The 57,671-nt window shown below is 41.7% G+C and carries 37 protein-coding genes and 1 pseudogene (1 of these 38 running past the window's edge); 11 read left to right on the forward strand and 27 right to left on the reverse strand.

Annotation, left to right across the window (positions count from 1 at the left end):
• A pseudogene (locus IR083_RS21335) lies at positions 1 to 224 on the forward strand (hypothetical protein); the annotation flags it as partial.
• Positions 225 to 489: 265 nt separating this feature from the next.
• Here IR083_RS21335 and IR083_RS21340 read toward each other — a convergent pair.
• The 9 genes from IR083_RS21340 to IR083_RS21380 all read right to left on the reverse strand — a co-directional run bounded on the left by IR083_RS21340 (position 490) and on the right by IR083_RS21380 (position 17,581).
• Entirely contained in the window at positions 490 to 2,925 is a 2,436-nt protein-coding gene (locus tag IR083_RS21340) for a glycoside hydrolase family 127 protein (RefSeq protein ID WP_194225842.1), read from the reverse strand.
• Between the two features lie 21 nt (positions 2,926 to 2,946).
• Positions 2,947 to 5,031 carry a family 43 glycosylhydrolase gene (locus IR083_RS21345; RefSeq protein WP_194225843.1) on the reverse strand — a complete coding sequence of 695 codons (2,085 nt, stop codon included), beginning with the start codon at positions 5,029 to 5,031 and terminating at the stop codon, positions 2,947 to 2,949.
• Positions 5,032 to 5,035: 4 nt separating this feature from the next.
• Complete coding sequence (locus IR083_RS21350) at positions 5,036 to 5,863, reverse strand: hypothetical protein (protein WP_194225844.1); 828 nt, start codon at positions 5,861 to 5,863, stop codon at positions 5,036 to 5,038.
• Between the two features lie 11 nt (positions 5,864 to 5,874).
• Entirely contained in the window at positions 5,875 to 8,340 is a 2,466-nt protein-coding gene (locus tag IR083_RS21355; protein ID WP_194225845.1) for a glycoside hydrolase family 127 protein, read from the reverse strand.
• A 13-nt stretch (positions 8,341 to 8,353) separates the two neighbouring features.
• Positions 8,354 to 10,333, reverse strand: a complete 1,980-nt coding sequence (locus IR083_RS21360) for a DUF4859 domain-containing protein (RefSeq protein WP_242052506.1) — start codon at positions 10,331 to 10,333, stop codon at positions 8,354 to 8,356.
• A 43-nt stretch (positions 10,334 to 10,376) separates the two neighbouring features.
• The gene (locus IR083_RS21365) at positions 10,377 to 11,447 is read right to left on the reverse strand and encodes a DUF4859 domain-containing protein (protein ID WP_242052507.1); all 1,071 of its coding nucleotides are present in this window, start codon (positions 11,445 to 11,447) and stop codon (positions 10,377 to 10,379) included.
• A gap of 42 nt (positions 11,448 to 11,489) precedes the next feature.
• Positions 11,490 to 13,184 carry a RagB/SusD family nutrient uptake outer membrane protein gene (locus IR083_RS21370; protein ID WP_194225847.1) on the reverse strand — a complete coding sequence of 565 codons (1,695 nt, stop codon included), beginning with the start codon at positions 13,182 to 13,184 and terminating at the stop codon, positions 11,490 to 11,492.
• 13 nt (positions 13,185 to 13,197) lie between these two features.
• On the reverse strand, positions 13,198 to 16,275 hold the full coding sequence (locus tag IR083_RS21375; RefSeq protein ID WP_194225848.1) for a SusC/RagA family TonB-linked outer membrane protein: 3,078 nt from the start codon (positions 16,273 to 16,275) through the stop codon (positions 13,198 to 13,200).
• A 67-nt stretch (positions 16,276 to 16,342) separates the two neighbouring features.
• Positions 16,343 to 17,581: a glycoside hydrolase family 27 protein gene (locus tag IR083_RS21380; RefSeq protein WP_006798999.1), complete on the reverse strand. Its 1,239-nt coding sequence runs from the start codon at positions 17,579 to 17,581 to the stop codon at positions 16,343 to 16,345.
• Positions 17,582 to 17,857: 276 nt separating this feature from the next.
• On the opposite strand from IR083_RS21380, the gene IR083_RS21385 reads away from it, so the two are divergent.
• Positions 17,858 to 21,901 carry a two-component regulator propeller domain-containing protein gene (locus IR083_RS21385; RefSeq protein ID WP_194225849.1) on the forward strand — a complete coding sequence of 1,348 codons (4,044 nt, stop codon included), beginning with the start codon at positions 17,858 to 17,860 and terminating at the stop codon, positions 21,899 to 21,901.
• 2 nt (positions 21,902 to 21,903) lie between these two features.
• On the opposite strand, the gene IR083_RS21390 is transcribed toward IR083_RS21385, so the two are convergent.
• On the reverse strand, positions 21,904 to 25,872 hold the full coding sequence (locus IR083_RS21390) for a response regulator (protein ID WP_199343260.1): 3,969 nt from the start codon (positions 25,870 to 25,872) through the stop codon (positions 21,904 to 21,906).
• 163 nt (positions 25,873 to 26,035) lie between these two features.
• Between IR083_RS21390 and IR083_RS21395 the strand changes: the two genes are divergently transcribed.
• Genes IR083_RS21395 through IR083_RS21420 form a run of 6 tightly spaced genes read left to right on the forward strand, consistent with a single transcriptional unit; the run spans position 26,036 to position 35,682 of the window.
• The gene (locus tag IR083_RS21395; RefSeq protein WP_194225850.1) at positions 26,036 to 27,079 is read left to right on the forward strand and encodes a glycoside hydrolase family 130 protein; all 1,044 of its coding nucleotides are present in this window, start codon (positions 26,036 to 26,038) and stop codon (positions 27,077 to 27,079) included.
• 17 nt (positions 27,080 to 27,096) lie between these two features.
• Positions 27,097 to 28,359: an MFS transporter gene (locus IR083_RS21400; protein ID WP_194225851.1), complete on the forward strand. Its 1,263-nt coding sequence runs from the start codon at positions 27,097 to 27,099 to the stop codon at positions 28,357 to 28,359.
• A 34-nt stretch (positions 28,360 to 28,393) separates the two neighbouring features.
• Positions 28,394 to 30,076 carry a hypothetical protein gene (locus IR083_RS21405; RefSeq protein ID WP_242052511.1) on the forward strand — a complete coding sequence of 561 codons (1,683 nt, stop codon included), beginning with the start codon at positions 28,394 to 28,396 and terminating at the stop codon, positions 30,074 to 30,076.
• A 31-nt stretch (positions 30,077 to 30,107) separates the two neighbouring features.
• Positions 30,108 to 33,119, forward strand: a complete 3,012-nt coding sequence (locus IR083_RS21410) for a SusC/RagA family TonB-linked outer membrane protein (RefSeq protein ID WP_194225853.1) — start codon at positions 30,108 to 30,110, stop codon at positions 33,117 to 33,119.
• A gap of 12 nt (positions 33,120 to 33,131) precedes the next feature.
• Positions 33,132 to 34,568: a RagB/SusD family nutrient uptake outer membrane protein gene (locus IR083_RS21415; protein WP_194225854.1), complete on the forward strand. Its 1,437-nt coding sequence runs from the start codon at positions 33,132 to 33,134 to the stop codon at positions 34,566 to 34,568.
• Between the two features lie 19 nt (positions 34,569 to 34,587).
• The gene (locus IR083_RS21420; protein ID WP_006799007.1) at positions 34,588 to 35,682 is read left to right on the forward strand and encodes a LamG domain-containing protein; all 1,095 of its coding nucleotides are present in this window, start codon (positions 34,588 to 34,590) and stop codon (positions 35,680 to 35,682) included.
• An 86-nt stretch (positions 35,683 to 35,768) separates the two neighbouring features.
• On the opposite strand, the gene IR083_RS21425 is transcribed toward IR083_RS21420, so the two are convergent.
• From IR083_RS21425 to IR083_RS21505, 17 genes are all read right to left on the reverse strand, one after another.
• Positions 35,769 to 36,602, reverse strand: coding sequence for a hypothetical protein (locus tag IR083_RS21425; protein WP_194225855.1), 834 nt, complete (start codon positions 36,600 to 36,602; stop codon positions 35,769 to 35,771).
• Between the two features lie 11 nt (positions 36,603 to 36,613).
• The gene (locus tag IR083_RS21430; protein WP_194225856.1) at positions 36,614 to 36,979 is read right to left on the reverse strand and encodes a GntR family transcriptional regulator; all 366 of its coding nucleotides are present in this window, start codon (positions 36,977 to 36,979) and stop codon (positions 36,614 to 36,616) included.
• Positions 36,980 to 36,982: 3 nt separating this feature from the next.
• Entirely contained in the window at positions 36,983 to 37,825 is an 843-nt protein-coding gene (locus IR083_RS21435) for a hypothetical protein (RefSeq protein WP_194225857.1), read from the reverse strand.
• A gap of 13 nt (positions 37,826 to 37,838) precedes the next feature.
• A complete protein-coding gene (locus IR083_RS21440) occupies positions 37,839 to 38,669 on the reverse strand; it encodes an ATP-binding cassette domain-containing protein (protein WP_194225858.1) in 831 nt (276 codons plus the stop codon).
• Between the two features lie 264 nt (positions 38,670 to 38,933).
• Positions 38,934 to 39,614 carry a helix-turn-helix domain-containing protein gene (locus IR083_RS21445; RefSeq protein ID WP_194225859.1) on the reverse strand — a complete coding sequence of 227 codons (681 nt, stop codon included), beginning with the start codon at positions 39,612 to 39,614 and terminating at the stop codon, positions 38,934 to 38,936.
• Between the two features lie 774 nt (positions 39,615 to 40,388).
• Positions 40,389 to 40,766: a DUF4377 domain-containing protein gene (locus IR083_RS21450; protein ID WP_194225860.1), complete on the reverse strand. Its 378-nt coding sequence runs from the start codon at positions 40,764 to 40,766 to the stop codon at positions 40,389 to 40,391.
• A gap of 64 nt (positions 40,767 to 40,830) precedes the next feature.
• Positions 40,831 to 41,940, reverse strand: a complete 1,110-nt coding sequence (locus IR083_RS21455) for an AAA family ATPase (RefSeq protein WP_194225861.1) — start codon at positions 41,938 to 41,940, stop codon at positions 40,831 to 40,833.
• Positions 41,941 to 41,951: 11 nt separating this feature from the next.
• Positions 41,952 to 42,656, reverse strand: a complete 705-nt coding sequence (locus IR083_RS21460; protein ID WP_006799015.1) for an RNA ligase family protein — start codon at positions 42,654 to 42,656, stop codon at positions 41,952 to 41,954.
• A 278-nt stretch (positions 42,657 to 42,934) separates the two neighbouring features.
• Complete coding sequence (gene tatC / locus IR083_RS21465; protein ID WP_006799016.1) at positions 42,935 to 43,792, reverse strand: twin-arginine translocase subunit TatC; 858 nt, start codon at positions 43,790 to 43,792, stop codon at positions 42,935 to 42,937.
• 14 nt (positions 43,793 to 43,806) lie between these two features.
• On the reverse strand, positions 43,807 to 44,004 hold the full coding sequence (tatA, locus tag IR083_RS21470) for a twin-arginine translocase TatA/TatE family subunit (RefSeq protein WP_006799017.1): 198 nt from the start codon (positions 44,002 to 44,004) through the stop codon (positions 43,807 to 43,809).
• A 140-nt stretch (positions 44,005 to 44,144) separates the two neighbouring features.
• The gene (locus tag IR083_RS21475; protein ID WP_194225862.1) at positions 44,145 to 45,107 is read right to left on the reverse strand and encodes an FAD:protein FMN transferase; all 963 of its coding nucleotides are present in this window, start codon (positions 45,105 to 45,107) and stop codon (positions 44,145 to 44,147) included.
• 53 nt (positions 45,108 to 45,160) lie between these two features.
• Entirely contained in the window at positions 45,161 to 46,048 is an 888-nt protein-coding gene (locus IR083_RS21480) for a sugar phosphate isomerase/epimerase family protein (RefSeq protein WP_194225863.1), read from the reverse strand.
• Positions 46,049 to 46,150: 102 nt separating this feature from the next.
• Positions 46,151 to 47,035, reverse strand: coding sequence for a DUF1080 domain-containing protein (locus tag IR083_RS21485; protein ID WP_006799020.1), 885 nt, complete (start codon positions 47,033 to 47,035; stop codon positions 46,151 to 46,153).
• 32 nt (positions 47,036 to 47,067) lie between these two features.
• Positions 47,068 to 48,540: a Gfo/Idh/MocA family protein gene (locus IR083_RS21490; RefSeq protein ID WP_006799021.1), complete on the reverse strand. Its 1,473-nt coding sequence runs from the start codon at positions 48,538 to 48,540 to the stop codon at positions 47,068 to 47,070.
• Between the two features lie 69 nt (positions 48,541 to 48,609).
• Positions 48,610 to 50,307 carry a Gfo/Idh/MocA family protein gene (locus IR083_RS21495; RefSeq protein WP_006799022.1) on the reverse strand — a complete coding sequence of 566 codons (1,698 nt, stop codon included), beginning with the start codon at positions 50,305 to 50,307 and terminating at the stop codon, positions 48,610 to 48,612.
• Positions 50,308 to 50,327: 20 nt separating this feature from the next.
• Positions 50,328 to 50,816: a DoxX family membrane protein gene (locus IR083_RS21500; RefSeq protein ID WP_194225864.1), complete on the reverse strand. Its 489-nt coding sequence runs from the start codon at positions 50,814 to 50,816 to the stop codon at positions 50,328 to 50,330.
• 338 nt (positions 50,817 to 51,154) lie between these two features.
• Positions 51,155 to 52,165 carry a Gfo/Idh/MocA family protein gene (locus IR083_RS21505; protein WP_194225865.1) on the reverse strand — a complete coding sequence of 337 codons (1,011 nt, stop codon included), beginning with the start codon at positions 52,163 to 52,165 and terminating at the stop codon, positions 51,155 to 51,157.
• A 448-nt stretch (positions 52,166 to 52,613) separates the two neighbouring features.
• On the opposite strand from IR083_RS21505, the gene IR083_RS21510 reads away from it, so the two are divergent.
• The 3 genes from IR083_RS21510 to IR083_RS21520 form a co-directional block, all read left to right on the forward strand.
• Complete coding sequence (locus IR083_RS21510; protein ID WP_194225866.1) at positions 52,614 to 55,811, forward strand: SusC/RagA family TonB-linked outer membrane protein; 3,198 nt, start codon at positions 52,614 to 52,616, stop codon at positions 55,809 to 55,811.
• A 107-nt stretch (positions 55,812 to 55,918) separates the two neighbouring features.
• Positions 55,919 to 57,460, forward strand: coding sequence for a SusD/RagB family nutrient-binding outer membrane lipoprotein (locus tag IR083_RS21515; protein WP_006799026.1), 1,542 nt, complete (start codon positions 55,919 to 55,921; stop codon positions 57,458 to 57,460).
• Between the two features lie 122 nt (positions 57,461 to 57,582).
• On the forward strand, positions 57,583 to 57,671 hold the 5' end (the start) of the coding sequence (locus IR083_RS21520) for a peroxiredoxin family protein (RefSeq protein WP_194225867.1). Its footprint extends 1,144 nt past the window's final position; only the first 89 of its 1,233 coding nucleotides appear in the window; it begins with the start codon at positions 57,583 to 57,585; its stop codon lies off the right edge, out of view.

The following is a 57,671-nucleotide window of genomic DNA, read 5'->3' on the forward strand; positions in this document are numbered from 1 at the left end:
TTTACAGGCGCATCAAGGCCAAAAGCGGTGCACCAACAGCCATAAAAGCGACTGCTCGCAAGCTGGCAATTATTTTTTACCGGATGCTCAGGGATAAAAAAGAGTTTTCGCCTTTACCTCTTGACGAGTATAATCACTATTTCAAGGAACGAAGAATTAAATACGTTGATAAACAGGCCGCTAAGTATGGTTTTAGATTAGTGCCTATCGATAGCGTTTCTTAAGAGTTAGCAGTCATCAGTTAACAACTCGTATCTCGTCTACTCGTAACTGCCCGCAGGGCGAAGTAACTCGTAACTCTTAAAAGGTAACAAAGGTTACACTTTAATCTGTTAATTTACTAATTATTTTTTCAAAGAGCTATAAGCTAACAGCTAAAGACTATCGGCTTTCAACTGTATAGATAAACTTTTATCAAAAAACAAAAGGATATGCATACTAAAACTTTACAAATTGTTTCTGCATATCCTCTGTCATAATTTACATGTGCTATTTCACTTCGAATTCATAAACGCCTACCGATTCTTGTACAGGCAACTGGAATAGCAGGCGTACACTCTGGCTTGTTACAGGTTCGAATTCTATTTTGTTCAGCGCATTCTTTTCCGATTTAGCCGGCGTTTTGGCGTTCACATTTACCCATTCTCCCTTATCGTCCTTGTATTGTACACCCCACGACAGAGGAATGCGGCAGCCGCCCCAAGGCCCGTCGTCATACCAAAATACCGATGCAGTTGAGAATGTTTCAGGCTTGTCAAAATCGTAGACAATCCATTCCTGTGAATTATTCTTTGGCCACAAGGTAAAGAACGGCACATGCCTGTCATTTGAGTCCTTCGGCCAATAACCGTCGTTTACACTGCTCATCGATTTGTTAGGAGACGAGGATGATACTTTCGCATTCGTACAGAAAGTCGGAGGTGGCAATGGGCGTGTCGATTCCACTGTGCGCGGTATCCATACAGCCATTTCACCCGAGCCACGGTTCGACCATGCATAATACGGGATAGCGGTCAGGTGCTTGTCTTCTACAATTACATTATTGTCTTTATCCCGCGATGCGCTTTTGGCATTTGCTTCCAGTTGCATGATTCCGCTCAGCTTATCGGATAGGAAAGTTTCTGTAAATACGATATTATCGTCTAGTACGGCATTCAGTACACGGTCTTTATTATCTACCCATTCCAGGCAATATACGATAGGGCCGCGCTCAATAGCTACTTTTCCCCTGTCGTCTTCTACTTTCTCGTTTGCCACGTCTTTGTGGACATCCATCGGGAATGATACATCTATCTTATCTCCCTTTTTCCATTTCTGTGAAAGAGTTACATAACCGTTACTTCCTATTGTGTAATCTACATCTTTTCCGTTCACTTTTATCTTTACAGTTTCCTTTTTCGGATTCAGGTAAGTGTAAAGGTCGCTTGGTACAGGTTTATTCAATGCCCATCCCGGTATTCTCACCAGCACATCGAATTTCTCTGATTTCGCAGGGTCTACATTGATGGTTACATTGCCATCCCACGGATAACCGGTCTTCTGTGACAGATTGATTTTGTTTTTACCCAATTCTATTTCACCTTCGCTTTCTACAAAAAGGCTCACATATATCTTATCATCTTTCTTAGCATATACATATCCCGGTATCGAAGGCATAAAGCGGCATACATTGCTCGGGCAACATGCACAGCCGAACCATTCGCTGCGTCCGTGCTGTCCCACCGATTCCAGCGGGTTCGGATAGAAGAAGCGATTGCCGTCGAGGTTGATACCCGAAATTAATCCGTTGTATAAAGTACGTTCCAGCACATCATAATATTTCGAATCACCGTGAAGCAGGAACAATCTGTGATTCCAGTACACATTGGCGATAGCGGCGCAGGTTTCGCAGTAGGCCGACATATTCGGCAGTTCGTAATTCTTGCCGAAAGCTTCGCCGTGGCCTGTTGCTCCGATGCCCCCTGTGATATATAATTTCTTGGTAACTACATTGTCCCAAATCTTGTCTATGGCGTGAAGGTAAGCCTCATTCCCGGTCAAAGCAGCCACATCGGCCATCCCTGAGTACATATAGGCAGCACGCACGGCATGTCCTACAGCTTCGTCCTGTTCGATGACAGGCTTGTGTGTCTGGCTATATTCGCCGCTGTGTCCGTGGCCTTTCAGGTCGAGGAAATATTTGGCGAGGTCGAGATATTCTTTTTTACCCGTCACACGGTACATCTTTGCCAGTCCCATTTCTACGATCTGATGTCCGGGTTCGTAAGCGAGTTTACCCGGCCCGAAGTCTTTTACCAGCAGGTCGGCATTTTTGATAGCCACATCGAGCAGGGAGCGTTTTCCTGTCGCCTGGTAATGAGCGACTGCCGCTTCGTACAAGTGACCGCAATTGTATAGTTCGTGGCTGAGGTCGGGGTCTTTCTCCCAACGCTTTTCACCTACCCATTCGTGCAGTTTACCCGGTTCTCCTGCAGTACGTGCTGTATATAGATATCCGTCAGGTTCCTGAGCCTTTTGTATGTAATAGATCAGAGTATCCATACGGGCTTCCAGTTCCTTATTAGGGAACATCTGAATAGAATAGGCCGCGCCTTCGATGATCTTATAAATATCGGTATCGTCGAAAGTCAGTTGAGTAGCAAAATAACCCGGCATCAGTTTACCCGCTTTCTTGAAGTTATCTACCCGCCCCGTATTGTAACAATGGCCGAGAGCAATCGGTATTGTCACATCCTGATTGATACGGATACGCGGTGCCCAGAACTTATCCGAGAATTTAACTGAAGTAAAGGCTATCGGCTGGATAGGGTAGTCCTTATTGTCTCCTTTCTGCTCATGTACATGGTTGTGTCCGGGATGGTTGCATCCCCAGCCTGTTAGCCAGTAGCAGGTGAGTAAAAGAACGACTAAACTTAATTTTTTCATAGCTATATCTGTTTTGTTATATTATTTTCCTTGATTATAAAGTTCCGATATTTCATTCTGTGTCAATGGTGTATCATAGAACCTGAGAGAGTTGAGGTATCCGGTGAAACGATGTTCTCCATCAAGTTTAGTACCTAAAGTAATTTTTTCGCTTTTTCCTACACGCAGAAAAATATCCTTTTCTTTTACAAATATACCGTTAATATATATTTTTTCCTTATATCCATCGAAGGTAACAACTATATGTTTCCAGTCCCCGTCGGTTCTAATATCTTTGATTCCCATATCTTCGTACCAGCCGTGATGCATGGTGATTCCGCTGCGGGGACTGCTTCCATACCCGAAGATTATTTTCTCCAGTTCGCCATACGATTCGTTGATATCGAGTATACATTCGTTTTCTTTCGGATTTTCGGATGCTATCCATGCTGAAATGCTGTAAGGTGCATTGCCTGTCATAGTTTCGGGCAATCCGAAATCAGACCTGAACTGCTGATATCCATTAAATGCGAAAGCCGTTTTGCTCTTATAGTTTTTGATAGGAACAGCCATAGAGAAAGCGTCGAATCCTTCTTTTTTGTTCTTTTCGTTAAATATCCTTGCCACCAGAGAGCCTGCAGGATAACTGTTTGCATTGATTTCGAACAGTAATCCTTGTCTTTTCGGCGTGGCTACCTTTGCCTGCTTGTCGAATGGCTGGCTGTTATTCGGGAATGGGTCTTCTCCTTCTGAGAATACTTTTATATTCCATACGGCAGGGAATAAACCATTTTTCTCGTTTCCTGTAACTGTCAGTCGGATATACCTTGCTTTTACATCGCCATGGTCTGTCATCGGGCTTCCGGCAAGTATATTATTGCGTTTGTCAGAAAAAACCGTCCATATTTTACCATCGGCAGATGTTTCATAGAAATATTGATAAAATGATGTGGCATGTTCGAATTGTGTCCATATACGTTTAATATTCTGTTCTTTACCTAAATCCAGTTCTATCCATTCATCTTTGTAGCAGCTTTCGGCACGCCAAAGTGTAGCATTATTATCATCTACGGCATATTCGGGTTTAAAATTCTCATCGTAATACGATGAGGCTTTTACCCTTGCCCCGAAAGCGATATTCTTATATGGATTAGAATCTTTCTGTAAGAACCCGATTCCTTTATGTCCTGCATCTACTTTTTGTATGCGTCCGTCCTTATCGAATTCGAGTTTGTCGGCTGCTATCTGTCTGAAAAAGCCACGTGTCGATTGCGGAATGTTATGCCTGTGGTAAACGATATAATAGTCGTCACCCTCTTGCAGTATACTGTGATGCCCCGGCCCATGAATGGTGCTGTCGGCACTTGTAGACAGTATCGGATTATTGTCTGCAAATTCGAAAGGTCCCATTGGCCCTACCTTGCTGGTCGCATATTGCACGCGGTAAGTATGGTCGTGGCACGAACCCGAAGAATAAGTCAGGTAATAAATATCATTGCGTTTGAATACATACGGCGCTTCAAAAAAATCGGTAGCCTGTGTATTCGGTATCAGCGTAGTATCTACAAGGTTTTTCATATCGGCGCTCAGTTTGCCTACACCGCAGCCGTGATCTTTGTATATTCCCCATGTACCCCAATAGAGGTAGGTAGAGCCATCGTCATCGATGAAACTTTGTGCATCGAGGGTAATGGACATTTTCACATAACGGTCGGGAATAAGTACTGCCTCATCCGGGCCGAGTATATTTGTCCACGGGCCTGTGGGATTATCCGATACCCCGCAGAATATTTTACATGCCTGACTATAATAATTATAATATCGTCCGTCGGTACCCTGCATCACGTCCGGCGCCCATATCTGGTTGGCTGTTGGCCAGTTCATCGGTTCGATAGTCCAGTTTACAAAATCTTTTGATTTCCAAACCTGTGCAGGGCCTACACCCAGCCCTGTGCCGTCGGTAGTGGCATAGATATAATATGTATCTCCGAACTTACGGACTGTGGGGTCGGCAAAGTAACCCGGAATAATAGGGTTTCCTGCTCCCGGAGTATTATATTTTACTTCCTGCCCATACAATGTATGGAAAGAAAGAATAAACAATAGGATATATAAGGCCTTTTTCATATTGTTACAGATTAGTCTTGTTATCACTGCATAAATCCAATTCTATTTTGGGAAAATATTGCAATAAAAGGTTATACATGTCGGGGTCATATTCTTTCAGTTTCTCCCGTGTGTTAATAGAATTATGTACTCCATTTGGTTCGGCCGAATATTTATTGCAGTCGAAAAATGATTGCACTGTTTCTGCAAAATACTCTTCTTTGTTGCTGATAGCATACGTATTTTCCCACAAACCTTTTTCTATCGCTTTCAGCCGCAATGCTTCCAGTTCGTTGTCGAAATTTGGATTTATACCCAGAATACCCACCATATGAATGATATGTGCAAATTCGTGCACAAGAATGCTTTCCCCCTTATACCTGTCACCCGGCAGGCAAATCACATTCTCCTCGCCGCAACTGGCACTGAAATCGTGTTCGGGTGCTCCGCCGAATCCTCGGGCGCGTTTATTCCAATAGTCAATATTTTCCGGAGTATCGCATATTCTCTTGTATTCGGGAATGTCGCATACTTCTTCCTTTTCTCCTATAATCATTACTTTGCAGCCTTTGGCTATCATTGCTTTCTTTACATCCTCCCGTTTGGATAATACCTGTGAAATCACTTTGCCAGCCCTGATTAGTGCACTGTCGTTGACCTTGGCTGATGATACGATGGGGATTCCGTCAGCATTCGCATATTTTTTGTAGAATGGGTCTATATTTAACGTATCGGGTATAGCAGTTACTTTTACCTCACCGGAAGAAAGCTGCCCCTTTTTGTCGGAGCAGCTATAAATTGAGATTGTAAATAGTATAGAAAAGAGTGAATATAATAATCTTATTTTCATCATTGCTTATTTTTCTATGGGTTAACTTTCCATTCTATTACACCGCCCGAATACCCCTTGCGGCCTACATCTACTACCTGCGGCCCGTTTTCATCCGAAGCGCCTTCGGCCTTCGGTCTTTGCAACTGGGCTACCAGCTTCAATTCTGTAGTGGTTATTGGCTCAAAGGTCACCTTATTGTATTTGTCGATTTCCGTGCCGTAAGGCGAAGTGTTTTTAACTTCTTTCCATGCGTTTCCGTCTTTATACAGCAACTTCCATGATTCGGGAGCTTTGTAAATAACATCGTAATGCTCGAATGCGAGCCAATATACTTCCACGCTCGATACTTTCTGCGGTTTCTGAAACTTATATCCGATAGATTCTTCCGTTCCTGCCTTGAGCCACCAATAGTGGTATGGGGTATTAATATCGTCAGAAGACTTCGGTTCGAACTGGTCGTTGAATCCCCATCCGTCTATCTGCCAGGCCTGAGATGCGATAGTAGGTTCGGGTTTTGGAATAGCGTATTGAGATGTTTCGGGCGTCCATACTACAAGTTGACCTTGTCCGCGATTGTTCCATGTGCTGTAAGGGATAGCCTTGAACGTAAATGGTTTTTCTATTGTGTTGCCATTTACCGAATCTTTCTCTACCGAATAAGCGTTTCCTTCGAGTACCATAACGCCGTTCAGCAGATTCTTTTCGAAATGAGACTCGATTTTCGAATCACGCGGAATCACTACATCAAATAGATAATCTTTCTTCTGGTCTATACTTTCCAGTCCATAAACAATGGGGCCACGCTCCATAGATAAAAGGCCTTCATCGTATTTCACTTCTTTATGTGCCTGTACTCTTCTTACCGGCATATCCATATGTATGGAGATTTTATCTCCGGCCTTCCATTCACGTTCGATAACCGCGTATCCGCCCCGGATTTTTTTCTTTGCATCTTGTCCGTTTACCGAAATCTTGACTTCCGGTTTTGCTCCGTCAACATATTGATACAGGTCGGAAGGAACAGGCTGTCCTTTTGCCCATCCCGGAATACGAACCAGCATGGTAAACTTCTCTTTCGCCGCAGGATTTACTTCTATTTCTACTTCTCCCTGCCATGGATATTTGGTCTTTTGTACCAATTCCACCTCATTGTTATCCACTTTGATTTTGGAATTCCCTTCCACAAATAGGTTTACATAAATATCTTTTTTATTTACAGCATATGCATATCCCGGAACAGAAGCCATAAAGCGGGTAACATTTCCCGGACAGCATGCACAACCGAACCAAGGTGCACGTTCGAATCCTCCGTCCGATGCCAGCGGATTTCCATAGAAGAATTTATCTCCGCTCAGGGAAACTCCCGCTATCAGTCCGTTGTAAAGAGCTCTCTCCAGTATATCTACATATTTGGATTCACCTGTGGCAAGGAACATGCGCTGATTCCAGTATACATTGGCTATCGATGCACATGTCTCGCAATAGTTATTGAAGTTATTCAGTTCGTAATCAGGGCCGAATCCTTCGCCCTGTGCCCGCGAACCAATGCCCCCTATGATATATAGCTTCTTGCTCGCCATATTATCCCATACACGGTTTACGGCATCGAACAGTTTATGGTCGTGCTGCATAGAAGCTACATCCGTTACTCCCGAATAGAGGTATCCGGCTCGTACGGCGTGCCCTACGATTTCCTCCTGTTCGAGTATCGGCATATGGTCCTGGCTATATGGACTGAGCCTGTGCCCATCAGTACCACGTCCTGTTTCGTCGACAAAGTAACGCGCCATATCCAGATACTTCTTATCATCGGTTACACTGTATAGTTTTACCAAAGCCATTTCTACGATCGGATGTCCCGACGGAACATGCTTTTGTCCTTCGTTAGGGCCGAATACCTGACAAACGAGGTCGGCATTCTTGATGGCCACATCTAATAATGTCCTCTTCTGAGTTGCCTGATAATGGGCAACGGCTGCTTCGTAAAGGTGACCGCTGTTATATAATTCGTGGCTGTTGATTTTCTCCCAGCGGGAACTTCCCCACCAGCCCGACAGGCGTGTACATTTGTTGGTGACGCAGGTGGTAAGATAGCCATCCGGCTCTTGAGCTGCTGCAATAAGAGTGATTACACTATCGAGGTATGCGTCTAATTTCGGATCGTATTTTACGGCGAGGGAATAAGATGCTCCCTCTATAATTTTGTAAGGGTCGGTATCGTCGAAGGAGAAATCCCCTTTGTGTTCACCCTTTATAAGTCCTCCTGCCAATGCAAAGTTGTCGAACCGTCCATTGATTTCACACTGATGAAATGCCGACGGGATAGAAACCGTCCGGTTGATTTCCATACGCGGCAGCCAGAATTCGTCAGTAAAATGAACATCTGTAAACGGAACTTCCTTGATTTCGCCGAGCTTTACAGCTGATGGCTCCTCCATAGTTTCACACGAGAACATTAGCCCTGCAGTAACAAGAATTAATGCTAGTTTTTCTTTCATGTATCTTTAGTTTTTATTGAATAGTAACATTGAATGTAAATGTTGCCTGTACCGTTTTTCCGGCCTCATATTCGTATACTAATGCCTGCCGGATGGTATACTTATCTCCTGATGAAGAATGCCCCGGATATTGCCCTATTGTAAATGTGAAACCGGACTCGGAATATTCCGAGAATACTTTGCTGACATCTCCCCAGTTGCATACATTTCCTGCGGCATCGAACCAGTGTCCGTAGCCATTCGCCGTAGTTGTGGCATTCAGGCTCCCGCTACTCTCCACGGCATAGAATTTGATGCTTTTACCTAAGGCAGATGTTATTTCGCCCGGTTGAAGCACGAATGCCCTTGCCAGTTTTACCAATTCGGTATAATCCAGGCTGACGGTTCCTCCGGTATATTCCGTTGCACTTGCAGGGAAGCGTACATCGAATGTAAACTCAGTGTTTTCATGCTTTTCATCTCCTGTAAAATTGATATTTCCCAGAACGTCCGTATTGGCAAAACTTATTTTATATGGCCACTGTTCATCATTGCTTTCGTCTTCATCCCAGGGATGCGATTTGTATGAACCCGGTGCACCTAATACGACGAACCATAGTTTTTCGCAGTTTGCAGGGATTGTGAATTCCACATCGGCTTTCGCTTTCCGGTTCATTTCGCCATATACACGCTGTCCGTTGCTCAGCAGTGCTACATATCCGTAACGCCATCCTGCTCTCGTTAGACTACCGTTATTGTATTTGGTCACAGTGCTGGTTTTCTCACCGATGGTACATATCCCCGGATCGCCGGAAGCCAGTGAAGAACCCGGTTGCAGGCCTTCGAAGGAAGTAGTGACAACTGTTCCCTCTGCCGGTACATTCAATGGAATAACGTTGTATCCTGTTGTACCCGGGCAATGGCTATATGCTACCTGATAACTTTTATCAGGGAGGGTATAGAGTTTATAGCTGTGCTTGCCTATATAGTTGCTCCCATTGGTGCGGATGGCATCTATATCCCACGTTACAAAGCGGGTGGCAGCATCATACATTTCGGCATTGAAGTTATCCATACTCAGGTTGCTGAGACGGATATGTGCTTCCATCGGGTCTTCCGGGCTAACGGCTTCGCGCCATAGTTTACCTATGTAGTCTATCCCGTGCTTATCCGTCCAGTAATAGTGGATGAAATAGCTGGCATAGCGTTGCCACTCGTGTCCGGTATGACGGAAATAGTTATCCATGTATACGTTGAAGTTATAAGACTCGAAAGCTTCCGTCGGATATGATTGGAAAGATTGCCATTGTGCGGTCTGTTCCCAAAATCCATTACCTCCGTTGCCTCCGTATCCATATCGGAATCCACGGGTGAAGTCGTTGGAACTTCCGTTCGCAATCAGGTCGGCGTAGACCTGATACTGGAAACTGTGCCCGATTTCGTGGGCAATCGTCGAGCCTACGGGTTTGCAGGTGCTTGGATTCACCCACAGCCCGCCGATGATGTCGTCGTATCCTCCGCCTGTCGCCAGCCATTCGGTCTGGTAAAGCATATAAATCTGCATCTTGTATTTGTCGAGATTGGACTTACCTTTGCCTGTTTCTGCAAATTTCAGCGTGTTGATATTTGTCTCATAATAAGTTTCTGCCTTCTTTAGCAGATCGTCTATATCTACGCGCAATGCTTCGGAAACCGTCGATGCATTGGGATTGTCCCCGAATCCTTTTTCCCAGAAGACTATAAAGTGGTCTGACTGCTTGCTGCGTACGAATGACCATTTGCTGTCTGCCCGGAGCATATCCATACTGCTGAATTCCTTCGGTTTATAAATTTTTTCATAGTCTTGTATATCTTCAGGTTTCAGAACAGTGACTGTATCTATTTTTGTTGTGTCTTCAGGTTCGGGTTCAGGTATTACTATATCTTCCTTACTATCGCTGCAACCGGATAAAGCAGTACTTGTAATTCCGGCGATAAGAAAGAAAAAAAGTGCGTAGAAGCATAAGCCTGCCATGGCAGGCTTATGTAATTTTATATTGAATCTGAACAACATGATATTATTTATTCTTTTCTATTGCAGTCGGTGTACCTGCCGGAGGCGTTTCCGGGTCTTCGTAGGCAATAACATTCACTGTGATTCTGAACATCTCTATTTTGTTATTGGCAAGGAAAGCATAGCGGATAGTAAAGGATTGTCCTTCTTCCAGATTGTCAGGCATCTGCCCTATTCCTATTTCATCATCCTCAAAGTCTCCGTAGGTAGTGTATACACTAGCATTGTCACCATACTCGCCGACAAATCCGTTCATGTCATACCAGAATCCTGTGCCTGTAACAGCTTCCTGAGCATAACTGCCATCTTCTTTCACGCCGAGGAATTTTATATCATCCATCGAAGATATACCCAGATCGGTCATTGTCTGCGTCAGGTTGAACTTAAGCGGATCCTGATCGTAGCTGCTTCTTGGGGTTACATTGATGCTGAGTTCCTGAGTATTAATTACCGGAGCAGTTATTGCACCTGCTGTTTTGGCTTTTACAGTTATAACTACAGCTGCACGTTTTTCATTATATTTCAGGCATTCGATGAACTTAACGGTTTGCCCTTCTACCAGATGTCCCGGATATTGTCCTATCGCGAATTGTTTATCTTCCGTATTATATTCGGCAAATACCATGGCATCTGTACCCCATGTGGTAATATCGCCGTTCTTATCCCACCAGTGCCCCCAGGGAGCATTTGTATTTGTCATGGAACCGGCATCTGCATGCGTGGTACCTAGTATACCGAAACCCTTGATTTCGGGAGCTCCGCTTTCTCCTGCAATGCCCAGTATCAATTGCTCTTCGGTGATTCCGAACAGCTCAGCTATTTTATTCATTTCTACTACCAATGTGGCGCCATTATAAAGGGTTTGGTTTATAACCACATCCACTGAATATTCTAATATCAGGTCTGCATTGATTTTGTTTTTCTGCGCCTCTTTTTCAGCTTCCTGACGGGCAATTTCATCAATCTCCTCCTGAGTTAATGTATGCAGTCCCCAAAAATCCGAGTTATCGCTGCAACTGCTCAAACCTACGGCAAAGAGAGCGATAAATATTATATATAGATATATGCTTTTCATTTTGAATTTCTCTTTTTATTTAACAATTGTTTTCTGAACGGATTAATTACTATATCCCTTATTCTGAACGAGAGATATATTTCCATCCATCGCAGATTTAGGTATCGGGAAATAGTCCCAATGTGTTTCGGTAGTCGCATCTTTACAGAACCATGATTTTCCGTTAAAGACATTGCGGCCGTCGGTCATTTTAAACCTTATCAGATCCTGACGGCGATGATGTTCACCTACAAATTCCCAGGCCAGATCGTCGAGTAAGCCTCCTAATACAATGTCATTCCCTTTTTCCGAAGTATTCTTGTAAGATGCAGGATCCCAGTTTGCATAGCCTTCGCTGGTATACTCGCGGTGACCGTAATCATATACACTTCCGCCTTTCAGATCGGCAATTGTGCGTGTTGCTTTTGCCGCAGAATCGAATGAACGCTTGCGGACATCTGTAATCAGACTGGCAGCAGTCTGTTCGTCCCTGCCTAATCGTAGCAAGCATTCCGCTTTGATGAACATGGCATCTGCCAGACGGAAAAATGCAACATCGTTACCATATGTGCCTGCATCACCTCCTACGATTTCACTTTTTACAAAACGGTAGCCCTCTTGCTGATATGCTCCGGGATTATCTATAGAGTGTACATTCTTTGAATAATTGAGTACTCCTTGTCCCGACCAGTCATCGGATGTGAAAGGTATCGGCTCTCCGGACTGAGGGATATAGTTGCCATCCGTATCTTTAGTTGCACTTTTCTGTATACCGCCTGTCCATGTATATTTACTACGGTTGTCGGCTGCGTCGTAGCTGTCGATAAACTGAGGTACTGCACAACTGCCGTTCCAAGGTGCTCCTGAATATCCGTAGGCAGCTGCTCCTGCACCTACCAGGCATTTGTTAACCAGATAATTGTGGGCTGCCCTTTTCTTATCCAAAGGAATTGCGAATATAACTTCGGGTGATCCTGAAATATCAGCTTTGAAATTGTCAAGATAATTTGGAGCCAGAGAGAATCCGCCGTCGGTAATCACTTCGTTTACTTCAGTCAGCGCTTTTTCATAATAATCAGTGCCTGTGGTCCCGAAGTATGCATTGTAATTCAGATATAACTTGGCCAATACCATACAGGCAGCATAGCGGTTAGGATAGCCGTGTATTTTTTCTTTGCTGAGATCGTCTTTGATGGCATTAAGTTCACTTACACAAAATTCGAAAATCTGTTCGGCATTCTGTTGCTGAGGAAGATGGCCTTCGGGTATATTCTGTGTTGTTTCCAAGGGTACATTGCGGAATGCATCAAGCAGGATATAGTAGTTCAGTGCCCGGATAAAGCGCATTTCGGCCTGTTCTACTCCCGTATCCGATAATATATCCAGACATTTGTTGGTGTAGCCGATACCCACGTAGGCATAATTCCACAAACCTTCGGTATGGCCTAATGAAGAGTTCCAGCTGTGTTTGTGCATGGATACATATAAGTCGCCCCAACCCACACCGATGCGTTTTGGTGTCATATACGTATCGCTGCATTCTTCCATCAGGTCGAAATAACCGTTCCATCCCCAATAGAGATAACGCAGCTGTGCATATGCTTCTCCCATCATTTCGCCTACAGCCTGTTCGTCTGTTATATCTATTGTTTCATCTGTCAGTTGGTCGTATACATTTTCAGATAGATCTGTACAAGCTGCGAAAGTTAACAATGAACTTACTGCCAGCCCTATTATAGTATTTTTAATTAATTTCATGATTTTACTGGTATTAGAAATTTAGATTTACACCTATTGTGAATGAACGGGTGGTAGGATATTTGTCGCGGCCGTCTATACCCGGTGTCCTGAAATAGTTAGATACTTCCGGGTCCAGGCCTGAATAGCCTGTGATACAAAACAGGTTCTGACCAGATACGTATACTCTGGCTTTTTTGATGTATTCTTTGACGGCTCCTGATAATGGCAGATTATATCCTAATGTCAGATTAGCTAATTTCACAAAGTCTCCGTTCTCGATATGGTCACTCCATACGCCTTGCGACATCGAGCCTGATAATTGTACCTGCAATTGCTGTCCTGTAGCCGGATCTATTATCGGCGCACCGCTTGTATCCACTGCCCCATACCATTTGGCTGCCGATTTCAGGCGGTTATAAGCTATCGAATTGTTCTCGTAGAAAGCCCGCTGAAGATTTAAAATCTTAAATCCGAACTGACCTGTGAATTGCATGCTAAGGTCTAAATCCTTGTAGCGGAATGTATGTCCCCAACCGGCATATACCTGAGGCAGGCCATTGCCTAGTCGTTGACGGTTGACTTCTTCGTTGTATTTTGAGTCGAATTCTTTTACGACCCAGCCTCCGTTACCATCCGATACTTCCACCAGCACAAAGCCGTCTTTGCTGACGCCTACAGATTTTAGTCCCCAGAAATCTCCCATGCGGTGACCTACTTCCAGGCAGTGTGTAGGCACAGTTATAGGGTCTCCGGCATTTCCTTCCTGTGCGAAGTTGCGTGTTTCATACAGGTCGTTGGACAGGCTCAGGAGTTTGTTGCTGTTGTGGGATAATGTCAAAGTGGTATTGTATTCAAAATCCTTATTTTTTACAGGTACGGCTTTGATCAGTATCTCTATCCCTTTATTACTCATCTTTCCGGCATTAGCCAGAGTGGAATTATACATGTTGGGAGGTACAGGTACTGTGTAGCTGTATAGTAAGTCTTTTGTCCTTTTGTTGTATACATCTATAGATCCGCTCAAACGTCCTCCGAAAATACCCCAGTCGAGCCCGACATTGAATTCCTGAGTTGTTTCCCATTTCAATTTCGGATTTGGATTCTGAGTTACCTGCAACGATGGGCTCCATTGTCCGTCTTTGTTCAGATGGTCGCCATAAGGGTCGTAACCGAACAAGGTCAGCGAAGTATAAGACGACAGGGCGTTTACCCCCGTTTTTCCATAGCCTGCACGCAGTTTCAGGTTGTCGATCCAGGTCAATGGTTTCATAAAGCTTTCGTTGCTGACAGTCCAACCCAGCGACAGGGAAGGGAAGGTTCCCCATTTATTATCTTTACCGAATACGGAAGACCCTTCACGGCGTACAGATGCTAAAATATTGTAGCGGTCATCGTAGGCATAGCTCACACGACCGAAGAACCCAATCAGGTGATTGTCATTTTTGTATGACCCCATACTTGCTGTTTTGTCTTCGTCTTTCAGGTAAGTACCCTGGCCTAAGTTGTTGTATAAGAAAGATTCCGATGAGAAGTTACCATTTCCTGCACTGAAACCGTCATTGACATTGTACAGGTAGCTATATCCTATCAGAGCGTTAGCTCTGTGTTTTCCTATAGAGAAGTCATATCTGGATGTCAGGTCTAAGTTATCGCTGCGGCCGTTGCTCGATGATTTGGATGCCCAACCTTTACATGCTGCTATTACCTGACTATAATAATCACTTGTATAGAATGTTTGTCCGGTAGAAGAGTTTTCTTTCAGGGATACCATCAGTTCGGTTTGCCATCCTTTTATCGGCTCTAGCGTAACCCTTCCTGTGAGGCGGGAATAATGGGACCTTGTGTCGCCAATCATTTCGTTTTGTATTTCCACCGGGTTGTAATACTGAAAGCGGCTATACTCCTCGTAATATGAGCCATCCTCGTTATAAATAGGAGATGAAGGATTGTGTATCAGGGCTTGCCTGTATACATAATTATTATCATTGTTGGTATTCTTGTGATTACCATACAATAAATTAACATTGAATTTCAGGATATCTTTCATCGCATATTGTGTGAAGTCGAGTTGCATTTTCAGATCGCGGCTGTCGCTTTTGCGCATGATACCTTCTTCGTCGCTATATGTTACATTTGCAGAATAGGCCGATGTTTTGGAGCCTCCTTTCAGCTCTAAGGAATGGTTTTGCGTATATCCGGCCTTGCGGGTAACAGCTTTGAGCCAGTCGGTATCATACCCCTCATATGGGAAACTGGTACGTGCATAGATAATATCGTTTGTATCCATAAAATCGGCAGTCTTATACCAATTGGAGAAGGACAGATAGCCCGAATAGTTCACTTCCGAATGGGATTCGCGCCTGCCTGTTTTCGTAGTGATTATAATAACCCCGTTTGCACCGCGCGTACCGTATATAGCGGCAGCAGAAGCATCTTTCAGGATATCTATCGATGCGATATTCTCGGGAGCGGCGGTTGTCAGGCTACCCTCGATTCCGTCGACTAAAACCAGTGGCTGTACATTTCCGTATAAGGTAGAAATACCCCGGAGCATGATGCTGGAAGTTGCATTCGGGTCTCCTGACGAATTGGTAATACTCAATCCGGCTACCTTTCCTTTTATAAGTTCGGCTGCATCGCCTATCTTTCCTACAGAAAAGTCTTCGGATTTCACACTGGCGATAGCGCTGGTGACATCGCCTTTTCGCTGGGTGCCGTAACCGATGACGATAACTTCATCCAGCATTTTCAGGTCTTCGGAGAGTGTTACCGATATGTTCCTTTGTCCGTTCAGGTTTATTTCCTGTTTCTGGAAACCTACGTATGAAAATACGAGCGTACAATCGGTGCCGGATACCGAAAGTGTAAACTTGCCGTCTACATCGGTAGTTGTACCGTTTATCGTGCCCTTTTCTACTACCGATACTCCTATCAGTGCATCGCCTTTTTCATCTATGACTGTTCCCGAAACCGTTGTCTTTGATTGCTGTATTTCTTTGCTGTTATCGGCAACCGATACCTGAGGGTAAGCCAGCCCGCCCAGCATAACACATGACAGTAGTATACAACAGGCTGTTTTGTGTTTAATTTTTAGAAGGTTTGTTCTCATCTTTAGATTTAATTAGTTTTCGAATTCATGGTTGTTAGTAATTTATTCTAGTGTGTTTTCCTTCCGGTTATTTCCTGAGCCGGACGAATAAACTTTCATGGGGTTCCAATACTTTTTTCAGAGGGGTATCAGTAGTACCCATTTCCTGCTGTGTCCATATGTTTTTGATTTTTCTCGGTATGCGTTTCATGTATAATGAGCCGTTTTCGAGGCTTTCGTCATATACTGTATCGAAATTCCAGTTATAGTCGAGGTCGATATTGAAATTATTCCGGTTTATGAACAGGAATGCCACATCTCCATCCGATAAGGCTTTGACGAGAATGTCTATACCATTCAATGTGACAAACCGGAATGCTGTTTTGCCTAACTTATCCTGATTGATTGCGATAGCCTCTTTGTTGAGAAGTATTTCCTTTGTCAGTGCGTCCATATTGCGGATATCGTTTCCGGCCATTAATGGTGCCGACATCATGCTCCAGATAGCGAAATGTGAACGATACTCATTTTCTGTCTGTCCTCCATTGCCGATTTCGAGCATCTCCAGGTCGTTCCAATGCCCGGGGCCGGAATATTGATTAATGGTGAGTGCCTTGTCTAATATTTGTAATACGCCTACTCCTCCCCAGTTGAACTTACAATCATAACAGTCACGTATATCGGCTGTGATGCGCCATAGATGGCCTATGCCTTTACCCCATTCCCAAGGTTTGTTTTCGCCCCATTCGCATATGCTGAATACGATAGGTCTGCCACACGCCTTTAATGCGTCGCTCATCGTTTTATAGGCGGCTTTAGCATCCTGGCCTTCATTGTAGCACCAGTCGTATTTGAGGTAATCGACACCCCATCCGGCATACTGGCGTGTATCCTGAAACTGGTATCCACGGCTGCCCGGCCTTCCCTGACATGTTTTGCTCCCTGCACAGGAGTATATCCCGAATTTGAGACCTAAACTATGGACATAGTCGGCAACAGGTTTCATTCCGTTGGGAAAGTGGTCTTTATCTACTATAATATTTCCTTCCTCATCGCGTCCGGTTTGCCAGCAGTCGTCGATCACCACATATTCGTAGCCGGCATCTTTCATTCCTGATGAAACAATGGCGTCGGCCATCTCTTTAATCAGTTTTTCGCTGACGTTGCATCCGAATTTATTCCAGCTGTTCCATCCCATTGGTGGAGTTTGGGCAAGTTTGTCAAATTCAGAAATGACTGATTGGCCTTGTTTCCCAAATTCCTGTTGAGCAAGGGAGAAATTACAAATACCTATAAATAATAAAAAGAATGTGATAATGCTTTTCATACTATAATAAGTTTTAGATTCCGGTAATAATCAAAGAATCGAAGCGGGCAATTCCTCTATTGCAAAAGACGTTAAAATATGTTGAAGGCATATGCAACGAATCTCCAGAACAATGCGAAATTTATCCAAATTAATATTTTAATTATGATACAATAATTAAGCTTAAATTGCATTAAACCAGTAGTTTGGGTATTCATTTGTAGGATTGTGCTATCTTTTTGAAATTTTGTGTTACCGGAAAAAGTGCGATATTTACACTTAAAACCTTTATACTATATGAAAACACGGATATTAAAGACATTCCTGGTGATAGTATGTTTTTTTCTTTTTACTTCTCCGCTTACAGGAATTGAGCTGAATTTTAAATATTACTTTGTAGAGAACGGACTGTCGTCGAACACTGTATATGCTATTGAGCAGGATTCGAGAGGTTATATCTGGATAGGAACAGAGGATGGACTCAACCGTTTCGACGGATATAATTTTCATTCATACAGGAATATACCAAGGGATAGCACATCTATCGTAAATAATTATATATATAGTCTTTATGAAGATATAAACAAGAAACTATGGGTAGGGACTGAAACCGGAATCTCTATTTATGATTATCAAAGCGACCGTTTCCGTACTTTTACAAAGAGGACAAAGGAGAATATTCCACTTAACGATAAGATACAGAATATTTTATCCGATGAGAATGAGAATATATGGATAAGTTCATTTAAACAAGGAGTGTTTTTTTATAACAGACACACAGATGTGTTAAAGCTGTACTCCTTTAATAAATACGTGAAAAACAAACAGGAGCCGGTTTTTACAACCTGTGTTTACAAAGACCGCGATAATACGATATGGGCATTAGTTAATAATACGATATATCAGTTATATAAATTAGATAAGAAGAAAGATGAGTTTGTTCCTGCATTTCCTGATACTAACTCCGATCTGTTGTGCCAACTCCGAGGATATACCCTGTTGGAAGATACCTTCGGTATGCTATGGCTGGGAACATGGACTAATGGCCTTTTCGAAATAGATAAGAAAACCGGAATTAAAGGTAATTATCTGAACACAGAGAATGCAGACAAAATACTCCATATTCATTCCCTGATGGAATATGAGCCGGGGAAGCTGCTGATAGGCTCGAATGACGGGCTGACTTCTTTCAGCATATCGCCTGTTATCGGCAATAAGAGAGAGTCTCATATCAAGGAGCCGGTATTATCGAACCGTTTTGTTTACCCTATTTATAAGGATAGGGAAGGCGGACTTTGGATAGGTACTTATTATGGAGGTATTAATTATGCATCTCCTAACAGAAACTATTTTACAAGTTATACGCACGACAGATATGAAAATTCGATAAGTGGTAATGTTGTGAGTACATTCTGTGAAGACGCATCCGGTAACCTATGGATAGGGACAGATGACGGGGGACTGAACTTCTTCAATACAAAAACAGAAAAATTCATTGCATATAAGCCCGATAAAAAAAGGAACAGTCTTTCTTATCACAATGTACATGCTCTGTGTATATACGATGATAACTTATGGATAGGAACATATTCGGGAGGGTTGAATGTGATGGATCTGCGTACGAAGAAGTTTAAGTGCTATTATAACAATCCGTCAGATTCGACTTCTCTGGATGCTAATAATGTATATGCTTTATATAAGGATTCCCGTGATAATCTCTGGATTGGTACCACAACAGGAGTAAATCTCTATGACCGCAAAACGGATAGTTTTCTCCGTATGAAAAAATTGAATACGTTGATTATAGATATACTTCAAGTGGAAAATACGATCTGGGTAGCTACTATCGGAGACGGGATTCATACCTACAATCTGGATACAAAGCAATGGCATGCATACCAGTTTGATCCGGAGGATAAGTCTTCTTTGATCAGTAACGATGTTATTTGCCTTTGTCTCGATGAGTCCGGCCAGCTATGGATAGGAACAAATAGCGGTTTGTGCCGGTACGATGCGAAAACTCAATCTTTTATACAAATATCGGTTAATTTTCAGAGCAATTCAATTTGCAGTATATTCAGTGATAATGGTTTCCTGTGGATAGCAACCACCCGCGGGTTAGTAAGTCTCGACCCTAAAACCAATCAATACCGTATTTTTACTAAAGGGGATGGATTGTTGAGTGACCAGTTTACAGGAAAGTCCGGGATAAAGACATCTTCCGGCAGAATATATTTGGGGACAGCAACCGGATTCAATGCTTTTTATCCTAAGCAGATTGTGATAAACCGATCTATTCCGTTAATAGAGATTACAGATTTTCAGTTGTTTAATAAGTCTGTGAATTTTTACGATTATCTATCATATGGCGAAGATAGCATCCGGCAGATAACATTACCCTACAATAAAAATGGCTTTAGTTTCGAATATACGGCACTAAGTTATTTTGCCCCTGAAAAAAATGAATATGCTTTTATGCTCGAAGGTTTCGATAAGCACTGGAACTATGTAGGTAAAGTACGTAAGGCAGCTTATACGAATATACCTCCGGGAGAATATTTCTTTAAGGTCAAAGCATCGAACAATGACGGTATATGGAACGATACGGGATTGAAAATTAAACTGGTGATTACCCCTCCGTTCTGGTGGAATAACTGGTCTGTGACCTTTTATATATTGTTAGCCACTGCTGCATCCATCGCTTTTCTTACTTATATAAGGAACAGGGATGAAAAAAGGAATAGGGAGAGGATTGAGAAAATAAAGAATGAGCAGGAAAAAGAGGCGTATGACTCTAAAATAAATTTCTTTACTTCCATTGCTCACGAGATACGCACTCCTGTGAGTCTTATTATAGGGCCATTGGAACAAATTATAGAAACTTCGGATACTTTGCCCGAGCATATAAAGGGCGATCTGAATATTATAGACCGTAATAGCCAGAGGCTTCTTAACCTGGTGAACCAATTACTCGATTTCAGAAAGATAGAAAGGGAGACGATACAAATTACTTTATCGGATCAGAATGTATATGGATTCTTATTAAATATGTATGACCGCTTTAAATCTTATGTGGAACATAAGCATATCAGATTCGTTTATACATACGATGATAAGGACTTCCGTACCGCAATAGATGTAGAGAATCTGACAAAGGTGGTAAGTAATCTGCTCAACAATGCATCCAAATATACGAAAGACTACATAGAGCTTATATTTCGCTCTGATGTAGAAGGTAATAAATATATAATATGTGTAAAAGATAATGGAGATGGGATATCTGAAAATGAGAGGGAGAATATTTTTAAACCTTTCTATCAGATATCCGGTAACCATAAGGCTGGTACGGGTTTGGGGCTCTATCTGGTAAAAACGATTGTGGATGCTTGTAACGGGAGTATAGATATAGAAAGTGAACCGGGTAAAGGACTTTCTGTATCTATTACACTTCCAATGAGTACGATAAACATGGATCAGGTGATTGAAGAGGAAAGAGAATTGCATGAAGAGGTATTGCAAAGTGATGTAAATAAGGCTCTTTCAGATATTAACTTAAAGGAGTCTTTACAAGAGGAGGACAGGCAAACTATTCTGATTGTAGAAGATAATCCGGATATGCAGGAATTTATCAGAAAGAATCTGATTTTAGGATATAATGTCCTTCTGGCAAATGATGGCATAGAAGGAATAAAATTATTGGAAAAGGAGGAAATCGACCTGATCATAAGCGATATTATGATGCCCAATATGGATGGGATAGAATTCTGTAATAAGGTAAAGAATAGTTTACTCTGGAATCATATCCCTTTGATAATGCTGACGGCCAAAACTAATATTGCATCGAAGATCGAGGCCTTGGAAACAGGAGCCGACGCGTATATAGAGAAACCGTTTTCGATCTCATTCCTTTCAGTGCAGATAAGGAATCTGCTCGAATCGAGGCGAAGCCTGTTGAAGAAATTTACGGAGACACCATTTGCCTCTTTGAAAAGCATCGCGGGAAACAGGGGAGACGAAGAGTTCCTTGCAAAGGTGAATGATATTATAGAAAAGAATATTGCCAATGTTGATTTCACAATCGAGTATTTAGCAGAAGAGCTTCATATCAGTAGTTCCGGCTTATTTGCCAAGATAAAAAACCTGTCGGGTATCACCCCGAATAAACTGTTACTGATGGTAAGACTGAAAAGAGCGACAGAATTATTGAATGAAAATAAATACCGCGTAAATGAGGTCTGCTATATGGTCGGATTTAATAATCCGTCGTATTTTGCCAAATGTTTCCAGAAACAGTATGGGGTACTGCCATCTGATTTTCTGGAAAGGCGCGATAAAACCTGATACTATTCTTTAGTTTTGGATAGCCTGTATTCTTTCGGCGACATGTCATATTGCTTCGAGAATTCCCTGTAGAAATAAGACTTGTTGGTAAATCCGGATTTGAACATAATCTCGGATACGGTCAGCTTCGTAGTTATCAAAAGCTGTGACGCGTAATTGAGCCGGATTGTTCTTACAAATTCGCTGGGGGTCTTATCTGCCATGTCCTTTAATTTCCGGTACAATGTTGCTTTACTCAACCCAAGAGCGTCGGCTATCGCATTCGGGTTTAATGATTCGTCGTCCATGTTTTTCTCAATGAATGACACTATCTCCTGTAATAACCGTTCATCGTCCTGATGAATCGTGATCCCATCTTTTATAGTGATGGATGAAAGGCTCGAATTGAAAAAATCTTTCAGTACGGAACGTTTATTGATCAGGTTCTGCACGGTAGTCAACACATGACGTGGATGGAAAGGTTTTGTAATATACAGATCCGCTCCATGTTGATATGCATTGATATGGTCTTCCACCGAGCTTTTCGCCGATACATTTATAATTGGGATATGCGCCGTCTTCGGATCGGATTTGAGTTTATCTATAAGCCCCATTCCATCCATATTCGGCATCAATACGTCACTTAATATTATATCCGGCATATTCTGCTCTATCATCGATACGGCCTCTTCCCCGTCTCCGGCCTCACTGATATTATAGTAGGGGCTTAATATATCTTTAAGGAGTTCCCGTATATTCTTTTCATCTTCGACAATCAAGATAGAAATATCTTTCTTATCATAGATTTGCGGACTTATAGCTATCCGGTCATCATTTTGGCTGTCTATGGAAGAAATAAGCTGATTGGATTTCATCGGAGGAATATCTATTTCGAACATGACGTATTCTCCCAGTTTGCTTGATACACTGATTTCTCCGCCGAGCATTTCGGTCAGGCTTTTTGTCAGACCTAGTCCGATGCCTGTACTTGTCGAGTTCTGTAACTTGGATGTTTCCAGGATTTTGAAGCGGTTAAACACTTCGGACATTTGTCTGTCTGTTAGCCCCTTTCCGGAATTCTTAATACTTATATGCAGATTATTGTTTTGTGTAACGCTGATATGTATAAAGCCATTTGCCGGGGTATATTTGAAAGCATTAGAAATAAGATTGAATATAATTTTTTCCAATGAATTACGGTCGGTAATAATAGTAGATATACTATCCGTCTCTACCCTGAATTCTATTTTGTTTTCCTGTGCTATTTCCGTATAGTTATCCGTGATATATTCTATCAAAAGTTTTATATCTATACTTTCCGGATGCAGAGGTGTGTGTCCCGATTCTACTTTCCGGAACTCCATCAGTTCGTTGATCAGTTTTTGCATCCTGTCGGCATTATTCTTTATTATCTGTATATACCGTTTTGTGTACCCGTCGAGATCCGCTTTCTCGAGCAGGTGCTGTGCCGGCCCGTATATAAGTGTGAGCGGAGTAAAGAATTCGTGAGCAACATTGGTGAAGAAATTGAGTTTCGACTCGTGCATCTTCTCCTGGTTCTGCTTTTCTATATGTTCGAGCAGTAATTGCCTGTTGAGTCTTATCCTGTTTCTTATCACTGAGTATGCTATATACATGATGATCAGTGCCGAAATAATGTATATAATAAAGGCAATAGTACTCAGCCACCACGGATATGCCACATCTATACTTAAAGTATATATATTGTCACCCCATACCCTGTCGCCGTTTGTCACTTTTACTTCCAATTGGTATTTTCCGGGAGGTAATTTTGTGAATACAATGTTGGGATTGTTGCCATTGTTTATCCATTCATCCGAAAAGTTGAGCAAACGATAGTCGTATTCACAATTTTCGTTATTGATGAAGTCATGCGCAATGAATGAAAATGTTACATATGCTTCGTCATATGCCAGTTTTAGTGTATTATCATTTATGCGTTCATTGATATTCTGTGCGGTATTGAATATCCTCAGATTACTCAAGCCAATAGATGGGTTAAAGTCTCTCAGATGTATCTTTTCCGGGTTGAAATAATTGAATCCGTTCACTCCTCCGAAATAGAGAATCTCATCATCATCCTTATAATAGGCTCCGTCAGAGAACTCATCGTTCTGAAGTCCGTCTTTCGATGAATAGTTTGTAACACTATTGTCAGAAAGATTAATGTGGGAAATTCCCTGATTGGTACTGATCCATATATCGCCTGTCCCATCTTCAAGAATACCGTGTATCGTATTGTTGGCCAGTCCTTCTCTTTCTGTATATTCCTGTATCCCTGATGGATTGTCGTTCAATCCGAAGCGGTTAAGCCCATAACTTGTGCCAATCCACAGGCTTTCTGCATCTCTTGTCAGGGAAAGAACGTCATTGTTTGTCAGGGAAAGATTATTATTTATATCTTCTATCCGTTCAAATAATTTATCTTTTATATTAAACCGGCTTATACCTCCTCCACGTGTACCCAACCATAGCTGATTTTTATCCACTCCCGAAGTGATTGAGTATATAACATTGTTGTTGAGTGAGTTATGTGTATCGGCAGATGTGTATTGTTCTATGTCCTGTACTTCATATTGGTTTGCTCTTTTAGTCAATGCTATTTTTATCAGTCCGTAGCCGGATGTTCCTAGCCATAACAACGAGTCATTACTTGTAAAATGGATGCTGTAAACTGCTCTAAAGACAGGATGCTTCGCCGGAATACTTAATCTGTACAATTGCTTGTCTTTCGATAATATATTGATACCTTCACCCTCAGTGCCGATGAATATATCTCCTGATTGGTTCTTTCTTATTATATATATAGAATTTGATATTAATCCCGAACTGATATTTAAGAAGTCGGATAATTTCCCTGTTTCCTTTTCGAACATTTTGATCCCGTCTCCCTTCGTTCCTACTAATATTTCATTCCGGTTATACTGACAAAAGCTTCTTACCGGATGGTTCGTATAAACTGTTTTGAACGGAGAGTCATATTCATATGCCTTAAGTATACCCTGACCGTCCGTTCCTATCCAAAGTATATTCTGACTGCCTGAAAAAAGAGAGAATATGGATATTCTGGGAGAAATACTTTGTATTGGCTGATATACTTTCGTGTGCAGATTATAGGTTTCACAGCCTCCTTCATAATAGCTTATCAATAAGTTATCCTTATAATACACAACCTGGGAGATAGTCTTGTTCTTGTCAAAGTCAATGGTGCTCGGATAAAGGTTTCTGTCATCTATTATTTTCAGATAACCCGGATAGTTCAGTACCAGCATATTATTATGTAGCATAAATATATTGGATATGGGCTTCTCCTGTTCTAAATATCTGGGTTGGGATAATTTAATCTCTTTATCCTGATATAATAATTTAGACTGTTGCAGCTTTCCGTTTTCATATAAGAAATATATATTATCGTTCCCATCAATCGCAAAGGTTTTGACAGTACCCTCAGTTAAGGAATGATTCACCGGAATAAACATCTGCTGTCCGGCATCGAAACGGAATAATCCTTGCTGTTTTACATAACAGATAATATCTTTCCGGGACGTGATTCCAATGAGAAAAGACCTCTCTTGCTTCGGTATCTGATGTTCTGTCCCTAGAAAATAATTCGTAAATCCCTGAGTTTGTTTATCCCATCTGTTCACACCGTAATCCGTCGCTATCCAGAGATGGTTTGGATCTGATTCCAGAATTTGCCGGATTACATTATTGCTTATCGAGGACTTATTGTTCCGATTGTAGCGGTAAGTTTTAAACTCTCTCCCGTTATACGAATTGAGGCCGTCCCATGTGCCTATCCATATTGTTTGTTCCGAATCCTCAAAAATACAATTTACCGAATTATTGGACAGCCCGTCGGTATTGGACAGTTGCTTAACCGTATTCTGGGAATAAGCAATCGCAGGTATTATAAAGAAACAGAATATAATACCGGAGATAATGAAATATGTGGTTTTGAATGAATTCATATTACAAAGATATCAGCATATCGAATCGCAAATTTAAACGAAATATGTTGTATAGCATGTGTATACCCTTTTGAGAATATAGTATACCTCTTTCCAGATGCGGGTTTATAGATTTGTTGCGAATTCGGAATTGTAATGATACTAATTTTTAATCATGAAAAATATGGATATAGCAAAAAGATTTTCTCAAAACCCATTATTAAAACCTTCAGACCTGAAACCGGGAATCGAAGGTATGGAAATAACCTGCCTCCTGAATCCGGGTGTTTTCAGATTTGATGGAAAAATCTGGCTGCTGCTACGTGTGGCCGAGCGCCCTACCCAAAAAGAAGGAATCATCAGCTTCCCGGTATATAACAAAGATGGTAAAATAGAAGTTCTTTCTTTTGACGCTAAAGATCCTAAACTGGATGCATCCGACCCGCGCGTGATAGGATACGAAGGTAAGAATTACCTGACAACAATGTCATACCTTCGATTAGTTTCCAGCGAAGACGGGATTCACTTCAAAGAGGAGAGCGAATATCCTCCTATCTTTGGAGAGGGTGAACTGGAATCGTTTGGCATTGAGGATTGCAGGGTGGCTACGACAGAAGACGGCTTCTTCCTGACCTTTACCGAAGTGTCGCCTGTAGCGGTGGGAGTAGGGCTGATACATACCCGAAACTGGAAGGACTATACACGTCATGGCATGATATTCCCTCCGCATAACAAAGATTGTGCATTGTTTGAAGAAAAGATAAATGGAAAATATTTTGCGTTGCACCGTCCAAGCAGTCCCGAACTGGGAGGAAACTATATCTGGCTGGCCGAATCGCCGGACCGTCTCCATTGGGGTAACCACAGATGTATTGCGACCACACGTGACGGTATGTGGGATTGTGCCCGCATAGGGGCAGGAGCAGCGCCTATTAGAACGAAGGCCGGCTGGCTGGAGATATATCACGGGGCCGATTTCAATCACCGTTATTGCCTTGGTGCTCTTTTGCTGGACCTGAATGATCCGTCTAAAGTTCTGGCACGCAGTACAGAGCCTATTATGGAGCCAATAGCGCCATACGAGCAAACCGGATTTTTCGGTAATGTGGTATTTACAAACGGGCATCTGGTAGATGGCGATACAATCAGAATGTACTACGGGGCAAGTGATGAGGTTATTTGCGGAGCCGAATTCTCGATAACAAAAATCCTTAATACATTAAAATAATAGGCTAAAAATCTGAAATGAATAAACTGAAAAAAGAATATATGTTCTTTAAACAGCAAGAGCCGAATATGCGCACCTTGCTGATGACTAATATGCTCTATGCATTGGTTCTCCCTGTAGTGGAAATATTTGTGGGGGCCTATGTTATGCGCAATACCAGCGACCCCATATTGGTCGCGTTCTACCAACTGTTCATGTATATAGGGATAGTGGCAACCTCATTCCTGAATGGATATCTGCTTCGTTATGTAAATGTAAAGACATTGTATGCCGGGGGAATTTTGGTCAGCGGATTATCAATGTTTGCAATGATGTCTGTCAAATCACTTGGTTTTGTGGAACTGGGGGTAGCAGGCTTTGCAATAGGTGCCGCCTCAGGTTTTTTCTGGACAAACAGGTATCTGCTGGCATTGAATAATACAACCGATAGTAACCGAAATTATTTCTTCGGACTCGAATCATTCTTCTTCTCCATTGCTTCCATTAGTGTTCCGTTGGTGATAGGAGCTTTCCTGAGTCAGATAGACGGTAAAGAATTGTTTGGCATGGTGGTGAATATAAATCTGGCTTACCAGCTGGTAACTATCGGTGTCATCATATTGACGGTTATCGCGTGTATTGTATTGTGGAAAGGAAAATTTACCAATCCGGTACAGAAAGATTTTATATACTTCCGCTTTTGCCTTCTTTGGCGCAAGATGTTAGTTTTGTCGTCTTTGAAAGGCATGGTTCAGGGTTTTCTGGTAACAGCTCCGGCAATTCTGGTGCTCAAACTTGTCGGTGACGAGGGGGCGTTGGGGCTTATACAGGGGGTTAGCGGAGCATTAACAGCGATTCTTGTCTATGTTCTGGGACGTATAGCCCAACCTAAAGACAGGCTGAAAATATTTGTGGCGGGGTTAATTATATTCTTTGCAGGAACCTTATTCAATGGAATTTTGTTTACAGCGACAGGAGTGATTATTTTCGTATTATGTAAAGTGATTTTCCAGCCGTTATTCGATCTGGCTTACTTCCCTATTATGATGCAGACCATAGATGCCGTTGTAAAAATAGAGAAACGCAACGAGTATACTTATATCCTTAGTCACGAATTCGGCTTATTTATCGGACGTGCAGCCGGATTGATCCTGTTTATTATACTGGCTTTCGGAGTTTCGGAAGATTTTGCTCTGAAGTACGCCCTTATTCTGGTAGGAGCTATCCAGCTGATAGCTTATCCTTTAGCAAAGAACATTATCAAACAAACGAATACTATTAATGAAAATGAACAAAACTAAAACGCCTTTAATCTGTTTGATTTCCTTACTATTTATGGCTTGCTCCGAAAAGGACATTTCATACGGGAGCAAAGTGGAGCAGGTCTCGATTGCACGGGTCGATTCTATGCCCGATATGCCCGGCTCTTATAAAATGCTGGATTGGGAAGCCAAGGCCAAATCTTTTGACAGCTTCGTTTTCGACTGGAACAATAAGAGTGAAGTCGGTTCTATGATCTGGCTCGATGATAGCCGCAGGAACATAGAGCAACCTACATTCGGACTATACACAGCCGTAAAAGATATCCGTCAGGGCAAGAATGCCAATAACGGAGAATTCCATGAGAGCCTGAACTCATTGGCTGCGCTTTTAGGAGCGGGGTTGGTAGGGATAGACAAAACGAATCAGGATGGATATAACTATGTGAAAATGGTTCAAAACTATTTCAACAAAGATAACGGGTGGAATATAGTGATGAATAATACAACGCCCGAAGTAGGTATGCTTGGCGGCGGATATGGGCGCGACTGGTGGTACGATGTGTTTCCGAATGCGCTGTACTATGCAGTTTGCGATGTATTCCCAGATGTAGACGGAGCCGAGCAGATACAACGCTCTATTGCTGAGCAGTTTGTTAAAGCAGACTCTGTTTTGGCCGGGAACTACGATTATTCATACTTCGACTATGCACGGATGCAGGGAATGGTGAACCATATACCGTTGCAACAGGATGCGGCAGGCGGACATGCTTATGTATTGCTTTGTGCCTATAATAAGTTTGGTGATCCCCGTTATCTGGCCCATGCCAAGAGCGCAACAGAAGCATTACTCTCCCAGAAAGAAAGCCGTTTTTATGAAATACTGTTACCATTGGGAGTTTATGCAGCTGCATATCTGAATGCCACAGAGGGTACAAATTACGATGTGCAAAAGTTACTCGATTGGACCTTCGATGGCTGTAAGAATCCCGATGGACGCAATGGCTGGGGAATTATTGTCGGCAAATGGGGTGATTATGAAGTTAACGGACTCCAGGGCAGTATTATCGACGGTGGAGGCTATGCCTTCCTGATGAATAGTATAAAGCCGGCGTGGCCTTTCGTATCTATGGTAAAGTATGAACCGAAATACGCTAAGGCAATAGGAAAATGGATGCTCAACAATGCAAATGCATGCCGTCTGTTCTTCCCGATGGAAATTGATGATGAACATCAGTGGGACCCTGAAATGAAGAGTATTACGAACGACAATATTTCTTACGAAGGACTGCGCCGTGTAGATGATTACGGCAAGTCTTCACTCAAAGGAAAGACTCCGGTCGCTCTGGGCGATGGACCAAAATGGGCGAAAGGGAATCCTCCGGCAAGTATGTTCAGTGTATATAGTTCCTCGCCGATGGGTATTTTCGGAGCTATAATAAAAGGGACAAATGTTGAGGGTATTCTTCAATTGAACTGTAATGCGACGGATTTCTATGCAGAGCGTCACTACCCTGTTTATTTGTATTATAATCCTCATAAGGAAAATAAATCAGTGAAATATTCGACAAAGGGAATTGTAGACCTCTTCGATATTGTAAGTAAAGAATATGTAGCTAAAAATGTATCGTCTGACGGTGTCTTCGAAATGCCTGCCGGTGATGCGCGTATTATAGTAGAACTTCCTGCCGGAACAAAACTGACCACAGATAACAATAAGGTGATTGCTGACGGCAAATACACTATTGCATACAAATAATAAATCTCACAAACCAATAATAAATAAAACCATGTTAAAACGTTTATTTTTCACTTGTCTTTTACTATCTGTCTTTGCGAATATATTTGCACAGGAAGTAAAAACAATCTCCGGTGTGGTGACAGATTCATCTACAGGAGAGGCGTTAATCGGTGTTACAGTGGTAGAAACAGGTACTCCTAATGGTACTGTAACCGATATTGACGGCAAATTCACCCTGAATATCAAGGGAGATAAAATCACGGTTTCCTATGTCGGGTTCAACGCTCAGGAAATCACAGTATCCAAATCTACTGAAATGAATGTAAGGCTTGTGGCTAACACAGAACTGGATGAGGTAGTCGTAGTAGGCTATACTTCGATGAAGAAAAGGGAAGTATTGGGTGCCGTAACTAAGGTAAATTCGAAGGAACTTACGCAGGTTCCGGCTCCGGGGGTGTCTGAAGCCCTTCAGGGACGTGTTGCCGGGGTACAGGTCACTTCCGCTACAGGAGCACCGGGAGCCGGAGTTACAGTGCGTGTACGTGGTACAGGCTCGATAAACTCGTCTAATGATCCTCTATATATTATAGACGGGATTCCTTCCGAAAACGGGCTGAACTCTATTGTTCCTTCCGATATTGAGAATATTTCGGTACTGAAAGATGCATCTTCTGCTGCTATATATGGTTCTCGCGCGAATAACGGGGTTGTGTTGGTCACTACTAAAAAAGGACAGAATGGCAAGGTGAAAGTTGCTTATAACGGCCAGTTCGGAGTGCAGACTCACGGAAGCCTTCCAAAGATGGTAAACACGAACGAATATATAGATATTTATAATGTAGCGGCTAAAAATGACGGAAGAACATTGATGGAAGGTGGTCTGGTTAAGGATTTTGCAAACATAAATCACTTGGATGAAATTTTCAGGACTGCGCTACTGAATGTGCATGAATTATCTGTAAGCGGAGGTAAAGATAAGTTCGACTATCTCGCATCTTTTTCTTATTACAATCAGGAAGGTATTATCAAGAATAGTGATTATGAGAAATTCTCAGGACGTGTAAATCTAAACTATAAAGCTGCAAACTGGCTGAAACTGGGTCTGAATGTAAACGGAGGAAAGGCTAAGACTCATGTTGTACCAAGCTCCGGAGATGGTTACGGCAGCAATGAGGGCGGTAGTGTTGTACGGTATGCGTATATGCGTAATCCGGCAATTCCGACTTATGATGCAAACGGAAATTATGTGGATTTACCGAGCGAATATTTCGGACAGGCTGAATACAACAGCTTTTTCGGTGACGGTTACAATCCCGTAGGACTGGCGAATATGACGGATAGGGTGAGAGACGAAGATACTTTTCTGGGTAAGTTCAATGTAGAGGCTAAATTGCCATATAATATCGTATGGAATACCAATTTTGGGATCGACTATAGGAAAAGTGATTATAATATCAATAACAAAACTTGGGGAACAAATGACAGGATAAATAATCCAAGTTCCCTATTAGGGCAGAATAACGAAAGTCTGGGATGGACACTAAACTCTGTCTTCAATACAGTTCAGACATTCAATGATGTGCATACATTGAATGCAATGGCAGGTACAGAAGCGATCCGCTACAATGGTACGGACAAAAATACATCATCTTCTGTAAATGGTGATACCTTCTATTCAAATGACTGGGCTTATTCTTTACTTTCATTCTTTGGTAAGGTCGATTATAATTATAACTATAAATACTACTTGTCGGCATTGATTCGTCAGGATGGATCTTCACGCTTTACCGAAGGAAACAGATGGGGTACATTTTACTCAGTTTCTGCGGGATGGGATATACACGAAGAGGATTTCATGAAATCCATTAAGGCTATCAATCTCTTGAAACTACGTGCCGGATGGGGAGCTGTAGGTAATCAGAATATAGCTTTATATGCGTATACAGACAAATATACTCCATATTCAAACTATCCTTTCGGTGGAAATCCGTCTGTCGGATATATTCAAAGCCAATTGGGTAATGAAAAACTGAAATGGGAAACCAGCAACCAGTTTAACCTTGGATTGGATATGGCCTTCGCAAAAGGAGAATATGGCTTCAGCGTAGATTATTATAATAAGAAATCGAGCGATATGCTTGTACGTGCCCCATTGCCTCCGTCTATCGGCAACGCTTCCCCTTATTGGGTGAATGCAGGAAAAGTATTGAATGAAGGGGTTGATGTGGAACTGTTCGTTCGCAAGCAGTACAAGGATATGGGCTTTTCTGCTTCATTGAACTGGGGTTATCTGAACAATGAAGTCTTGGAACTGGATGCTCCTATACAGGCAGGCCGTGTGGATAATGGCGTTTTTGCAAAATATATAGAGAAAGGATATTCTATCGGTTCATTTTATCTTTATCAGATGGATGGAATATTCCAGAATGAAGAAGAAATAGTGAAATCGGCATATCAGGGATCAAATGTAAAACCGGGGGATGTTAAATATAAAGACCTGAATAACGATGGTGTAATTGATGAAAAAGACAGGAGCCATGTGGGTTCTTCTATTCCGAAACAAACACTCGGATTGAATCTTCAGGGTAATTATAAGAACTGGGACTTGTCCATCTTCTTTCAGGGAGCGTTTGGTCACGATATATATAACCAGATGGCTACTGAAACGGAAGGATTCTTCAGGGGTTTCTCCGTATCGAAAGACATGTATGATAATTATTGGAGAGGAGAGGGTACCTCTAACGAATATCCGAGACCGTCGTGGAGTGCGAAGTCAAATAATGTGATAGCATCTACCCGTTTTCTGGAAGACGCTTCATATTTGAGATTAAAGAACATTCAGCTGGGATATACTTTCCCTATCAAATCGAAATATATCAGCAGTCTGAGAGCGTTCGGAAGTGCTACCAATCTGTTCACCTTTACCGGATATAGCGGACTTGATCCCGAAATGACAGTAAGTTCCAATTCGACAGGAGAAGGTGATATGGCCAATGGTATAGACTGGGGTACTTATCCTGTTTCTAAATCCTTTACATTAGGAGTAAACATAACCTTTTAAAAATTACCTGAAATGAAAAAAATAGTAACAATACTAACTATATTAGGAATATTCTCCTTCAGTTCGTGTAACGATTTTCTGAATGAGGAGCTGGACGGTGAATATACATCCAACAATATATACAATACCGAAGAGGAGGCGAATCTGGCGCTGACCGGAGTATATAACAGCTTGAGCTTTACGACTTCTTCAAATATGATCTGGGTCTTCGGAGATGTAGCATCCGATGATGCTGTGAAAGGCGGAAGCGCATCCGATCAGGCCGAGATAGGTATGATAGATGAATTTAATATCAAGTCGGACAACGGGATTCTGCTTTCATACTGGAAATTTGCTTATGAAGGAATAAATCGTGCTAACAATGTAATACATGCTAACTATGGTGCAGGTGTTGATGATGGTGTTAAGCAGCAGATGATTGCACAGGCCAAGTTTATCAGAGCATATTATTATTTTAACTTGGTAAATATCTGGGGTAAAGTACCTTTAAGGATAGAGCCGGTAAGAACTTCGAATGTAAATATGGGTTTGAGCGAAGTTGCTCAGATATATAGCCGGATAGAACAAGACCTGAATGATGCCGCGGGAGTATTACCTCCGGCTTATACGCAAACAGCAGACAAAGGCAGAGTTACCAGGGGTGCCGCTTATGGATTATTAGCTAAAGTGCAACTTTATCAGAAGAAATGGGATGATTGTATAACAACTATTACTACCAAGTTGGAGCCATTAGGGCTTTATGGACTTGAAACTAATTATGAAGACTTGTTCAAATTAGGAGCTGAAGATAGCAGAGAGGCAATATTTTCAATCCTGCACGAAAGCAATCAAAATCCCGGACTGGGTAATTCTCTGAATCAATGGTTTGCACCGCTTGTAGAAGGAGGATATTACTTCAATGCACCGACAAATAATTATGTTCTGAGTTTCAGCGAACAAACAACGACAGGGCAGACCGATCCCCGCCTCGATGCATCAATCGGCCGTTCGGGTAAAGAGTGGTTGAACGACGATGTGTTTGACCTCACATGGAGTATTACCGGTTATCTGGTGAAAAAGCACAATCAACCGCTGGCAGAAGTTCCGGCCGGAACAAAGGGTGATGGCGGACTGCCATATATCTACTTGCGTTATGCCGATATCTTGTTGATGAAAGCTGAAGCATATACGGAGGCAAATGATCTGGATAAGGCTGCCGCAGCTCTTAAACTGGTAAGGGACAGAGCCGGACTTGCGTATACCAAACCAGTGAATCAGGAGCAGATGCGGTCGGTTATCTATCTGGAACGTCGTCGCGAGCTTGGTTTTGAATTCCATCGCTTCTTCGATCTGATGCGTTGGGGAAAAGACGTGGCAACTCAGGCTTTAGGTTCTGATTTCAAATGGCAGGAGCCTCGCTATTATTTCCCTATACCGCAGAATGAATTGGATTCAAACAATGGTATTTAATCAACTAAAAACAATGACGATGAAAAAGAATAAGATATTTAGTATACTAATATTTGCCCTAATCCTTTCTTCTGCACTATTTATCAGTTGTAGTGACAGTGATAAGGAGGAATTTGTGGCAGGAGATACTACTAATTTAAAGAAAGAATTGAAAGAATGCTATGATTCCATTTCTGTAGCTACACCCGATAAGTTTACTACCGAGACTGTTAATGACTTCAAAAGCAAGGTAGATATTGTTAATGATATTGTTGAGCAAGGAAATGTTTCGCAACAGGAAGTTATTAACATGAGCATCCATATCAGAGAGGCCTTTACCCGTTTCCTTAATTCCAGAATGACAGGTATTCCGGAAGAAAATCTGTTAGCCGGATGGAGCTTTGATGAAGGAACAGGTACCTCACTCGTTGGTGACGGGGTAAAAGCCCTGACTGCTACTTTGAAACCGGGACCTTCTGAAATCTTCTCAACATCTGTACTACCGGAATTTGTGGATGATGGAGTAAACAAAGCGCTTTATTTCAAGAGTGGAGCACATCTGGAAGTAGAGAATTACAACCCTTCTGATTTCTTGGGCAAGAAGCTGAGTATTGCCGTATGGTTGAAGCCCGAAGTAATAAAAGGTGGTAATTATGTGGTTTCCATGAACTATTGGAACAATTGGAAATTCCAGATACAGGAGCAAGGTAAAGCATTCTTTACCATCAAATCTCAGGCTGGTTTTACCGATGCGGATAATGAAGCGGACCTTTCTGTTTCTACCGGCAGTTGGAAGCATGTTGTAGTTGTCCTTGACCTCGAAAGTTCAAAATTGTCATTCTACATAAACGGATTACTGACAAAAGAGTGGACCAGCACCGGCAAGCCGAATCTAGTAGGCAGCCAGTCTGCACCGTATGTTTCTCCATTGGGTACTCAACTGCCGCTGATGATTGGGGCGGCAACGACCTACGCAGAGGCAAAAGCGTCATGGGATTGGTCAGGATGGGATACACCTACATCATGGGATCACTTCCAGGGGATGATGGATGAAATTAAATTCTATAATACGGCATTATTGAGCGGACAGGTTCAGTGGCTTTACAATCAGGAAGTAGAGAAACTGAAACAATAGTAAAGGCTGACTTTTACCGGTCTCAGTATAGATCAAAATAATAAAGGAAGAGGCTACGCGATAGTAACCTCTTCCTTTTACTTCCATTATGGAAATACTACTCTTGCCGTATCAGACCCTAATGATACATTTAGGGAAGCCTTTTCATCCTTTGGATTCCAGTTCATTACCCTGCATTCGCTGGCCTGTACCTCTACATTATGGTTTCCGCTTCCTGTCAGGTTTTCAGTATCTATATCACATTGTTCTATTTTCCAGTTTTGCAGATAGTCGAGATCGGCATTAAATACCTTTGTCTTGGAATTCTTCATTACAAAGCTCCCCCAATCCCTTATTGCAGGTGTGATTATATCAGCTTCGCAATTCTCTATATTCAAGTCTCCACGTAGTATCTCTATATTGATAGATCCGGCTTTCAATCCCTGCACATTAGCTCTTAACCCATCTACCCTGCTTCTTATATCTACACAGGAATCTGCATATACAGTGAAGTTTAGTTCCCTTATAGCTGCCGGGGATGGTATTCCGTTTTTGTAATGATTCGCCAATAATTCTGCCGTCTTCACGCGCAGTATCGTTTTATCATGTACTGTGGATATCTCCAGGTATTCTTTCAATTGTTCCGGTATATACAGTTTACCTTTGTCTCCTTCGTTCGTCACGGGTTGTATATTGATGAGTCCATCGAAGATAACATAATACTTATCCTTATCTCCCCGGTCATCTTTCACAGGTATTGTATCTGCATATATCTCGATCACTTTCTGTCCGGATATATCTATGCCCGCAGTTTCTTCCTTTAATATAAGTCCGGTCTTCCTCCCACCATCATAATTTAACGAAAGATAGCATATACAGCCTATGGCAATTAAGAACGCTGCGGCTATAATACCCAATACTATTTTGGTTGTAAGTCTCATATCATTTATTATTATTGTTTCTTAATATACTCTTTATACATTTCCACGATATCCTCTATTGGAATATCCAGTGTATATATTTGTTTGAAAAAGTCCTCGGCTTCTTCCTTCATAAAGGTGTCCTTACGCAGTTTGAGTATCAGGGCCTTGGTCCTCGGAGCTACAAAATATCCGATCCCTCTCTTATTGTAGATGATCTCCATCGATTGGAGGTAATCGAAGGTACGCATGACGGTATTGAAATTGACTTCCACAATAGCTGCATATTCGCGTACGGACGGAACCCTTTCTTCTTCTTTATATTTGTCCAGTAATATCTCATCACAGATGCGGTCGGCTATCTGCAAATAGATTGCTTTATTTTCTTTAAAATTCATAAGCTAGAGTCTTTTAATTACATCAGATTCCCTGAATCTGAAAAATGCTAATATCCAGTTTATCACAGCGAAGATGAAACATAGGATTGTCAGATATCCCACTATCGTAGAATCTTCAACTCCAAATGTTCTTTGCTGTAACGCATTTCCAAAGCTGCCCATACCGTTTTCAAAAACAAGAGAGATTGCGCACCAGCACACCAGTAGAAAAGTAATAAAGATGATGATGCCTGCCGAAAATGTTTTTACCAGCGAGTTTTTCGGCCAGAATGTCGACCCCAGAATAAACAGAGACTGGGCGAAGACGAAAAGGCCAACAAAAAATTTAAATTGTGATACTCTCTCAAAAACATATTCGTAACGATGATCATCGTTTCCTATTAATCTGTCAAAATGAACAGATTGCACATCTATATCAGGAAAGCGGATAGAGCAGATCAGTACCCGTGTGGCGTCTGACAACCAAAACAGGATAAAGAAAACGACCATGTAACCGATTGTCATGATAAGCCAGCGGGAAAAGTATTTTTCAAATGCCGATGACGGATTCATCAAATATACAAGCCGCTTTGTTTTGCTATTAATAGGTTCCATTGCCATGGACGCGCTGATACACCCAAATATGAAGAAGACGAAAGCCGTGAAGACGATCAAATCCCTATTCAGATATTTTAAACGATCAAATCCCTGTTCAAATTCGGAATATGAAAGAAAAGAATTCCATGTAGTAACAAGAGTGAGTGCTCCATAAATTGTAAGGATGCGGATAAGATACTTTTTCCAGTTTTCCTGTATGTCTTTCCTTAACAGCAAGACAAATCGGTTTATATCAAATGTATTATTCATAATTTATCAGATTTTATTGTAGTATTGCTGTTATCTTTTCCGTATTGCTTAGCATTGCGTTGAACAATGTTTCCAGATTCAGGGAAGTCTCTTCATTGTTTTCATTTTCAAGGATTAGCTTGTACCCCTGTATCGATGGTGAAGCGTACAATGCTTTCTCCACATCCTTTTCATTAAAGCTTTCCGTAAAGCGCAGTTTCTCACAAATCCTCGATACGGAAGAATTCATCAGCACTTTATTATTGTCGAGGATGATCACCTGCTCCAATAGCTTATCTACATCCTGTACCTGATGAGTCGAGATCAGGATCGTTTTTTCATCGGTCATCCCCGAAGCTATAAATTTGCGGAACTGGCTTTTGCCGGGTATATCAAGTCCGTTGGTAGGCTCATCCATCAGCAATAGGGGAGTATTTGCGGCCAAAGCAAAGCTCATAAAGACCTTTTTCTTTTGACCAAGAGAAAGTTCGTTCAGATGCACATCGGCTTCCATCTCGAAGCACTCCAGATTTTTATCCAGTTGTTCCTGACTAAAAGCGGGATAGAACGGACGATTGATTTCTACATACTTTCTCAGTGGTATACCAGGTAATTCGAATTCTTCGGGCACTATGAACATATCCTGCAATGTAGAAGGCTTACGCCTTGCCACATCCTCGCCTTTATATTCCACCTTACCCTTTTTAGGACTTAAGAGGCCTGTAAGCAAATACAACATAGTCGATTTGCCCGCTCCGTTCTTTCCTAACAATCCGCAAACTTTTCCCTTCTCTATAGAGATTGAAAAATCATCGAATATTAGCTTTTTCTTATACCCGAAGGTAACGTTACGCATTGATATCATATTAATTAGATTAAAAATATAATAGTGTAATAGTATAATAGTACACGCAAATGTATTGATAATTTTTATAATTCCAATAATCAAGGCGATTTTTTTGAAAAATATTTTTCAGGAAAAACAGATACAAGCTATAAAAAATACGTCACTAATTTTTAATAATTACTGATTCTCATTACTTACTTTGTATTTCATTCTCTAATCTTTATTTATTGTTAAAAAAAGGTGACACAAGTAACACAATTAATGGAAGTGAAAGATTAAACGTTATTTTCTCCGTTTCTTTCCTCTCTTTCCTGCCGGACTGAATACCGGATGGTTATTACTCGCTTTTATCGTGCGTTTCCGCTCAGCCTTGAGCCTGTACAGCCTGTCAAGCATTATCTTTGCTTCAGCTTCTTCAGGATCATCAACCGGGCTTTCTTTTTCCTCTGCCGGAACAATCTCTACTTCCTCAACATACTCTGCTATTTCATTTTCTTCCGTATCCTCCGGAATAGTTACGTCAACGGTAATTATCTCCTTTTTGCTTGAAATACCTTCCTTCTCCTTTTGAGTTAGTTGGGTGTCGGCAATTCTATCCTGCCTGTCCAGTAACAGTTTAATTGTTTTCAGGTCGGGCAGGCAAGATTTCCTGCGGATAACTTTCGACTGTAGTACCAGTTTTTCCGGTTCATGTTCGTCCGGCAGATATGTTTCTTTTTCTTCTACCATCATATACCCGTCCAGCCGCTTTTTAAGGGATGAATATAACATTTGCCTGATCCTGTCCTCGCGCCTGCATTCCGCGTCGAATATCTCTTTTGCCAAACCCGGAACTGTTTCTTTCCAGCAGTAGAAAGTCTTTCGGCTGATACCCGTAACCCTGCAAATTTCCGTTACCGAACAAAAATCATCCTCTATCAGCGAAACAATCGTTTCTGCTACACCCTCGTTATATTTTGCCATAAGATTAAAGATTAATAGTTTTTTATGATCAATTGTTTTTCAGTATAGATAAATGCAGATGAAAATGATTGTCTTTTTTAACATAAAGTTTTATGGATTAGTCGTTGGGATTAAATATTCTATTTTTTAACGCATAGAGACTATCTTAATTTAAATTAGAGGTTTTTAGCTCATTACTGCCGCGCCCTCCCGGGCTTGTCCTTCCTTTTGGCATTGCCCAAAAGGAAGCAAAAGGCTAGCGCTTCTGTTGAGTCGCCTACGCTCCTCGATTTTCAATTCCTCGGCGACCCAAAACCGTCTTGACGGCTGAATCAAACACACGGGCTATCGCCCCGTTTGATTCTACGCCGCCTGCAACGGATTGGGTACCCCGCCTGCGTCACTAATGCGCAAGGGCTGACGCACGTGGAGCTAAAGCATGAAGAGCCTCTGTCCTATAGCCGCATCGCGGTAACGGCCTCGTCCGGCAGGCGGGGCACCCAATCCGTAAAGCGGAGGTGTAGGGCAAAATACGGTAGCTGCTATACACAGCTGATAATCCGGTAAAAGATAATTCCGTATTATTTTGCCCCACCGGAGCTGCGGTTTTGGGTCGCCGGAGGGATGCAGCCTTGATTTTTGTAACTTTTTATCAAGAAAAAGTTAAGAAAAACAAGCCGGATGGCGCGTTAGAAAAAATAGAACATTAATATCCAACTATTGATTCACTTGAATAATAAAATAAAGGACGGTTAAATAAAACCGTCCTTTATCTATGATCATAAGAGATATGATTTACTCCACAGGTTCGGGCTGTAAATCATCTCCCGTCGGCATATCAGGGAGCTTATCCGATGTTTTCTCCTCTTTAGAAACTTCCTTTACCAAAGTATATTTTAACGAAGACTGATCTGCTGCAGGATGCTCCACTTTTTCGACTTTTACTTCCAATACATATTCATATCCGGGTTCATAAACGAAACCGTCTATATTGCTATAAAAGAACTCCCAGTCTGTCTGACCGTCTTTTTTTACCAAAAGACATTTTATTGGTGCTACTCCTACACAATCACCCTGCTTGGATGCTACAGTCAACTTTTCCGTGTTTTTTGAACTACCGCAGGAACCTAAAAATAAAGCTACTGCAAGCAGGCTTACCATTAATTTATACATAATCTATTATTTTTGAATATATTAATACCTTATTTATAAACATGTATACCACTGAAAAGGTTTATTATTCAACCATATACTCTACCTCATGGGCTTCTATCAACTGAGGTATTTCGAGTTTCAGCAACATCTTGTCCAGTACATTTTCAGGCAACTGGAATTCGCGGTTACGGTTTTGGCTTCGCCATACTTCATATGGTTTCTCCACATACACTATTCTTACCTTTGCACCATACAATGTAAACAGGTCGACAAGTTGCTGACGCATCAAGCGTGTGATATTAGTAGCGTTCCATACGAAGTCCTGTTTTTTTCGTAAATATACACGTGCCTGTTCTTTCGCTTCCTGCACTACACGGCCGGTTGCTGATCTGTCTGTTGGACTGTATTTGTGCTTACGGCGGATAGCATCGAGACTGATGACCGGGATATCCGGTTTCAACGATTGTATATAATGGTCCTTGCCCATTCCCGGCAATCCGGATAGTATCGTGACTTCACACTTGAAATCATCGTAAGGTACATAACCGATATAACCGTCTATCGTATTGAAGTATTCGTACCGGGCACTTGCCGTCGGAAACTCCAGAGCCTTGTCCCAGCAACCTTCGTCTTTACAAAACATTTCAAATAAATCTAATGATTCTATCAACGCTTCCCCATCCTCGCATATTCTACCACGGGCATCCGCCTCAGCCAGCATTTTTAGCTGGCGGGTATTAGCCCTTAGCGATACTGCATGAATCTTTTTGGCTGGTTCCAATTTCTCCATCAGCCACAGAGGCAAACCATGAAAACGAACAAGGGAAACTACTTTTTCACGAATGTCAAAGGGTGTAGGGATATCCCTGAACAGGATATTCCGTGCAGTGTATTCTCCCCTGCGGGCATGTCCGTTGGCCGAGATATTTCCATTACCCTCGTCTTGCGAAGTGGAGCGTTTCTCAATATCGTGCATGAGAGCTGCCGCCCATAATATTTCCTGCTCCTGTTCAGATAATGTTTCATACCGGGGCATCTTAGTCAATTCATCAAGTACCATTTGTGTATGGATGGCTACATTACCCTCGGCATGATGATTTTTATGCTGTATTACATTTTTCATATCAGCAACCCACGAAAACTGTTTTTCGAGCGATTGCCAGTCTTTATTTTGTGTTAATTTCCAAATCATAATCATATATTTTATTCGTTAATTACTTGCCTTTCCCAAACTAAACGTGCACGTTTCCAGTTACGGGTCCAGTGTTCTCCGGTTTTTACATGTCCTTTACGGACATATTTGAATACATTGTGAGAGAAGTCGCCGATAAGATATTCTCCTGCATTACGGGTGACAATTCCTTCACGTGTACAATCTTCGCCGGTTTGTGTATCGGTGGAACCGAATACACTCGGTTGCTGTGCCCATGTCAGTATCTGCCGTTCGAGTCTATCGTCAGGTAAGCCCTTTACCTGCTGAATATCCAATTCTGGAACAGTAGGGAAATCGAATATCGCAGCATAGAATTTCACTTCTTCCCACGACAGCCATTTGTCGAGGCATCGCACTGCAAACACGTAGTAATAAGATTCTATCCGCTTGTATTCGATAGAGTGTATTGCATACAGGTTTTCGCCAAACAGTTCTATATCCCCCAAGTCTCGCTTCATTAGTTCCCAACGTCCGCGTAACTGGTTTGTCCAGGGAGAAGTGGTAGGTGCTGCATGTGAACGGGCAAAGACTCCAAACCGGTTGAGACAGTTATTCTCTCCATCCAGTTTCTCTGTATGCACAAGGACTTCTATCTGTTGGATATCATCCCGGTATGTATGGTTTATCCGGTCGTCGCTGGTAGTTCCGGGTGAAAACGGAAAATGATATGTACGACCATATTTTTGTGATAACATAATGTAATTGTTTTTAAGTTTTTAGAATACAATAGCAGACAAGGCCCGTAAATTCACTTTACAGCCTTGAAAGATGCGGGAAGACTCCCGCTATGTATGCTAAACAATTACATGACATTCCGTATGAAATAGTTATAAATAATTTGTACAAAGGTAGTAACATTTATCAAGACAGCCAAATTTCAGCATTCCGGCACATAATACAGTCAATGAAAAATAAAAAGCGCATACCTGAATTTCAGGTATGCGCTTAGCTATGTCAGATTGTATTTATTATTCTATACCGATAACTGCGGAGAATCTTCTTCTTCCTCCTCTTCATCATCCTCGTCCTCGTCTGTCTCTTTAGGCGCCGGTTTTACCATAAAACGGCTCAACTCGAACAGCAGGTAAAGCGGTATAAAGACTACCGATAATGTAAACGGATCGCCCGAAGGTGTAATAACAGCAGACAATACCAAGAGACCTACTATAGCATGACGCCTGAATTTCTTAAAGAACGATCTGTTCAATAGCCCCAACTGAGACAATAACCACGATACAAGCGGTAACTCAAAGACAATCCCCATAATAAATATCAGCATCAGGAAGTTATCCATATACGAGTCGAGCGAGATAGTATTCTCTATCATCTCACTCAGCTGATAAGTAGATAAGAAGCGGAATGTCATTGGGAAAACCAGAAAGTAGCCCACTGAGCATCCGATGAAGAACATAATAGTTCCGAACAGGAATACCCACCGGATACTTTTCTTCTCGTTAGAATATAAGGCAGGGCTGACAAAACGCCATATCTCAAATATCAGATAAGGGAATGTAAGTATCAGTGCCAGCCAGAATGAAGTGGTCATGTGCCGGAAAAATTGCGATGTAAGATTATAATTTATAATCTTGATATGAAATGTATCATCACAGAAATCAGGCAGAAAAGGTACAGCCGATGTCGCATAACACAGATACTTATACAAGACAAAGTCGGCACGCGTAGGCCCCATTATCCATGTGTCGTATATGTACGGCATGATAGCAAACCCAAGTATTGCAAATACAAATAAAGCGATGATAGACCGTATTAAAGTCCATCGAAGTTCCTCTAAATGATCCCAGAAGGTCATTCCTTCATTGTTCTCTTCCATAGAAAAGTACTATCTCAATCTTTTTTAGTTGTGTCGTTTCCTTCTATATCGTCTTCAATGCCTTTTACGCCTTCTTTGAAGTTTTTAATTCCTTTACCAAGGCCTTTCATTAGTTCGGGTATTTTACGGCCACCAAAAAGTAATAGTACGACTATGGCTATGATGATGATTTCCCCTGTCCCCAGGTTTCCTAAAAACAAAAGTGTTTTCATGTTTTCTAAGTTTAAATATTAATGTAAATATGGCTATATTCCATTCATCAGTAAAAATAACACAAATAATGTCTATTAGACGGGATGAAATGGATATTTATTTCTTTTTTAACTATTCTTTGTTTCAAATCCGGACCGACTTATGCCGGGATAAGATTTTCTTCTATTCCGGGAGTATAATATACCTTATATTCTCCTTCCTCGTCGCAGATAAACAGAGCATCCATATCAGGAAATTTCTGCACCCACTCTAATGCTTTTTCGATACCCACTACCAGGAATGCCGTGGCAAAGGCATCTGCTGTAATCGCATCTTTAGCTATAACTGTTGTTGACAATAAATTATGAGTTACCGGATAACCTGTTGCCGGATTTATTGTATGTGTAATCTTTTGTCCGTCCTGAATATAAAACTGACGGTAATTACCGGATGTGGCCACTCCCCTGTCCGTAATTTGCAGAATGACCTGCAAATCCTGCCCCGGTATAGGATTATCTTCTGCCGGACGGTCGATACCGATCCTCCATGCTTCCCCGGCTGTATTCTCCCCTTTAAGACGTATCTCTCCGCCTATTTCGACCAGATAATTCAGGCATCCGTGTTTATCCAGAAAATCAGCAACTATATCAGCCGAATAGCCTTTAGCTATGGCATTGGCATTTAGTACTATATTGGGATTCGATTTTATAACACGCTTATTTTCTATCTTTATCTTTTCCATCCCGATATGTTCTTTAAGGGCATTTACCTTTTCTCTATCGGGTATATTTTTTTCGCGGGAACTAAAACCCCAGGCTCTGAATAATGGCTCGGCGGAAATATCAAATGTCCCTTCCGTTTGCAGGCTTATCTCTTTAGCCCGATTGAAAACGGTCTCGAAATAGTAGTCTGTTTCTACATCATCATTCCTGTTGATACGCGAAATAATGGATGTATCATCATATACAGACATAGATCGTTCAAAACCGGCCAGTAATGACTCTATGCCGGGCTGAAAGTCACGGTCTTCGTCGTCCTGATAGATAATATTGTAACTTGTACCTTCCGCAGTTCCTTGTATGCTGTAGTAGAAAGTACCGTTGTCGGCCATTACTGCATTCATGCTTATTTGGAAAATGAGCAGGAAGTTGTTTGTCTCCTGCTCATTTTTATACTTTATTTGTCGTAGCTTTCTTTTACCAACGGGCAATTCAGTAAATACTCCAAACTCTTTTTCACACTTTCGAAAGGAGTGAAGTTATACTGTTCCACTTCTACAACCAGATGTTTCGTTCCTGCTGCATCTGTATTATTGAAGATGGCGTCAAATCCCACCATACCGCTCTGTCCCAGTTCTTTATTATCTTTGATATGAAGCAAAGCGAAACGGTTTTTGTATTTATTGAAATAGTCCACAGGGCTTTTTCCGCCTCTCACTACCCAATATACATCCATTTCGAAGAAAACGTATTCAGGATTTGTATTTTCTATCATATAGTCATACATCACTTTGTCTTCTATTTTATTTCTAAGTTCGAAGTCATGATTGTGATATCCGTACAACATGCCGTTTTCCTTACATTTCTTTCCTATTTCATTATAGTATTCACAATAGGTCTGTAAATCCTTCAGTGTCTTAGGCGTTTCCATAGACGGGGTAACAATGTATTTCATCCCGGCAGCTTTATGTGCGGCAATACACTGATCCCACCATTTCATGGCTTCTGTGAAATCTTTAGATGCCAGTTCTTTCTCGTTAAGGCCCCGGCCGGTATGGGAAGATAATACTTTCATTCCCGCAGCCTCTATATCGGCTTTGAATTCTTCCGGCGTTTTTCCATAAAATTTACCATCACCGTAGTTGGCTGCTTCAACAGCAGTAAATCCCATTTCCCCGGCTTTCTTTATTGTTCCGGCATAGTCTTTGGAAATATCATCCCTAAGGGAGTATAATTGCAGGGCTATATCTTTCTTCGGAGGAGCCTGTTGAGTCACTGTTTCCGCTTTTGGAGAACAAGAGATCATCAGTAGGAGGACAGCTATAAAAAATGTTGTTATTTTCATGCTAATAAAATAAGATTATATTTAAAAGTCAAATCCATGAAGGATATGTTCCTTCGATGGATTTGACATTATTTTAATAGAAAAAATTAGTTACCTGATTTATTAATCAAGGATCTTAATTTTGATATTACGGAACCAAACATCATCTCCATGATCCTGGAATCCGATATAACCTTCTCTGTTAGCCCCACCAAGATTGTTCAGTAATTCGAAAGCCAAAGGCCATTTTTCCTGACTGAATTTACTTGCCTGCAACAATTCTGTCCATTGAGGAGTCCACAAATGGTATTCAACTACATTTTCACCGTTCTGTCCGTGAACAACAGTTCCTTTATATACCATAATCTTACCTGTGTTCCACTCACCAAAAGGCTTAGAGTTTTGAGGTACAGCAGGAATCATGTCATAAAGGGATGCAGACTGACGATTGTTGTCTTTACCCATTTTAGCATCAGGGTGGTTGGCATTGTCCAATATTTGATATTCAGGAGATGAGATATAGATAGGTTCCATTCTCTTTTCACCTTTATCATTTGTTGTTTCAATTTCCTGAGCCAGGAAGAATACTCCGGAGTTGCTGCCTTTTGCTACTTTCCAATCGAAAGTCAACTCGAAGTTTTTGAACTTATGAGCAAAAATGATGTCTCCGCCTTCTTTATCCTGAGCTTCGCCACCACCTGTTCCGTTGAACTTGATAGCACCCTGGTCGATAGTCCATTTTCCAGGAACGTTATCTTTTCCATAACCGCGCCAACCTTCGAATGTTTTACCATCGAAAATAGTGATAAATCCGTCTTTATCTTTTGCAAGTTTTGAAAGATCTATCTGTGGCTTTTCTACTACAGTGTACTGAGGGGCAGCATTTTCTGCTGTTTTAACAGAATCAGCATTTTCACCTGCATTTTGTGCATCTTTTTTGGCGCCTCCGCAAGCAATCATTGCTCCTGCTATCATAAGACAACCTAGACTGTAAACAATTTTCTTCATTTCTTTATACGGTTTAATTTAACAATTCTGCATTATGGCATATCCGGCAATTTCCAGCCATCACGATATGTATGTTTGATCAGTTCCTGAGCAAATGACTGTGCATTGATCGGATCTGTCCATATCTTATTGAATTTAGGGTCACCATCGACAATCTTGAAGTCGTCTTTCTTCAAAATTCTGATCTCTTCATTCGGGTTGATATTGGTGAACTTCATGTTCTGTCCATCCCAACGCAATTCCTTATTCAGGTTTTGTAAGCGTACGGCAAGTACACCCATTACTACCATTTCGTTGAAAGGCCCTGCTTCACTAAAGTCAGAAGCAGTCAACACGCGGCTGGAAGCATCTTCTTTACAAGCACGTACCCAGTCCATTTCGTGAGAAGTTTCTACACGACGGCAAACTTTAGGCGCATTAGGTTTGCGGCCCGAAAGCAACCATGGATTTACACCATAACATCCGCAAATCAATGTGTCTTTAGTTCCGTGGAATATAACACCGCCACCGGCATCATTCATATTCTTTCCATCAGGCCATCCTGCTGGCAAATTTGGTTTCAAACCGCCATCATACCAGTGTACTTCAACCTCCGGCATAGATACCTTAGGCATATTGTCGCGAGCCGGGAATACAAGTTTTACATACTGTGCCTGAGGTGCGCAGTCCTGTAGCAACATTGTGGAAGATCCTTGTGCACTTGTAGGATAACCCAGTTTCAACCCCTTAAATACAGGGTGAAGGATATGACAAGCCATGTCTCCTAATGCACCTGTACCATAATCCCACCAGCCACGCCAGTTCCAAGGAGTATACAATGCATTGTAAGGACGCATCTTAGCTGGTCCTGTAAACAAATCCCAGTTCAATGTGCTAGGTATTTTGTCTACCTTTTCAGGTGCATTCAACCCTTGTGGCCAGATCGGACGGTCTGTAAAGGCTTCCACTTTTGTGATTTCACCTATCTCTCCATTCCATATCCATTCGCAAACAAGGTTTACTCCTTCGGCAGAAGATCCTTGGTTACCCATCTGTGTTGCTACCTTATGTTTTTTAGCAAGATTGGTAAGTAATCGAGACTCATATACTGTATGAGTCAATGGTTTCTGGCAATAAACGTGTTTGCCCATTGTCATTGCGTCGGCAGAAACAATAGCATGTGTATGGTCGGCTGTAGCTACAATAACAGCGTCGATGGATTTGCCCATTTCGTCATACATCTTGCGGAAATCCCAGTATTTTTTTGCATCAGGGAATCTGTCGAATACGCCTTTCGCATATCTCCAGTCCACGTCGCAAAGAGCTACGATGTTTTCTGTTTTTTCTACTTGTTTGATATTAGCATGTCCCATACCTCCGATACCCACAGCGGCAATGTTCAATTTGTCGCTCGGTGCAACATGCCCGAAGTTTTTACCCAAAACGGTGCTTGGGATAATTGTCAGACCGATAGCAGCTTTAGCTCCGGTACTCAGGAATTTTCTCCTTGAAATGTCTGATGCCATAAGTTTTTCTGTTTTTAGGTGTAATAATTGTTAATTATTATAGATTTAATGTCCTTTAAAAATTGATTGTCAGCTAATTTCTCCTCTGACGATTTCCTCCTTGTCTTTGTCCCAGTACATAGTACGCCCTTCAAGATAAGCACGTGTTCCCATATGTGCTGTAATCGCTTCTTCGAATGCCGCGTTTATATCACATGACGGTTTATTATTCCGGTTACGGATACATTCTATCCATTCCCTTACATGAAGGAATGTGGTATCGTAACGTTTTCCTCCCAGATAAGAATATAATAGTCCGCGTTGGGCAAAATACATCTCGGTAGCTGATGTTATTGCGTCCACATTGTTTTTACCGGGAACATATGTATAGAATGGTACATCGGGTTTGATAATCCCTTTTTCGAGTTTTTCTTTATATCTGGTAGAACCGCTGTCGATCTTCACAGTCAGTGTATCACCTACTTCCATCGATGCATCGTGTCCCATGATTACTTTGCCTCTGTTGCGGCTACTGGCCAAAGTGGCACTGTAGAGCATTGTCAGGTTCTTTTCAGGGAATTCGAATGTGGTTTGCAATACATCGGGAACGGTTCGTCCATCTTTGAAGAAGTAGACGCCACCCGACGATGTAGCGGAGTGAGGGATGCCTACACCCATGAGCTGATTAATAGCGTCATATTCATGCGTCAGCAAGTCTCCGCTAAGCCCTGTACTGTAATCCCACCAGCAACGCCAGCGGAAGAAACGTTCGAGGCTGAATTTATCTCTGGCTTCAGGGCCTACATATTTAAGCAGATTATATTTAGTCATATAATCCATATATTCCTTAATCCTTTCAGGGTCTCCTTCGTACTGTTTCCAGTCTATGGTCTGAGGGTTGGCATCCGGATGAATGTCATATACCCATGCTCCGTTAGGATCGTTTCTGTTGGTACATACTTCGATCAGGCTGATTGGCCCTAAGAGTCCTTTGTCTATTATTTCTTTTGCTTTGTGGTAACAGTCTATCTGACGTCCCTGGTGACCCAGCTGAAAAACAATACCTGTTTCCTTGACAATATCCCTTACCATATATGTTTCAGGTACTGTCCACGAGAGAGGTTTTTCTACATATACATGTTTTCCGGCTTTAGCAGCATCCATCACCATGGTACTGTGCCAGTGGTCAGGTGTTGCAATAATAACAGCATCTATATCTTTATCGGCAAGCATCTCTTTATAGTGGCGGTAACGCTTTGGAGCAGTGCCCATTTTACCTCCGACTCCTTCCCTGTAAATGTTTGCTCCGGCAGCCATACCTTCTTCCGCGAATGTATCGAAGATATCACATATTCCGGCAAATACGATATTCAGGTCTTCCTGTTCTTTAAAGTCTTTATATCGGGTGTCTTTTTTATTTTTCTTGGCATCATCTATCCAACCTTGCAGATGTTGGGGTGTGGCAAATCCGGCAGCCCGAAGCAAATATTTTCCTCTGCCTCCGTAGCCGATCACACCTATACGGATTTGCTCTCCATTAGGTTTTAAATCGGGTATCGACGCCGTTTCACTACTTAGCTTAAATACATCACTTACGTCATTGAGTGTTTTGGTATATTTTTGTTTTTTGTATACACCATACGCCAAAGCTCCTAAAACGGGAGTCGTAGCCAGTGCTTTTAGGGCATTACGCCTGCCTTGGGATTCCGGTAACGGATTATTATCGGATGCTTTTTTTTCGTTCTTTTTATCGTTATCCTCAGGGACAATTCTGTCTTCGGGTGTCATAATTTTATAGTATGTTAGCTTTATTTGCGTTTAAATAATTTATTGATGTATCGGTCCAAACCAATAATTTGGGAGGTAGGGAAATAGATCAGCACCATCAATGCTCCCATTTCAATCATATTTTTATCTATCCAGAGATAAGATCCTTCGGTAGGCATCATATAAGTGGCTCCGATAAAAGGTGGGTGTGAAAGATAATATAGTGCAAGGAATACGATACCTCCGACGGAAGCAACGCGTGAGAAACATCCCAATATCAGTCCTAATCCGATTAGTGTTAATCCATATATATTAATATAGTTGGATACCGCTAAAAAGCCCGGGTCTGAGGCTAAATTATGAAAATATTCAGCAAAAAGTCCCTGAGAGTCCATCAGGTAAGGATAGGCTGACCAGCCCGAATTTAGAATTTTTACGATTCCCTCGTATAAGAAATGCCATCCGATTAGTAGCCGTAGTATTACCAGCCAAAACGTCTGGGCGCGTGAGTAAGATGTCTGTTCGTTCATGGATTAAGTTAATAAATAAATTGTTTCGTTTAATATTGTTTAAAATTTAGATTTTATTTTCGCAATAAAATTTACACACTAATCTCCTGATGCAATAATAATCAAAGTATAACATGGTTTTATTCTTCTTAAGGTTCTTGTTCACAGTAAGTTCAATCCCCTGTATGGGCAAACTCAACAATCCATGAAATCTTACTTACTAAATGCGGAATAAAGCTATGAATATTTTGAGTGAATAATAATTTATTATTGTTAAAAAAAGTTTTCTAAAAAAATTAAAATCATCTTAATCTGACTTTTACAAAAACAAATGCCAGATATTTGGCACAAATGTATACTTATTTGTCATCAGCAGGATATTTAACTCCCAGCTGTTTTCTTATTTCATCTACTATTTCTATGGTTATAAGAGAGTTTTCATGGCTATTAATCTGCGACTCGCGTTTTCCTTCCTGAATTAAATTAATGAATTCGGCCACTTCGTAATAATATTCATGTATTACATCCGGAGAACTAATTATCTTCTCTTCTCCGTTTCTGTTTTTAAGCGAGACTTTGTTTATAATATTTATCCTATCCGCCGTTATTGTTCCATCTTCACCCTGTATCTCCGTCGGTAAGGCCGAGTCAGCGATTTTGGAATAAAGTACGGTAGCATTCATCCCCTCATATTCAAAATTCACTGCCCCTTGTCCGTCTGCTCCGGTAGACAACTTCAGTCCTGTGGCACTTATTTTTAAAGGGCGGCCAAATAAAACAACCATCGGAAATATAGTATATACTCCCAAATCCATTACGGCACCGTTTGAAAGTGCAGGGTCGAAAGCATTCATTACTATTCCTTCTTTCAACTTGTCGTAACGTGATGAATACTGGCAATAACAAGAAAAGTACCTTCTGATAGTCCCTATCTCTTCAATATGGTTTTTCAGAGCCTTGAAGTTGGGGGTAAGGCTGGGTTTCATAGCCTCCATAAGTGTGACATTATTTTCCTGGGCTGCAGCTATCATGGTTTTCACCTCTTTAGCATTGGACGCAAAAGGTTTTTCACACAAAACGTGCTTTCCGTGCTGCATAAACAAAATGCTCTGCGAAGCATGCAACGAGTTCGGGGAGGCAATATATACGGCATCGATTAGCGGACTCGCAGCCATTGCTTCCAAAGACGTAAATGTGTACGGAATATTATGTTTCCGGGCAAATTCATCGGCTTTTTCCTGTGTACGTGAGTATATCGCTGCCAATTCGAAGCGGGAATCGAAACTAGCACCTTCCAAAACTTTGTCTACAATGAAATTAGTGCCTATCACTCCGAAACGGATTTTAGGCTGTGGGCTACTTAATGTCATAAATCAGTTGGTTCTGTTGTTACAAATGTAAGAATAATGAAAATGAAGAACAAAATATGTAAGCGAATTTAGAAAATTTTATCTATAATGAGAAGCCAGTACCCTCAACCTCCGGATTATGGTTCTTTGCTATGTTGAATTTAGATCTTAAAAAAAGTAATAAATAGTGCAACTTTTACATATGCTTCGCTCCTGCAACCCTTGGTTGTTGCCTTTTTATAACTCTTCAGGTGTCTCTCAAGAGGAGTATTTTTTTAGCAAGGACCCCCATAGGGGGTCCAAAAGAGATAAACGGACGTCGCAATACCATGTTTTAGGTATATAAATACCACATAAAAGGGATTTCACAGACAACATAGTCGTTATACTTTTGTGATAAATATTATCTGTTTTTAACAGTGAGATATTTATTACATCTATAATAATGTTCGAGTAAACTATAAAAACTATGTTAGAATTGAGAAAAATAAAATTATTACTATTGTTAAATGTCTTTACAATACTACTTTCTGCACAAACAAATGAAGAGTTTGTCATCAAAGGACGTGTTACTGATGCTACAGGCTTGGAGCTTCCGGGGGTTACTGTTCAGATTAAAGGTAATCTCCGGACCGGTACACTGACGAATGAAGATGGTTATTATTCCATTTCAGCACAGAGAAATGAAACTATAGTCTTTTCCTTTTTGGGATTCGAGACACATGAAGCAAAAGTATTGACAAATGCACCTATAAATGTAGTGCTGAAAGAACAGGCTACAGAATTGGACGAAGTAGTTATCACTTCATTAAATATTCCCCGTGAAAAGAAAGCGCTCGGCTATGCTGTTCAGGGAGTATCCGGGCAGGCATTGGAAACAAGGCCTACCAATGCTTTAAGTGCATTGTCGGGCAAGATAGCCGGATTACAGGTTATTTCCAGCGGAGGAAATATGGGCGGATCGTCCAGGGTGACTTTGCGAGGCATAAACTCTATTACGGGAAACAATCAACCATTATACATAATAGATGGCGTGCCGTTAGACAATACAGACATGAATACATCTGCTACTATTAATGGTAGTGCAGGAAAAGATGTGGGTAGCACAATTCAGGATATCAACCCTGACGACATCGCGGACATCAGTGTGCTAAAAGGCCCGTCGGCAGCAGCCCTTTACGGCACACGTGCGGCTAACGGGGTAATTCTCATCACTACAAAAAAAGGAAATAGGAACGATGACCGTATAGATATACAGGTGAATACCGGTATTGAGTTCGAAAAAGTAGTCAGGCTCCCTGAGCGCCAGAAACTATATGGTGGGGGATACAGTACTACTTTCCAAAAGGCTACTATCGACGGAAAGGAATATAATATAGTGGATTACGCGGCTGATGAAAGTTGGGGCCCAAAACTGGACGGAACACCTGTATTACACTGGTACAACCTCGATCCTGAATATACAGCCGATTATTTGAACCCGCAACCATGGGTTTATCCAAAGCACGATGTAGAGGACTATTTCCGTACAGGGGTATCGAATACAAATAATATTGCCCTGTCAAAGAATACAGCAACAGGTACTTTTCGTATATCAGTTACAAACAAGAATGTAAAAGGGACTATCCCGAACTCATCTTTAGGACGTAACTCTATAAATCTATCGGGTAGTACCAAAGGCTCCCTTGTATCATTCTTCGGAAACATAAATTATATAAACAATAAATCGACAGGACGTCCATGGACAGGAGCTTCGAACCGTAATATCATACTTGAAGCATACCAATGGGGACAAGTACAGGTAGACTATCAAAAGTTGAAAGAATATAAAAGAGCAGATGGGACACCCCGTGCATGGAACAGGACAAGCTGGGAGAATACTGCTGCCGGAGAAAAAACCAAATATATCGATAACCCCTACTGGTCGGCATATGAAAGTTATCTGAAAGAAAACAGAGATCGCTTTTACGGAAATGTAGGTTTTACACTAACCCCTACAACATGGTTGAACCTGACAGGACGAATCAATGGCGATGTATACCAATACAATTCTCAAGACAGGATAGCTTACTACTCCCGTTCACAATCTCAATATCAGGAGTATTCGCAGAAGTTCGATGAGTTTAACTATGAGTTTCTGGCTACAACTAACAACCGCTGGGGAGATCACTCACTGGTAGCAAATGCCGGAGCTAACTATATGAGACGCAACAGACGCGTAAGCGATATTCAAACTTCGGGAGGACTTGCCATCCCTGAATATTACAGTCTGAAAAATGCAGCTTCTATTGTTGTGAACCCAGCAACCGGATTGTACAAGAAAGCCATATCGTCAATCTACGGTAGCTTCTCTTACGGATGGAAAAGCATGTTGTATCTGGACGGAACATTGCGTAACGACTGGTCATCAACATTACCCGAAGATAACAACTCGTTCCTTTATCCATCCATTACATCGTCTTTCATCCTGACCGAGTTACCAACACTGAAAGAGCAAAGCTGGCTGTCATTCGCTAAAGTGCGTTTAGGTTGGGCACAGGTAGGTAACGATACGGACCCTTATCAACTGTACAAGACCTACGAAGCCCTGAATTCATTCAATGGTAATATAGCTTACACACTGCCAGAGACGCTGAACAATCCTGAGTTGAAGCCGGAAATAACATCCTCGTGGGAAGCGGGATTGCAATTGCAACTGTTCAACAACCTGTTAGGAATTGATGTTACATATTATGACAATAATAGCCGCAACCAAATCATTCCATTACCAACTTCCGATGCATTCGGTTACAATTACAAACTGATCAATGCCGGAAAGATTAACAACAAGGGCATTGAGGCTACATTGACAGTGAACCCCATAAGACAGAAAAACTGGGACTGGACAGCGATTGCAAACTTCTCTAAGAATAGCAATAAGATTATCAAACTATCTGATGCTGTAAATACGCTACAGTTGAGCAACACTCTAGTATCATTAGTAGCCAAAGAAGGAGACAGCTACGGACAGATAATGGGATATGACTTTGTGTATGCTCCAGACGGGCAAAAAGTAGTGAACAAAGATGGTGTGTACACACGTACAGACCAGCTTGTTCCACTAGGAAGCGTCTTACCTGACTTCTTGTGGAGTTTCCAGAATCAGCTAAGATATAAAGACTTCACGTTTGGTTTCCTTATCGACTCGCGAGTTGGAGGTAAGTTCTTCTCCCAAACCTACAAAGTGGGTATGTATTCCGGTATACTGGAATCTACAGCTGCCAATAATATCCGCGAGACAGGTACTGTACTCGATGGCGTTACAGGAGATGTCGTATTCAATGCCGATGGTACATATAATGTAAGCAATACTGCTCAGAACACGAAGAATGTAACTGCTCAGGCGTGGGCACAAAACCAATACAATGGGCCTACAGCCTATACCGTATTTGATGCAACATTCATCAAACTGCGAGAACTGACATTCGGCTACACATTCAAACTCCCGAAATGGGGAATCGAGAGCGTCAGCGTAACAGCCTATGCCCGCAATCTGTGGAACATCTACACGAAGAGCAAAGACATAGACCCGGAACTGACAAATAGTAGTGGTAATGTACAGGGTATAGAAGGAGGGAACATCCCTACTCCGGTAACATACGGTCTAAACCTTGGCTTCAAATTTTAAGGTCACAGACCTGTTTATTACTTTACTAAGTTCAAATGCAACAGAAAATTATGTTAGAACAATGTATCATTAAACGCTCTGTTTTAGTTAAAAAAAATAAACCGATTATGAAAATAAATAAGCTATATATACTAGGTGCTTTCACATCATTGTTATTATCCGCTTCTTGCGTAGATGATATCAATGTAGACCCCAACCGCCCATCATCTGTGCCTACTACATCTTTGATCACTTCTTCCGAGAAATTACTGGTAGATAACCTGCGCAGCGAACAAGTATCATTGAGAGGCTCAATGCTGTTTGTGCAGTATTTTGCACAGAACACCTATACAACGCAGTCCCGATACGATATTCCGTTTACCTACTCGGACGATTATTGGAAAGGGCTCTATAAAACATTGAACAATCTGGAAGAAATAATAAGACTCAATACCGACCCTACCACAAAAGACGTTGCCGCTGCAAACGGTGTAGGGCGTAATGTAACCCAGATAGCTATCAGCCGTGTACTCAAGAGCTATGCATTCTATGCATTGACTGACGTATTCGGAAATATACCTTATCAGTCTTATGGCAACAAGGACGCCGATTTTCAGGCGCTGCAACAGAACCCTGAAAATATAACTCCTGCATATGCCCCACAGGAAAAGATTTATACCGACCTGCTGAATGAGCTAAAAGCTGCCGGAGACACGCTTATCAAATATCAGAACGAAACCACATTTGGTAACGCTGACATTATTTATGCAGGCAGCAATGCAAAATGGGGAAAGTTCGCCAATTCGCTCCGGTTGCGTCTCGCCACCCGCCTGAAAGTAAAGAACAATGCGTTGTACAAATCCCATTTCGAAGATGCATTGAACAAAGGCGTATTTACCAGCAATCTGGAGAATGCCGTATTCAAGTACTCAGGTGCATCGCCGAACGAAGCTCCTCTCTACAGGGCAACTGTAACAGCTAACCGAAAAGACTTTGCCGTATCCCATGTACTTGTCGACCTGCTAAAAGGCAGCAACCCTGCACTCCCTGTAGCCGACCCTCGTTTATCAGCATATGCATTGCCTGCGACCAATACGAAAACTTATGTCGGGCTTCCATACGGACTGGCAAACGATCAGGCGGGAAAATTCTCTGCTGACGACGTCAGTTTGCCGGGAGCAACGGTCAATGCTGCAAACTATGGCGAAGTACTAATGGAATACGCCGAAGTAGCTTTCCTTACATCAGAATACAACAACTGGAGCCAAATCGACTATGAAGCCGGAATACGCGCTTCCCTCGAGAAGTGGGGTGTAGCAAGCGATAAGGCTGGAGTCTATCTGCAAGAAGTGCCTGCGGCTAACCAAAAGAATGTACTAACCCAGAAATACATCGCACTATACATGCAGGGACTGGAAGCATGGAGTGAATATCGTCGCACAGGATATCCTGACTTCCTCATACAAGAAGGCGATGTCGTATTCCAAGGCGAGATAGAAGACGTAGCCGTGACATATCGCTTCGATCCTCTCTTTGGTGATGGTACTGTTCCAAGCCGTTTGTATTATCCTACTAAAGAACAAAACGTAAACAAGGCTAGTTATCAGCAAGCATTATCTGTACAGGGTAATGACAAAATAGAAACAAAGCCATGGATATTTAGAAACTAGTATGTATTTTTGTCCTGATACATTCTTTGTCATTGTCGCGAAGATGTGGTGTAATTACTCCCATAAGATCTACCACAAACTCAGACAAGACAAAGATGGTCAGGACTAATTTTTTTTAGCGTATGAAGAAATATATAATAGCAAGCTTGGCCGGGCTTATTTCTCTGGTCTCGTGCAACAAGGAAGTAAACAACAACCTGACCGACGGCAA

This window comes from Dysgonomonas sp. GY75 (assembly GCF_015234155.1).
Classification (GTDB): domain Bacteria; phylum Bacteroidota; class Bacteroidia; order Bacteroidales; family Dysgonomonadaceae; genus Dysgonomonas; species Dysgonomonas gadei.

What these genes read in the sequence shown, in the direction of transcription:
- IR083_RS21340 (WP_194225842.1), bottom strand. Translation starts at nt 2,925, where the DNA reads ATGAAAAAATTAAGTTTAGTCGTTCTTTTACTCACCTGCTACTGGCTA.
- IR083_RS21345 (WP_194225843.1), bottom strand. Translation starts at nt 5,031, where the DNA reads ATGAAAAAGGCCTTATATATCCTATTGTTTATTCTTTCTTTCCATACA.
- IR083_RS21350 (WP_194225844.1), bottom strand. Translation starts at nt 5,863, where the DNA reads ATGATGAAAATAAGATTATTATATTCACTCTTTTCTATACTATTTACA.
- IR083_RS21355 (WP_194225845.1), bottom strand. Translation starts at nt 8,340, where the DNA reads ATGAAAGAAAAACTAGCATTAATTCTTGTTACTGCAGGGCTAATGTTC.
- IR083_RS21360 (WP_242052506.1), bottom strand. Translation starts at nt 10,333, where the DNA reads ATGGCAGGCTTATGCTTCTACGCACTTTTTTTCTTTCTTATCGCCGGA.
- IR083_RS21365 (WP_242052507.1), bottom strand. Translation starts at nt 11,447, where the DNA reads ATGAAAAGCATATATCTATATATAATATTTATCGCTCTCTTTGCCGTA.
- IR083_RS21370 (WP_194225847.1), bottom strand. Translation starts at nt 13,184, where the DNA reads ATGAAATTAATTAAAAATACTATAATAGGGCTGGCAGTAAGTTCATTG.
- IR083_RS21375 (WP_194225848.1), bottom strand. Translation starts at nt 16,275, where the DNA reads ATGAGAACAAACCTTCTAAAAATTAAACACAAAACAGCCTGTTGTATA.
- IR083_RS21380 (WP_006798999.1), bottom strand. Translation starts at nt 17,581, where the DNA reads ATGAAAAGCATTATCACATTCTTTTTATTATTTATAGGTATTTGTAAT.
- IR083_RS21385 (WP_194225849.1), top strand. Translation starts at nt 17,858, where the DNA reads ATGAAAACACGGATATTAAAGACATTCCTGGTGATAGTATGTTTTTTT.
- IR083_RS21390 (WP_199343260.1), bottom strand. Translation starts at nt 25,872, where the DNA reads ATGAATTCATTCAAAACCACATATTTCATTATCTCCGGTATTATATTC.
- IR083_RS21395 (WP_194225850.1), top strand. Translation starts at nt 26,036, where the DNA reads ATGGATATAGCAAAAAGATTTTCTCAAAACCCATTATTAAAACCTTCA.
- IR083_RS21400 (WP_194225851.1), top strand. Translation starts at nt 27,097, where the DNA reads ATGAATAAACTGAAAAAAGAATATATGTTCTTTAAACAGCAAGAGCCG.
- IR083_RS21405 (WP_242052511.1), top strand. Translation starts at nt 28,394, where the DNA reads ATGGCTTGCTCCGAAAAGGACATTTCATACGGGAGCAAAGTGGAGCAG.
- IR083_RS21410 (WP_194225853.1), top strand. Translation starts at nt 30,108, where the DNA reads ATGTTAAAACGTTTATTTTTCACTTGTCTTTTACTATCTGTCTTTGCG.
- IR083_RS21415 (WP_194225854.1), top strand. Translation starts at nt 33,132, where the DNA reads ATGAAAAAAATAGTAACAATACTAACTATATTAGGAATATTCTCCTTC.
- IR083_RS21420 (WP_006799007.1), top strand. Translation starts at nt 34,588, where the DNA reads ATGAAAAAGAATAAGATATTTAGTATACTAATATTTGCCCTAATCCTT.
- IR083_RS21425 (WP_194225855.1), bottom strand. Translation starts at nt 36,602, where the DNA reads ATGAGACTTACAACCAAAATAGTATTGGGTATTATAGCCGCAGCGTTC.
- IR083_RS21430 (WP_194225856.1), bottom strand. Translation starts at nt 36,979, where the DNA reads ATGAATTTTAAAGAAAATAAAGCAATCTATTTGCAGATAGCCGACCGC.
- IR083_RS21435 (WP_194225857.1), bottom strand. Translation starts at nt 37,825, where the DNA reads ATGAATAATACATTTGATATAAACCGATTTGTCTTGCTGTTAAGGAAA.
- IR083_RS21440 (WP_194225858.1), bottom strand. Translation starts at nt 38,669, where the DNA reads ATGATATCAATGCGTAACGTTACCTTCGGGTATAAGAAAAAGCTAATA.
- IR083_RS21445 (WP_194225859.1), bottom strand. Translation starts at nt 39,614, where the DNA reads ATGGCAAAATATAACGAGGGTGTAGCAGAAACGATTGTTTCGCTGATA.
- IR083_RS21450 (WP_194225860.1), bottom strand. Translation starts at nt 40,766, where the DNA reads ATGTATAAATTAATGGTAAGCCTGCTTGCAGTAGCTTTATTTTTAGGT.
- IR083_RS21455 (WP_194225861.1), bottom strand. Translation starts at nt 41,940, where the DNA reads ATGATTTGGAAATTAACACAAAATAAAGACTGGCAATCGCTCGAAAAA.
- IR083_RS21460 (WP_006799015.1), bottom strand. Translation starts at nt 42,656, where the DNA reads ATGTTATCACAAAAATATGGTCGTACATATCATTTTCCGTTTTCACCC.
- tatC (WP_006799016.1), bottom strand. Translation starts at nt 43,792, where the DNA reads ATGGAAGAGAACAATGAAGGAATGACCTTCTGGGATCATTTAGAGGAA.
- tatA (WP_006799017.1), bottom strand. Translation starts at nt 44,004, where the DNA reads ATGAAAACACTTTTGTTTTTAGGAAACCTGGGGACAGGGGAAATCATC.
- IR083_RS21475 (WP_194225862.1), bottom strand. Translation starts at nt 45,107, where the DNA reads ATGAATGCAGTAATGGCCGACAACGGTACTTTCTACTACAGCATACAA.
- IR083_RS21480 (WP_194225863.1), bottom strand. Translation starts at nt 46,048, where the DNA reads ATGAAAATAACAACATTTTTTATAGCTGTCCTCCTACTGATGATCTCT.
- IR083_RS21485 (WP_006799020.1), bottom strand. Translation starts at nt 47,035, where the DNA reads ATGAAGAAAATTGTTTACAGTCTAGGTTGTCTTATGATAGCAGGAGCA.
- IR083_RS21490 (WP_006799021.1), bottom strand. Translation starts at nt 48,540, where the DNA reads ATGGCATCAGACATTTCAAGGAGAAAATTCCTGAGTACCGGAGCTAAA.
- IR083_RS21495 (WP_006799022.1), bottom strand. Translation starts at nt 50,307, where the DNA reads ATGACACCCGAAGACAGAATTGTCCCTGAGGATAACGATAAAAAGAAC.
- IR083_RS21500 (WP_194225864.1), bottom strand. Translation starts at nt 50,816, where the DNA reads ATGAACGAACAGACATCTTACTCACGCGCCCAGACGTTTTGGCTGGTA.
- IR083_RS21505 (WP_194225865.1), bottom strand. Translation starts at nt 52,165, where the DNA reads ATGACATTAAGTAGCCCACAGCCTAAAATCCGTTTCGGAGTGATAGGC.
- IR083_RS21510 (WP_194225866.1), top strand. Translation starts at nt 52,614, where the DNA reads ATGTTAGAATTGAGAAAAATAAAATTATTACTATTGTTAAATGTCTTT.
- IR083_RS21515 (WP_006799026.1), top strand. Translation starts at nt 55,919, where the DNA reads ATGAAAATAAATAAGCTATATATACTAGGTGCTTTCACATCATTGTTA.